The organism is Nitrospirota bacterium (genome assembly GCA_016219645.1).
Lineage (GTDB): Bacteria > Nitrospirota > Nitrospiria > Nitrospirales > Nitrospiraceae > Palsa-1315.
Map to the genome: position 1 here is coordinate 57,672 of JACRLR010000004.1, position 56,628 is coordinate 114,299.

Genomic DNA, 56,628 nt, shown 5'->3' on the forward strand with positions numbered 1-56,628 from the left:
CGATCGTGCTTTCGGTGAAGCGATTAAATTCCCCGTTGAACATGCGCATGAGGTCATCGTCGGAATTCGTGACGATTCGTTTTGTCACCCGGTCCCACAAGACGGGAACGGTGAATCGTCCCCGATAGTTCGGATTGGTAGCCTTGTAGGCCTGGCTGAGGAACTGGAATCCGTTGACGGGATCGAGCGAATGGCCAGGTCCTTCGCGGAAGGCCCAGCCCCGCTCGTCGCGGATCGGATCCACGACCGTCATGCCGATGACGTCCTCGAGCTTCTTGAGTTTCCGCACAATGATCGTCCGATGGGCCCAGGGGCAGGCCCAGGAGACATAGAGGTGGTACCGCCCTCTCTCCGCCTGGTAGCCGGAACTGCCGTTCGCAGTTACCCAGCTTGTAAAGGCATCCGGTTGCCTGATGAAGCAACCCTCGATGTTCTGCTCGTCGGGAAACTGTGCCTGAATGGCCATCGTCGAGCTCCTGCTTTTTTTACAATACCATATTACGTGGCAAGACAGGGAAGGAGGGGATGGGACCTGATGATCTTCTGTGCTCGCGCAACGCGCGGTCGAAGAAGGAACGTCGCAAGGGCGTGAGGAGCTTTCTTTGCTCCCGGAGCGCGCGCCCTCAGAAGGGCCTCGCTCGACGGCCGCAGTCGAAAGCTCCTCACGCCCTTGCTTGGCTTGTATTGACATGGAGCAGGGAATACAAATGGACGCGCGCACTGGAAGACCAATCAGCCCCCAGCCCTAGAGAGATTAGGGTCGCTCGAAGTGCGCAATGGGGAGCGCGCCAGCCGCCTCGCTAGATATAGGTATAGAGATGGGAAATTTCTCGCTCGGTGCTGTTGAGGCGGATTGACTGGGGCAATCATGAAAAGTAGAATATTACGAACTTCTCTACGGAGAACGGCTAGTATTCAGCCAGGAAGATATCCCGTAGGGGATGGTAGTAGCACGGTCCATTCAGTTCGTTCAAACAAGGAGGTCAAGGAGATGATGGGACGTATTTGGTTCATGGGTTTAGGGATTGCACTCACTACCGCTCTCAGCGTGGCGCCGGTATTCGCTGGAGATAAGCCGGCAAAGGCGCCGGTGGAGGATGGATCGAAGTTGATGATTACGTCTCCCAAGGACGGGGACAAGGTCAGCGACACGTTCGAGCTGAAGTACGACTTAACCAAGGGCTCCCAAGCGACGCATGTCCATGCCTATGTGGACGATGAGTATCAGAAGGGTTTTGCTGGAACAGTGAAAAATCTGAGCAAGGGGACGCACAAAGTCACTGTGACCGGCGCCACCAAGGACCATGATCCCGTCACTGCCACCCACAGCATCACGGTCGACGTGCAATAGGACCACCGTCAGTTATCTTCAGGGCCACCAGAGCCTCTAAGATAAGGAGGCTCTGGTGGGCTCTATGCTTCCTCCATTGCAATGGGCAATCAGATTTGACGAGAAAACATTCCGCAGTGGATGGTAGTGTGGAGTATCGGCCTAGTCGGCCCAAAGAAGGAGGTCGCGATGCAGACGATGGGGCGTATCTGGTTCATGGGGTTAGGGATTGTGTTAGCTGCTTGTCTCAGTGGAGCCTCAGTCTTTGCAGAGGATAAACCGGTCACCCCGCCAGTAAAACATGCGCCGAAGGTGGTCATTACCTCTCCCAAGGATGGGGATAAGGTCAGTGACAGTTTTGATTTGAAGTACGAGCTGGCCAAAGGTTCCGACCCGACGCATGTCCATGTCTACGTGGACGATGAATATCAGAAGGGTTTCTCTGGAACACTGAAGGGCCTGAGCAAGGGGACTCACCAGATCACTGTGAAAGGCGCCACCAAGGACCACGATACTGTGGCGGCCAGCCATACCATCACAGTCGAAGTGGAATAGGGCGGCAATCAGTTCAAACATCAGGCTTTCCCAAGTAACTGCCTTGTCTTAACCACCGGATATTCCTCCCGTACAACGTCGGCAGATAGATATGATCAGCTGGTCTGGTTTGTCCCCGGTGCCGTGCATTGCGCGCTCTCAGAAGGATGGGAAGGGCAGCCTGGTCGTCCTCCTGCTCGCGGAACGCGCACGATAGGAATGTGCTCGTTCGACGCGCGCAGTTGAGGATCGACCAGCCTACCCTTCAAGGGCTAGACGAGCCCCCACCCTTACCTCCCCGTAAATACTTCCATTTCAACTTTTTGCTCATTGACTTGTGACAACAGAGACAACGAGGTTCTGTGGCGCACAGGAGGACCTTTCTATCAGGAAGAGAACGGACATGGCCGTGCCAATACTGAGCAAACAGGTTGAACGAACCATTCTGCTGATCCGTGGACAGCCCGTGATGTTGGATACAGATCTGGCAGCGCTCTATGGCGTCCCTGCCAAAACGCTCAACCAGGCAGTAAGGAGAAACGTCTCCCGCTTTCCTGCTGATTTCATGTTCCAACTGACAGAGAAGGAAGCAACCGCTTTAAGGTCACAATTTGTGACCTTAAAGACAGGCCGTGGCAACGCAGAAAATACCGCCCCTACGCCTTTACAGAACAAGGGGTGGCGATGCTTTCGAGCGTGCTGCATAGCGAGCGCGCCATCCAAGTCAATATTGCCATCATGAGAACGTTCGTTCAGCTTCGAGAAATGATCGGTTCGGGGAGAAACAACGGAGTCATTCTACATATCTCGGAGCGTGGGGGTGGGGCTCGGAGCGGATGTCACCGGAGGAGCGGGGACCCGTCGAGGCGTGGCCAGCGCCCATTATTCATGGGGGGTCGTGACGAAACTGTGGAGACGCCGAGCGAGACGGGCGCGTGGAGCTTCGAGAGACCGAGGCGTACTCGAAGCAGTACGTCGAGGTCAGGAGGGGCGAGCCCGCCCGCCAGCATGTGGCTTGTGGGCATGCTGGCTTGTCGCAGCTGCGTATCCGCAGTTGCAGTAGAAGCCCGCATGAATAATGTGCGCGAAGAAGGAAAGCTGGAACTGACTGAAGGCGTGCGCGCCTGAAGGAATTCGAGAAGGGTTCCGCCGCGACAGGCCCGAACGGGTCGCTCCGGGAGGTGCGGGAGCGGCTGAGCCCCACCCCCGCGGCAGCTGATTATCCTGCCTGGTTGACGGCCAATTATCCCCTGGGATATTCTGATGACCAGAATTATGGTCATATCGATTCGAGAGGCAGGTCATGGCTAAAACATTGCCGCTATCAGAAGTAAAGACCCGGTTGCCTGAATTGGTCGCCGCGGTAGATGAGCGTGAGGAGGAGGTTGTGGTTACGAAGAACGGCCGGCCTGCTGCCGTGCTAGTCAACGTTCAGGAGTATGCCCGTCTCAAGGAGACGCTGGATGTGCTCAGTGATCCTGCTCTGATGAATCAAATCGCAGAGAGCCGGGCGTTTTATCGAACCGGCAAGAAGGGGCTTTCGTTCGAGGATATCTTTGGTGAGCCGATGACTCCTGTGAAAAAGCGCCGTACTGCGTGACACCTTTTCGACCCGTCATTCCTCCGCATGTGGGCGAGGTCATTCGTTCCCTCCATCCCGACTTGAAACGATCGGTCAAGGCAGCGAGTCGTGCTATTGCCTCTGATCCCGAATGTGGCGAGCCACTGCGCCGTGAGCTTGACGGGCTGTGGAAATTCCGTGTTCGCCGATTTCGGATCGTCTATGCCATCGACCGCAAGGGGCACACCATCCGGCTCATGGCTGTCGGCCATCGCCGATATATCTACGAAGAAGTCGCTGCTCAGCTGCACAAAAAGAGCTGAATGGTTCCTTCACGCGGCCTGCGTTCTACAGAGCTGCGAGATTTGTCGCTGAACACCGGGGCGAATATTCGTGAAGACCAGGCCGAACTCCTGAGGACTGGTCCAGCGAACCGTGGCGCTGTCGATGATGAATGGATTGGCCGCATCCTGTGGGAAGATGCAACATTCCAAGTCTGCCCCGACCAGAACGGCCACGGAACTCCTGACGCGACATCCCCACGGTGAGAGGTCACGCAACTCGCCTTCACCGGCCACCGTTCGACCCCTTGAGGAAAAATGGTTGCGCAGACGGACCGGCACTCGGGGATGCCGCCGACTCTCGACCCTGCGATCCCGCGGTGCCGGGTGACTCTGTGGCTTCTGCCTGAAGGCCTGAGATGGCTGTTCGCTTGCTGTGTCGAGAGCGTCGGCGCTCTGTGTTTCGAAGACGCGCCGGCTCATCAAACCGTCTGCCTTCCGGCTTAGCCACTGGCCTGCCTGTTCCAGGACAGCAACCATCTGCGGCTTCAACTGTCGGCCACGTGTGCATACCTCATCGATCCAGGTCTGCCACGAACCCTGAGCCGATGGAACTGGCCCGCTGCCACCTGCCCTTAGATGTTTCATCCGTTCCTCCAGGTCGCCGAACCCCGGGTCCTCTTTCTTGATCCAGGCATAGATCTTGAGACATTCCTCGTAGCGGCCTAACGATTCCAATGTCTGGCCCATGTGATAGAGGATGTGGCGTTCTTCTTCGGGTGAGAACGTGCGTGTCGCCAACCCTTGCCGGAAGGCCATGACTGCTTCCTCTGGGCGACCGGCGGCACTCAAACAGAGGGCGATCTGGACTTGCGCTTTTCCGGTATAGTGAGGATCGACGGAAGCTTTTCGGAAGTCGTCGATCGCTTGATGGAACATCTGCACTCGCTTAAGCACAAGCCCATGTTCATAGCGCTCGCCTGCGGTCATCTGTTTGTCCATGCCTAATCCCCCCTTGGCCTGTTTGCCCGCCATCGCCCTATGCGCCGCGTGAAGAGGAAAGCAAGACTGACGCCTTGAATGAATGCCGCAATTTCAACTACTTGTCTGGTTGGAGCCGTCTGAGATGCGGAGGAAGAACCCAACAGGGTGATCCCAGATGGTACGCGATACTTGTTAGAGACGATCCCTCTCGCCAGTTCAGCTTCAGCACAAGATCTGATATATACCGGTCGGCATGGATTGGTGGTTAATACTTGGCCTGGTCTCTTTTCTCATTGTCGTGGCCATTGCTTCGTTCTATTTGTATGTATTTGTGAGTCGAACGAAGAAGGAGTTCCGCGCGGCTCAGCCGGATCTTCGGGTGACAAACATGGCAACGATGAGTTCAGGGAATGTTCTCACAGTTTATCCTGAGCTTCAGAATCTGGGCGGGGGTGTGGCATACGATTGTCTTCTGCATATGGGCGGGTGGGAAGGGAATTTCTCCGTCAAGAAAATCTATCCTCGGGGTCCAAAAGGTCAGAAGCACGTGGCATCCATCGTATTGGGCCCGGACGCTCCAATTCGCACAACACTTATGGGCCATGGCTATATCAGGCTGCGGTATCTGGACCGCTGGGGGCAAAAGTACGATTGCTGGTATCAGGTGACTCAAGTCGGAATTGGTGATGCCCCTCTCTATGATATTCAAATCGACTTGGAGCATCCGGAATTGCAGGAGCCCCACCCATCGGTCTGGGAGATGCGAAGGTTCCTTCGAGCTGTCCCTTTGCCAGGATGACCGGGAAAGCGCTTCAATGAAACAATGCAGTTAGCCGCAACTACCTCCCGCCTCACTCCGTACGCTTCTCCTTACATACCTTCATGATTGCGTCTGAGCCGCGAACGGAACGGCCTTTGCAGGGGCTATACGCAATCAGGCGGCCTGGTAGTAAGATGATAGGGAGCCTTTCACAGGGAGATCACTTCACTGTGGAGACGAAGATTCGGATTGCCGTTGGCCTTCTCGCAGTCTGGCTCTCGATCGCGACCTTCGGAATACCTGGCTCCGCCTCTGCTGAAAGGTATGTGGCTGGAATGGTTGGGGTCACCTTCGCGGATCAACTCACCGATATCTCCGGAACGAATATCAACGCGGGGCTTCGAGCCCCCGATTTTGACCTCCAGAATTCGATCAGTTATGGGGCCAAGCTCGGATACTATGCTGAGCACAGTTGGTTCGGGGTTGAGGGCGAAGTCCTGCAGAGCACGCCGCACATCAAAAACTTGGATGACATTCCCGGGGTCCATTTGAGTCTGACCACGGTAGGAATCAACCTTCTTGCCCGGTACCCGGGACGCACCTTTCAGCCATATGCGGGGGCCGGTGTGGGTGCGGTGATTGCCCACATCAGTGACTCCACCACAACCCGAAGTGATACCAGTGTCAACGGTGGATGGAATCTGCTTGCAGGCCTGCGCGCATTTGTCACCCCCTACGTTGCAGTCTTTACCGAATACAAATATACAGGGGCCACATTGCGATTCGATGATGCGTTCGTCGCTGGGGGAGGATTTGAAGGAGACTACAGGGCACAGAATATTTTGTTCGGCCTCTCCTATCATTTCTAGGAGTAGATATTTCCTATGTCTCACAGGATCGGCATCATTCTTCTTATCGGGCTTTTGACCCTGTCGGCCTGTGCTGAGTCGGCCCATCAGGTCCAGCGGAGCAGAGGCTATATCTCTATACCGCCTGAACTGGAACAACAGATCGATACCACGGTCGCCTTTGCCGACCTTCGCTCGGCCCCCGGCAATTATGTCGGTCGGGTCATCATGGTCGCTGGTGTCGTCATCAAGTCCAAACGGACGGATACACGGACAGAAATAGAGGTTCTCCAACTTCCTGCTGAAGGGGGAGGACCCTCAACAACGGAGCGAACCCGTTCCGAAGGGCGTTTCCTGGCTGTTCGGGAAGAGTTTCTCGATCCAGCAACTGTCCCTCCTGGCACCGCGATTACCGTGGTCGCGGTTGTCACTGGCTCTACGACCAGACCACTGGATGACAGTGAATACACCTATCCCGTTCTCGATATCAAACACTTGACCGATTGGACCAGAGTCGCGTCACAAGAATCATCGGGCGGTGCCGCTACCTTCTATGGCCCGTATTACTCGCCGTTTGGCTATTGGGGGCGGCCGTACGGAGCCTATCCATATTTTGGGAGGCCTGCTCCATTTTTCAACCAGCCTCGGCCACCGTCGTCACCACCTCCGCCTCGACAAAGTATCCCGCCACAATTTAGGAAAGGCCGTTGACGGACTTAGTTCCAAGAAACCAGGCAGCGCAGTCCTGCTCGAAGTGGATTTGCAAGGGACCGCCGATAGCGCGTCAAGATAGTCTTCACGCTTCACGGGCGCTTCGAGCAGCAGCACATCGGTGCCAACGATCTATTAGACAGATAGCCTATTGAACTCTTCACGCAATCCTTCTACGCTAGATCGTCTCTTTCGTCTGGGAGGGCCATTGCCTGTCAGCAAGTGGCATGTTTGTATCTGTGAGATGTGGTTTAAGGAGGCCAGATATGACGGCTTATGAGTCGGTGAGCAGAGTTTTGGCTCGGTATATTTTTTCCATCTCGGTGAGTGCCATGGTCTGGGCGGGAGTGGGAATCGGTGGTATAGCTCCGGCCTCCGCCTATGAAGTGTGGATCACTGATCAATCCGATACGGCAAAAGAAAGCGGAGGTGTTCTCTACATCTACGATGGTGCAGCACTTGCGGCGAAGCCTGACGCTGCGAAACCGGTTGTCACCATCGATTTTGCCGGTGAGATCAACACATTTTGTGAATCGGCAACCAAGAAACCAGTCCGGCGTCCGCATATGCTCTTCTTCAATAAGGACCAGAATCATGCCATCATCTCGTTCCTGAGCGGCCATGCATTCTTTATGGATGCTCAAACCCGTAAGCCGGTGGCCTGTTTGTTGATGGGGAAGAATGTCCATGCGGTTTGGCCGACACCTGATCAGAAGATGGCGATTGCGGCAAATATCGCAGAGAAGAAGTTCATCCGCATCTGGACCGACTATGCCAAGCACACGTTCACCTTCGATCCCGAGAAGGACGTGGTAAATCTCGCAACGTGGGAGGGTGGAGAGCGTCCTGATACCTCGCCGATTTGTCCGATCACGGAGTCGTCCAGCCGCTATGCCTTTGTCACATTGCGGGGAGGAGGGCTAGTGGTGTTCGATGTCACCACCACGCCGATGAATCTTCTGGCCATGCTCAACAACAATGAGGTTCACCCTGCCGGCTGCGGCGGTGTTCAGGTCAGCGAGACGATGTACATCAATTCCGGCGGAGGCTGGCCCGTGGCGCCTCTTTCATACGACGTGTACGCCCTCGATCTGTCCGCGCTTCCGAAGTCTATCTCCGCGAAGCTGGTGTCTCAACGGGATGAGAAATTTGCCGATTCCCACGGGATGGCCGGGATGGGACGCTATCTGTGGAGTGTGGACCGGGCCGGGAACAACGTCGAAATCATCGATACGCTGTCGAACCTGAGCGTGGGCTCGGTTGAGCTGGTGACGGATGCAAACAATGATCCAGCTCCAGACCTCATAGACAGCGCGCCGGACGGGCAGTATGTCTTCGTCGGATTGCGCGGCCCCAGTCCACTTACGGGGAATGACAAATCGGTGAATAATGCCAAGGGGACGATTCCTGGTGTCGGGGTCATTCACGTGGATAGCGGAGGGAAAGTCGGTCACTATAAAGGGCAAGCAGCTATCACGAATATGAAAGAAGGAAAAGAAACGGCGGATATTCACGGGATTGCTGTCCGGAGGTAAGCTCTTCTTGGAAAAATAGCCAGGCCACGGTTCGTTGCCGTGGCCTCCTGGGAATGGGAGGAGAGGCTGCTGTCGGCGGGGGGGCTTTTCATTGCGAGATTGCGCCAACCGGCGAGATTCTGTGTGCGCCAGTTTGACGCTCATAACCCTATGCCTTAATTTTGTTTCCTGCGCAGGACTGGATTCGAGAGGTGAGCTATCGGCTGTTGTGTCGGTAGATCTCTCGCGCTATGCCGGTACGTGGTACGAAATAGCGCGACTCCCGATGTGGTTCCAACGTCACTGCGTGGATTCCAAGGCAATATACTCCCGTCGCCCAGACGGGGCGATCGATGTGCACAATGAATGCGTGACGAAATCCGGAGGGGTCGAGCGGGCGAAGGGAGTTGCAACGGTCGTCGATGCCGAGACAAATGCGCGACTCACGGTGACGTTCGATAACTGGTTCGCTCGGTTGTTTGGCTCATCCCGCGACGGGAACTACTGGATACTCGATCTCGATCCAGAGTACCGGACTGCGATGGTGGGGACTCCGGATCGTCGATATCTCTGGATCTTGTCTCGGACCCATCAGCTTGACGAGGCTACATATCAGCGTCTGGTCGAGCGAGCCCAGCAACTGGGTTACCCCGTGTCGGAGCTCATTCGAGCCCGGCATGCCGCCTCTTCGTAACGGATCGCAGCGTACCCCCTGCGGACATCAGCAGTCTATTCATCTTGGAGTCGACACATGCCCTTGACTACCTATAACAATGTGCCCGTTCCTTCGTTTATGTATGGCACGGCATGGAAAAAGGAAGCCACGGCACAGCTGGTGCGGTTAGCTGTGGTTGCTGGCTTCACGGCTATCGATACGGCCAACCAACTGATCCATTACCAGGAAGCCCAGGTCGGGGATGCCCTACTGGCCCTTGCGCAGCAAGGGATTCCGCGCGACCGCCTGTTTCTTCAGACCAAATTTACGCCGACGAATGGTCAGGACCATCGCACCCCATACGATGCCTCGGCCGCTCTCACGACCCAAGTGGTCCAGTCTTTCGACAGCTCGTTAGCTCACTTGCACACTGACTATCTCGACTCCTATGTGTTACACGGGCCCTATCAGCGGCAGGGATTGGGAGCTGCGGACTGGGAGGTGTGGGCCGCCATCGAAGGGCTCTATCAGTCAGGGAAAACGAAGATGATCGGGATCAGCAATGTCACTCCCGAGCAACTCACTCAGCTCTGTGCCAAGGCGGCCGTGAAACCCATGATGGTGCAGAATCGTTGCTATGCCGCGCTTGGGTGGGACAAAGAGGTGCGGGAGATCTGCCGGACCCAGGGCATCATCTATCAAGGCTTTTCGCTCTTGACTGCCAACCGGGAAGTTTTTAGCGATCCAAACGTTCGAGTCATTGCCCAACGGTTAAAGACCGGTCTTGCGCAAGTCGTGTTTCGATTTGCCATGCAGGTCGGGATGCTTCCATTGACCGGTACCACGAACGAACAGCATATGAAAGATGATCTTCAGGCTGAACGGCTCACTCTCACGGCTGAAGATATCCGGATTATCGAAACAGTCGGGATGTAAACTGGCAGGATGCTGAAAAAGACTGCCAGCAGCGTTCTCGCATCGCTCAGAGGCTCAACGTACCGAAGTGTACGCCTCGCCTCTGAGCTCGCTGCGGCCTTGCTGGACAGCCTTTTTGAGCATCCTGCGGAGAGCTTATGAGGGGAGTTCGATGAGGCGGAGGGTATAGAGGTACTGATAGAGCCCTTTACGTTCCATCAGTTCGGCATGGGTGCCGGTTTCTACGAGACGCCCCTTGTTGAGGACGAGAATCCGATCGGCTCGCTGGATGGTCGTCAACCGATGGGCAATCACAAATGTTGTTCGGCCCTTCATGAGTTGCTCCAGTGCCTCCTGGACGAGTCGTTCCGACTCACTGTCGAGGGCAGAAGTGGCTTCATCCAGCAATAAGATCCGTGGATTTTTCACGATGGCCCTGGCGATGGCGATGCGTTGACGCTGCCCGCCGGACAAGTTGATCCCTTTTTCCCCCACGATGGTCCGATATTGGTCCGGGAAACTCATGATGAAGTCGTGGGCGTGGGCGGCACGGCTTGCCGCGACCACAATGTCATGAGAGGCCTTCTCGTCCCCGTAGCTGATATTGTCGAAAATTGTCCCGCCGAATAAGATCGTTTCTTGCGGAACCAGTCCGACCTGCCGATACCAACTATCAGTAGTGACTTCGCGGAGATCATGCCCGTCGATGGTAATGCGCCCCTCTGTTGGATCGTAAAAACGGTGGAGCAAGTTCATCACGGTCGTTTTCCCGGCCCCGGTAGGGCCGACGATGGCGACGAGCTCGCCAGGCAGTGCTTCGAACGAGAGATCCGTCAAGACCGGTTGGCGTGGATCATAGGTAAAGCTGACGTGCTCTGCCCGGATATGCCCCGAGACGGTGGGCAGCGATGTGGCCGAAGGGGAGTCGCTCACCTCGGAGCGCGTGTCTAGGATCTCGAACACCCGTTCAGTGGCCCCCTGTGCCTCCCTGATCTGCGCGAACACGCGGGCGGCGGAACTGAAGGGGCCGATGAGTATACCGGCAAAGAGGACGAACGCAACGAGGTCGCCTGGCGAGACGGTTCCTTCGATGACCTGCAGCCCTCCATACCACAACACTGCCGCCGCTGCGGAAAAGGTGAGGAGGCTAATGACGGGAATAAACACTGCCATCACGACGGCCTTTCGCATCGTTAACGCCAAAGTCTGTTCGACTTGAGCCGCAAATCTCGTCTCCTCGCGCCGGGTTTGGACAAAAGACTTCACGATTCGAATGCCGGAGATCACTTCCTCGATGAGGGTACTCATGGCCGCGGTGTGATCCTGAATCGAGGTCGAGAGGGATTTCAACTTTCGCCCGAAGATCTTGGCGGCGAGGACGAGCAAGGGGAGCAGAATGAGAATCAACAGAGAGAGGCGCCAATTCATCGTCAGCAGGAACGTGATCCCTCCGAGAAAGGTCACGAGCTGTTTTGCACTGTCGATCGGCGTCTCTGTGACAACCGATTGAATGACCGTCACGTCGCTCATCAGCCGTGAGAGAAGTTCTCCGGTTCGTCGACGGGCAAAGAAGCTCACCGATAGGGTGTGCAAATGCGCAAAGAGATGACGGCGAAAGTCGGCGATGATGCGCTGTGAAATCCATGCGGTCAGATAGCTATGGCCCATCGAACAGAGCCCCTGCAGGATGACGAGTCCGAGAAAGCCGGTGATCATGTCCGTCATCTTGGACTGGTCGTGCTGCACAGTGATGATATCCCACAGTGTTCCGGCCAATCGCAGTAGAGCCAGATTGGTGGCAGCGACTCCCATGACCAATAGACCAGCCAGCACCATGCGGGACAGGTAGGGCTTCAGAAATGGGAGAAATCGTGAAAAGGTAGACATAATGAGGAACGATCTTAGCAGACTGGGAAACTATTTTGGCACAGGTGCAATTCGATGGTTCGCACATGCGGCACAACAGGAGAATCGTTTTGCAGCATACTGTGTGAGGATGTGGTTATGGAGCACCGTGGAAGCGCAGCGGAGAGGAAGACTCAAACGGGAGCGTCGTGGCAGCTAGAACTGTGTATTGGACTCGATGAGCTACTTGCGACTGACAGCGACACACGATTTCGTAGAGGGGTAATGAGATAGTCACCACGGTAGACGGAGATGGCAGTCCGGACGCCGTTGCAATCCTTTCGTCTTCGGGCACGGACCATTCCGCTCCCTTCTCGTATCAGTCTAGTTTTTGCGACGTTCAAACTTTTGACGCCGGCGCAGCTTCTTGTACTTGTGCTTGCGCATTTTTTTACGGCGTTTTTTCAGCACACTGGACATGCGTTCGCTCCCCTGCAAGTCGCGGAGTGTAGAAGTTTTCTCCTCAAATAGCAAGATCATCGACGGATTAAATTGATTATGATTCGACCGAGGTCGACGGCTGGCGCCGGGAGCTTGGTGATGTATGCCTCGCAGGCGCTTGACCTGCCTGATTGCCATTCCTATACTGCGATTACGATGGTGCCATACAAATTCTCATTATTCCCCGTCTTGATCCTGGCCGGCTCGATCGCGTTTCTCGCTGTCGGCTGCAGTGGCAAGAAGGTTCACTACCCTGAGGATCACGAACGGTATCTCCGTATCGATCGGGCGGTGGAGGCGCTTCGCCTAGCCTATGTGAGGGAAGATTCTTCGGATCTGGCAGCTCTGATGATGCCGGTTGACCAGCTTGAGCGGCTGAAGGAAGAGGCGAAGGGCGATTTCGAGACATTTAGCACCATCACGTTGGACTTCGCGACCGAGCGCATCATGATCGATGGGGACAACATCGATGTGTTCGTGCATTGGCAGGGGCTTTGGAAAAAGGATGGGGAAGATTCAGGGCTCCGGCAGCGAGGTCATTCGAAATTGCAGTGGGTCGGAACTCAATCGATCCTTTTGCGCGGGATTCAGGGCGATTCTCCCTTTGGTGTACAAGCTCGGCAGGCCACGACGGACCCCACACGTTCTTCCAAGAAGAAGTAATTAATGTCATCTCGTCGATCGCGTGTTCCGGTGGAGGCCGATTTCCTGGTCATTGGAAGCGGTGTGGCCGGCCTCCGCGCCGCGCTGGAGTTGAGCCGTGCCGGACGTGTCATGGTACTCACGAAAGGGCATCCACTCCAGAGTAGTTCGATTCATGCCCAGGGTGGCGTGGCTGTGGCGATGAGTGAAGAAGACGACGTGGCCATTCATCTAACCGACACGCTCAAAGCGGGGCACGGGCTCTGCCGGAAAGAAGCGGTGCGGGTTCTCGTTGAGGAAGGGCCCGAACGGATTCAAGAACTGATCAGGTGGGGAGCCAAGTTTGACAAAGTCGGCGGCAAGTTCGCGTTCGCTCGGGAGGCAGCCCACAGTAGAAGCCGCATTCTGCGTGCGCGGGGGGATGCGACGGGGAACGAAATGGTACGGGTGTTAATTGCCGAGGTGAACAGGCAGGAGCGTATTCAGCGATTGGACCATCACTTTACCGTGGATCTCGTAGTCGAGGCGGGGCGCTGCAGCGGGGCCGTTGTGCTGGATGAAGGGTCTGGTCGACAGTTCGTCCTTCCGGCTCGCGCAGTCGTCTTGACCACCGGCGGGGCCGGGCAGATCTATGCGAGGACGACCAATCCTCCAAATGCCACTGGCGATGGGATGGCCATGGCACTGCGCGCTGGCGCTGTGCTTCAAGATATGGAGTTCGTCCAATTTCATCCGACGGCACTCTACTTGCCGTCGAGTCCGCCGTTCTTACTGTCAGAAGCGATGCGGGGGGACGGTGCGCAGCTGCGCAACAATAAAGGGGCGCTGTTCATGCAACGCTACCACCCCATGGGAGCCTTAGCGCCGCGGGATATTGTTTCCAGGGCAATCTTGGCAGAGATGGCAACCACAAAAGCTCGGCACGTCTATCTCGATGTGACCCACTTGGGCGCAGAGTTTGTGAAGCGACGTTTCCCGACAATATATGCGACCTGTCTTCGCTATGACATTGATATCACAGAAGAGTGGATCCCTGTGTCTCCCAGCGCTCATTATATGATGGGAGGGGTCTGGACCGATCTGAACGGTGCGACGTCTGTTCCGGGGCTCTTTGCCGCCGGGGAAGTGGCATGCAGTGGTGTGCATGGAGCGAATCGTCTGGCGAGTAATTCCTTGCTTGAGGGATTAGTATTTGGCCTTCGTGCGGCATCGGCAGCTGTGGCGTTTGCCGGCCAGCCTAGGTCCCCCATGATCTCGTCTCAGGATGCCACGCTCCGAGCGGGCCAATTTGGCATACTGGAGGATGTGGAAAAACTGAGGAGCTCACTTCGCCGAACGATGTGGGGACAGGTTGGCGTCATTCGTTCAGGCGAGTCACTCATCCGAGCCTGTGCTCAATTGTCGCGATGGGGCCAACTCGTGAGTCAGCCCTTTGCGAGCCGAGCAGCGCTGGAGGTGAAAAACATGATACAGGTGGCGCAATGCGTTGCGGAAGCGGCATTGTGGCGGGAAAATAGTGTCGGAGCCCATTATCGGTCAGATTTTCCAGAGACCAAGCGGGCTGGCTGGCAACAACACAGCCGCCTATCGAGCGGGGAAGCTGTTAGCGGGAAGACAATTCAGAAATCGCGTGGTCTACTCTTATCTCCGCGGGGACGTATTGGCTGACCGGGTATTTCATGATGGCGCCGTCGCGGACCAGGAATGTGCGGTAGTATCGGAGAACCTTTCGGACATATTGCCTCGTCTCATCGAACGGGGGGAGTGCCTGATAACGGTCGACGGCATTCTCTCCGGCATTATAGGCTGCCAGGGCGAGTGGTAAATTCCCATGGAAGCGATCTAGCAACTGTCGTAGGTATTTGGCCCCTCCGCCCACATTATCATCCGGATTATACATATCCCGTACATCCAGGCGTATAGCTGTCTGCGGCATGAGTTGCATCAGGCCGATCGCGCCGGCGCGAGACACTGCCCGTGGATCGAAGTCGGATTCAGCTTTGATGACGGCTCGAATCAGTGCGGGATGGATCCGCTGTTGCGAAGAGTGTCGACGAATGACTGGTTCGAGTTCTTGCTCAGACATTGTCGTGTGGAATCGGCTAGATTCGGCTTCGATTTTTTGGTATCGCGAGTCTGACGGGACGTTGGTAAGGGAGATTGAGCCGTCGCGCCCGATATACTGATAAATTTCTGCCGTGGTAGTCGGTACAGAGAAGGTCAGCGAGCTCATGCCGGCCATTACCCAGGATGCTAGGCCAATGGCTGCGTGCCGCCTGAAGGAGGTCATGCTGAGAGAAAGGTTGTTGCGCATGGGTGAACGATACCAGCCTGCTCCATGGAGTCAAGAAAATGCAGATCTTGTGCCGTGCCGTCAGCCGTAAAGAGCGCGGAAAAACACAAGAGTTTGTGGGCGGATGGCCTTGCTAGGGTTCTAGAAAACGTCTTCGGTTGGCCGAAAAATGCCGATGGAGCTGTTGGGTGAGAGGCCCCGGTATCCCATTCCCGATCGGATGCCCGTCGACCCTGGTGACCGGCATGACCTCCATGCTTGTGTTCGTGACAAAACACTCGTCTGCCTTATGGATCGCTTCGACTCCGAAAGATCCTTCCTCGACGGAGATCTGCAACTCTCGAGCGAGGTTGAGAACGATATCGCGCGTGATACCGTCCAGCAAGCCGCATGAAAGTGCCGGGGTACAGAGTCGGCCAGCCTGCACGAAGAAGAGATTGCTGACGGTGCATTCTGTCAGATGGGATTCCCAATTGAGTAAGATGGAGTCAAAGGCTCCAGCCGCGATCGCTTCCCGTTTGGCTTGAATGTTGTTCAGAAAGTTGGTGGCTTTGATCTGAGGATCAAGAGCAGTTGGAAGATTGCGCCTGGTCTTGGCGACAACCAGGCTCACGCCGTTTTGATAGGTCTGGGGCGAGGGTGGTGCGAGGGGTTTGGTCATGATCACGACGGTGGGAATAGGGCATAAGGCCGGATCAAGGCCGATATCGCCTGCTCCGCGAGTGATCGTGATGCGGAGATAGGCATCGACTCGATCATTGCCGACGTCATTCTTTGTCATTGCCTCGTGAAGGAGTACCGGCCACCTGTCCTCGAGAATCGGAATGGTCAGGCCGATCGCATCCGCAGATCGGCGAAGCCGGGCAAGATGTTGGTCCCGCATGAAGATCCGGCCCCCATAAGAGCGAATCGTTTCATAGACCCCATCGCCATAGAGAAAACCATGGTCAAAAACAGAGACGACGGCCTCCTCTTCTTTGACGAACCGGTCATTGAGGTAAATGAACATTGTTACATCTGCCGCAGTGCACTGAAGAAGGCCTGGGCCTTCTGGAGCGTTTCTTGGTATTCTTTGGCCGGTTCGGAGTCGGCAACAATCCCGGCCCCGACCTGCAAGTAGCCCTTCTCCCCACACCATACCAGAGTTCGAATGACAATATTGAGATCGAGGTCTCCGTTCCAGCCGATGTATCCAAAAGATCCGGTGTAGGGGCCGCGGCGTACCGGTTCTAGCTCCTCAATAATCTCCATGCAGCGGATCTTTGGCACGCCCGTGATGGTGCCTCCGGGGAATAGCGCCTGAATCAGGTTGAGGGGCGTCGTGTTCGGTTTCAAGGCGCCGCTGATATTCGACACGATGTGGTTGACGTGGGAGTATTGCTCAATGGCCATGAATTCATCGACCTGCACGGTGCCGTATTGGCAGACACGGCCCAGGTCGTTTCGTTCGAGATCAACGAGCATGAGGTGTTCGGCTCGTTCCTTCTCATTTGCGAGTAACTCACCGATGAGGCGTTGATCGTCATAGGTGTCGAGCCCACGAGGCCTGGTTCCGGCAAGCGGGCGTGTATCCACCCGACCGTCATGGAGGCGGATGAGCCGTTCGGGTGAAGCACTGATCAGCGTGACCTCGTCGAAGTGCACAAGCCCTGAGAACGGCGATGGGTTAATGGCTTGCAGACGCCGATAGAGTTCCTGCTCGTGGGGCTGTCGATCCACACGGGCGTCGTAGGTGCTACGAGGTTCCAGAGTGAATCGATGCGACAGATTGGCCTGGTAGATGTCTCCTGCCGCAATATACTGCTGGCAACGCCGGACCCGTTGAATATAGGCGTCCCGTGTCTGGTCCGGATGAAAAGCGATCTGATTGAGGGGGGGCGACGCAGTGAGGGGAGGTGGTGTGCTATCCAGCTTGGCTTGCCACTCGGCCAGCCGGTCCAGGCCCTCGCGGTAAAGCTTCTCACGAGATTCTCCCAAAAATCGTTCTATGGGCGGGCAAAAAATGATCTGTACGAGGCTGGCCTGATGGTCGACAGCGATGACGATGTCATAGAGGCCAAATTGTAAATAGGGGAGCAGCAGATCATCCTTGGCGATCGCCGGCAGTATCTCATATTCTCGTACTAGGTCGTAGCTCAGATAGCCGACGGCTCCACCGATAAAATGAGGCAAATCTGGAGGAGGCTCGACCCGTGGGCCGGCAAATAGACGGCAGAGGCTTCCAAGAGAATCTTCCGAAGACCACTCGTATCCCCCGTGGGTTTGAGCTGGCGCCCGCCCTTGTCGCCCGGTCAGCACCGAAAAGGGATTACTCCCCAGATAGGAGTAGCGGCTCCCTCCGCCTGCCCCCTTCCCGCTTTCGAGTAGGAACGAAGGCTGAGCGGGAGACGCAATGATGCGGTACAGCTCAAAGGGTGTCCTCCCTCGCCCCTCCATCGTAAGGACCAAGGGTTGTGGGACACCGCTCAAGAATGATGGTTGGGACACACGAGTCATGGGTAAACGTGTACCGCTTTTCGCATACGCCCAATGCACTATACTCGACTGCGTCTGCCGTGTCACAGCGCAAGCCACAGCTTGACAACATTAGGACGATTCTGGTTGAATTGCGAGCCCGCCACCGGCAGAGTCATTGCATCGTGGGCTGCATTGCACTCTCCTCCGTGGGTACGACATGCCCCCTTCACAGGATCCATTGTACACGGGGCTTGGCCAAGCGGTCAGGATCGCAAGCGATCTGGTCGCTGCGCTGATTGTCGGAGGAGGATTGGGATGGGTGTGTGACACCTACCTTTTGGATTCTACTCCCTGGGGGATGGTTGGCGGTCTTATATTGGGTGTCGTGACAGGGATCAGAAACGCATACCGGTCTGTGCAGCGCTGGCCGAAGGCCTAACGTCTTTCGTATAGAGAGAGCAAGAGCACGCGATGGAAGAAGGCCCTCTTCATTCTTTCGAACTTCACGACTGGATCCCGATCTCGATAGGAGGATTGGATATCTCCATCAATAAGGCCGTTGTGATGATGTGGGTTGTGATTTCCCTGGTGGCCGTGCTTATGGTCATCGCAGGATCGGCGCGTAAGCTGGTGCCTGGTAAGCTGCAAAGCATAGCGGAAATGATGGTGGATTTCATTCGGAGCATGATCTTGGACACGATGGGTAAGGATGGAATGCGATTTTTCCCCCTCATCGCGACCTTGTTTCTCTTTATTCTTTTTTGCAATCTTGTCGGGTTGGTCCCTGGCAGCTATACGGTGACGAGTCAGATTGTCGTGACAGCCGTGTTCGCCTCCGTGGTGTATGGGATCAGTCTGATGATGGGGTTCTTGTTACACGGATTTAAGTTCCTGGGAATTCTTGTACCGCCGGGCACGCCTGGCTGGCTGCTCCCATTGATGATACCGATTGAGCTGATGAGTCAGTTGGCGAGGCCCATTTCACTGGCCGTTCGGTTATTTGCAAACATGACGGCGGGACACGTCATTCTCGGAGTTCTGTTCGGCATGGCAATCAGCGGCGGACTATTGATCGGGTGGTTACCCTTTGCATTCACGGTTGCGATCTATGGGCTGGAAGTCGGGATCGCGTTTATCCAAGCCTATATTTTCACCATATTGACCTGCGTTTACTTAGGGGACGCCTACCATCTACATGGCCACGAGGAGCACGCGCACTGACCGTCGTAACCTCTTCGTCAGACTCGTGCGGAATGCCTCAAGGTGGTCGATGGTTACGGATCTGCCGGGAGACAAATTGAGAGCGTGTTCAAGTATATTGAGTTTTCATAAAGGAGGATAGACAAACAATGGATTTAGCAGCAGCAGGGTTGATAGGGATGGGTTGTGCAGCAGCAGGGTTTGCCGGAGCAGGTGTGGGGATCGGCTACATCTTCGGGAAGGTCATTGAAGTGGTGGCGCGCCAGCCTGAGGCGGAAGCTCGTGTCACAAAGTATATGTGGATTGGGTTCGCGCTGGTGGAAGCCATCGCACTGTATGGCCTGGTCGTTGTGTTCATCATTATGGGACTCCGCAAGGGGTAGGGTAGGAAGCTCACATGCCGCAGTTTGAATCTCATTTCTTTTCTTCCCTGATTTTTTGGGAAATCGTATCGTTCGTCATTCTCCTTTTCGTCTTATACAAGTTTGCTTTTCCGGGTATCTTGAGCGTCTTGGAAGAGCGGGAAAAGAAAATCAAAGACAGTCTCGATCAGGCCGAGCGGCATCGCTCAGAAGCGGAGTTGAAGCTCAAGGAGTACGAAGCCAAATTGAACTCCGCCGCGAAAGAGGCGGAAGGAATCCTGGCCGCGGCGAAGGATCGGGCACAGCGGCTCATGGAGGAAAATGAGCAGCGGATGACGGTTGAAGCTGAGCGGATCAAGGGCGATGCGACGCGTGAAATCGATCAAGAGCGGCGCAAGGCGATTCAGGATATTCGGGCCCAAACCACCAATTTGGCATTGATGGTTGCGGAGAAGGTCGTGCAGCGAAGTCTGAACGAGGCGGACCACCGGAAATTTGCAGACGAGGCGCTGGAGGCCTTGTCAAAGTCCTACCAACGATAATGTCTGAACCTGGCGGGGTCACCCAAGGCTGATCCCGCCAGGCCTGTACCCTTCCAAATCCACACAGACGAAGCGAAATCCTGCCTGACGGAGACGAGCGCTGATATGCGCGCGTAGAGTGGGCTGATTCAACCGAGAAAACTCCTCCGCCCCAACCTCGATTCGCGCTACGTCTCCATGCTCCCGTACACGTACGTGGCGAAACCCCTCAGCCTGCAGAATGTCTTCGGCCTGCTCCACGCGACGGAGACTGTCGATCGTAATCGGTGTGCCCCGAGGAATTCTGGAAGAAAGGCAGGCAGCCGCCGGCTTATCCCAATTGGAGAGGCCTAAGGCCTGGGCGAGTGCTCGCACATCGGACTTGGAGAGAGAGGCCTCAACCAGCGGGCTTCGCACTCCCCACTCGCGTGCCGCTTTGATTCCCGGTCGATCATCCCCGAGATCGTCGAGATTCGTTCCGTCCACAATCCATCGACTTGCGTGCGGCTCGCGCAGTCCGTCCAGCAATTGATAGAGATCGGTCTTGCAATGGAAGCAGCGGGTTGCATCGTTCTGAACAAAGGCTGCGACTTCGAGTTGATCGGTGTGGACCAGTTCGTGCCGAACGCCAATCTCCGAAGCTACGCGTTTCGCAACATCGAGCTCGACCTGGGGAAACGTCGGTGAGACAGCAGTGACAGCCAACGCATGGTCACCAAGTTGTTCATGGGCGATTTTGAGGACGACGGTACTGTCGATTCCCCCGGAAAAGGCGACTAGGACGGACTGCAGGTCCAAAATCATCCGGCGGAGCGTATTGAGCTTAACTTGGAGAGATTCGGTCAACATGAATGCCTGTTAGGGGGTTGTGACACACAGTGCCTAGCGCTTGACCTTTGCCTTGGCGGTATTGCCCACCACTACCAAGGCATACCGCTTGGGGTCCAGGTATTGTTTGGCAACGCGCTGCACGTCCTCCTTCGTGACCCGGTCGATCCACTTTGAGTATTCCAAAAAATATTCGAACCCAAGCCCGTAGAACTCCACTTGGGCAAGCACGTTCGCGAGTTTCGCCGTGGAGTCAAATCGTAACGGGAAGCTGCCAATCAAGAATGATTTGGCCTCGGCCAATTCCTGGTCGGATACGGGAGCGTCACGAATGGATTTGATTTCGGACAGGACTCCGGCAATGGCTTGATTCGTCGTCTCCGTCTTGGTTTGGAGGTTCACCCAGAATGAACCGGGCATCAGCCGGGCATCGAAGTGGCTCATGATCCCGTAGGCCAATCCCTGCTTGTCACGAATTGAGTCCATTAACCGGGAAGAAAACCCACCAGCCCCCAGGATGTAATTCATCACCGTAACCGTATAAAAATCAGGGTGCGTGCGTGGGATGCCTGCATGACCAAGTATGATGGTTGATTGGGTGAGATCTTTCTCAATGAGTTGGACCGTTCTTCGTTCGACCGGAGCGGGATTTTTCATGTTCCGTGCCGCCACGGCTCCTTTTTTCCAGGCTCCAAAATGGGTCTGTGTCAGCGCAGTCGCTTGTTCAAGGGTAATATCGCCGACAATGGTCAAGATGACCTGGGAAGGGGAATATTCCCGTCCGTAGAAGGCCTGCACGTCGGCCAGGGTGATCTTGTGGAGCGTCTCCTCTGTTCCATTGACAGGCCAACGGTAGGGGTGCCCGTGGAAGACAAGCTGGTTGAACGCCTTCATGGCAATACGGCCGGGGTCGTCATTATCGCTTGCCATCTCGCCCAGGATTTGGGTGCGAATCCGCTCGAATTCCTGCTTAGCGAACGCGGGGTGTTGCAGCATGTCCGCGAGCAGGGTAAAGCCAAGCTCGATATCTTTCTTGAGTACGCGGGCAGAGGCGGTGGTAAAGTCCTCTGAAGCCTTGGCTTCCAGGGCTCCGCCGACGAAATCGATTTGTTCCGACAGCTGTTTTGACGTGCGCGTGGTCGTTCCTTCATCCAGGAGACTGGCAACGAGGTTTGCGAGTCCTGCTTTGTCAGCAGGATCTTGGGCGGAGCCGGCTTTGATCAGTGCGTGGATTTCAACGATGGGGAGGAAACGCTGCTCGAGGACGATCACCGTCATGCCGTTGGCGGTCACAAATTTGGTCGGCGCGATTTCGGCCGCGATGACGGGACGGCTTCCCAAGAGGAAGGCACAGAGCCCCATCACGAGAACCAGGATCGCTTGTCTTCGTGGCGAGATAGGAGGTTGACTCATCGTTGGCATGATTAGGGCCCACCTTGGTGCACGGCGGCGGAGGGCGCTTCTGGCTGTTTGGAAGGCAGGGGAATCAAGGTCCCGACCGTCCGATTGTCTTCGGTTAAGTACTGGCGTGCGACACGTTGGATATCCTTGGCCGTCACTGCCCTGATCCGTTCGATAAACTGGTCGATTTTCCGCCACCCGGCTCCGACGGATTCAGCCTCTCCGAGCAACATCGCATACCGGAAGTTGGAGTCCTGTTCGAAGACATGGGTCGATTCAACCTGGTTTTTCGCGCGCTGAAGCTCTTGCTCGCTCGGGGGGTCGGTCTGGAGACGCTTGATCTCTCGATGAAGGGCTTCTTCGACCGCTTCCGGCTTTTGGCCTGGGCTCACAAGGGCATAGAAGTAAAAAAGCCCAGGGTCGGTCTGCAGCAAGCTGTACTCTGCTCCGACTGCCAGCGAGGATTTTTGCTCGTACACGAGGTTTTGATAGAGGCGCGAACTTTTCCCATGCGACAGAATCGAGTCCAGAATGTCGAGAGCGTACGAGTCTTCGCTCGTAAAATTTGGCACGCGATAACCCATCATGACGAAGGGAACTTGCGCATCCCGCTTCAGGAGGAAGCGACGTTCGCCCTTTTGATCAGGTTCCAAGGTGGTAATCGGTTTGGGATCCGGTCCTCGAGGAATCGGTTCAAACAACTGTTTAATCGTCGGGAGCAAACTGTCGGCGTTGATGTCCCCTACCACGATGAGGGTTGCGTTGTTGGGTGAGTAATAGGTGTCGTAGTGGCGTTGCAAGTCATCCAGGGTCATTGCATCCAGGTCACTGAACCAGCCGATCACCGGCCAATGGTAAGGATGGCTGAGGTAAGCCTGGGCGAAGAGTGCCTCGACGAGCGCGCCCTGTGGATCGTCTTCTGTGCGTAGCCGTCGCTCCTCCTTCACAACTTCTCGCTCCGTCATGAGCTCACTCCGATCGAGAATGAGACCCTGCATCCGATCAGCCTCAAGCTCCAAGGCCAACTCGACGCGGTCGGCTGCGAGGTTCTCGAAGTAGGCGGTGTAGTCCTGGCTGGTGAAGGCGTTGTCCATCCCGCCGTTTTTCCTGATGAGACGGGAGAAGGTTCCTTTCGGGTACTTTGTGGTGCCCTTGAACATCATATGTTCAAGCATATGGGATAGGCCGGCACGGCCCATGACTTCGTTGCGTGAACCGACCTTATACCAGACCTGGACGGTGGCGACCGGCGCCTTAGGAACTTCGACTAACAGAACTTTCATCCCATTGGAGAGGATGAACTCCCGAGGTTCCATTGCGACGGCAGGCGATACAAAAGCGAGCACAAGCATGCTCGCGAGAATCACCCAGGATAGTTGCATGAGGTGTCGAGAATTCAGCCGGGTCATGGTTGGGGGGTGGGCACCACGCATGCTAGCAACGCGCTTCGATTTGTGTCAAGGCACGTGCTGCGTAATGGGGTGAGAGATTGCCTAATTGGCCGCAGGCGCCGAGGACATCGCGTCCACGGCTCCTACGGACAAACACATCGAGGCCATCCTGTCGCACGATGGCTTGAAAGGCCAAAATGTCACGTTCCGATGGGCGGCGGAAGGGACTTCCGGGAAATTCATTGAAGGGGATCAGATTGATTTTACATCTGATCCCTCGGACGAGCTTGGTGAGCCTGCGGGCATCGTCCGGTTGATCGTTCACCCCGGCCAGTAGGACGTACTCGAAAGTAAGTCGTCTGGTTAGCGGCAAGGGGTAACGACGGCATGCGGAGAGCAAAGTCTTGAGCGAAGCAATGCAATTCACGGCCGGCATCAGGCTGGCACGCTGGTCGTCTGTCGTCGCGTTCAGCGAGATGGCCAGATTGACGCCGAGTGGAGCGACGTCTTTCAATCGTGCCGCCAGGCCGGCAGTCGATACCGTGATGCGTCTCGGCGACCATCCGAGCCCCCACGACTTATTCGTGAGTCGACGAACCGCTTCTGACAAGGCATCCATGTTGGCGAGGGGCTCGCCCATTCCCATAAAGACGATGTTGGTAATCCGTTCACCGGACTCAAGGCAATCCTGGGCCGTGAGCACCTGTTCCATAATTTCATGCGGCTTCAAGTTCCGTTTCAACCCCATTGTGCCGGTCAGGCAGAATTCGCAGTCTAGGGTACAGCCGACTTGTGTTGACACACAGAGGGTTAGACGGTCGTCTTCGGGAATCAGTACCGTTTCAATGGTGAGCCCATCGTTGAGGGTGAGCACCAATTTTCTCGTATGATCGATCGAGCGGTAAACCGTGCAGTGTGTGGCACGCGGAATCGTTGCCACTGAAGCCAGCGCAGTTCTTTCCCCTTGGCCAAGGTCCGTCATTTGGTGGATGTCGTTGGCTCGACGTTGATACAACCAGCGTAAAATCTGACCGGCTCGGTAGCGGGGCCATACAAATTTCCGCACGAGCCGATTCATCCCTTCTTCATCAAGGGCCAGGAGGTTCGTGGGAGGTATACCTGCTGGGCAGACAGCTGTTTCGTGTCGCATCTTGATAGCGTATCACAGGCTCAAAAAGGGGAACAAGGTATGAGCTCAAGCAGCTTTGCTGGCAACAGGTGAGACACACTGCTATATATGTTACAGACTGGGAGGGAGGTGACGGTGCGCGATTACTGGCATCAACAGGCCATACGGAATCTGTTCTTGGCCACGTCCATTGGTCTCTGCGGGGTTACTCTCCTCTCCGACCAATCGGTCGCCGGTCCTTCTTCCCCATCGATAGCGAGTGACAGTGAGGCTTGCGAGAGGGTGGAGGACTGTTTCCAGGCTGCCGCGCTTCCGAAAGAACGGCTTGGCAAGTCGCTCAATAAAGATCAAGTGCTGTCGCTCAAGCTGAGCCGGTTGCAGCGGCTGATGGAACGGTTTCCTGCCACAGTCTGGGCCAAACGTGCGGGATTGCTGTCGGGAGTATTGCTCATTGAACGGAACCCTGCCGTAGCCATTCAGTTCCTGCGCACGTCACAGCGGGACTTTCCGGCCTTGGATGATTATGTCCGATTATGGATGGGAGAAGCATTGTTGAAACTTGGAGATGCCAAGCAGGCGGCGGACATGTTCGAAAACATTCCACTGGCTGTGCCCGACTCCTATCTGCTGACCAAGGCCGCTTATCGGGCAGGGGAGGCATGGTATCAAGCGTCCAGTTGCCCTGAGGCGGTGACATGGCTTGTACGAGCAGTAGAAATGGATGATAAGGAGCCAGGCGCTTCCCAGGCGCTGCTTCGGCGAGGCGTCTGCCAACTGAGGGACAACAAGATTCAGGAGGGTCGCGAGGCTTTGATGCAGCTCTGGGTCCGGTTTCCGTACAGTGCGGAGGCGAAAGAAGCGGAAGCGCTGCTGGTCTCAAATCTTGGTGGCGAGCCTTGGGTCGTTCAATCAAGCGAGCGGTTTGCCCGGGCGCAGGCCTATCTTGGGCAGTCCTTTCATATCGAGGCGATCGACGAGCTTAAGAAGTTTCTTGTCGCTGATCCTCAATCGCCAAGACGCGCCGAAGCAAAGCTGAAGCTCGGGATCGCGCAGGTCCGGCTGAAGCAGTATGACCAAGCCCGAGAGACGTTCCGTGCTCTGATAAAAGAGGGAGGAGTTGGGTCCTATGAAGCGTGGGTCTGGCTCGGCCGTGTCTACCTGAGACAGGGACAGGGGGATAAGTTGTTGGATCTTGCCAATTCGCTGTCGACAGCGTCGCTCTCCGCGGAGCAGAAGGGCCAGATTATCTTGTTCGCTGGGATGTGGCTGGAAGATCAGGGCCGCTTTGAGGACGCAGTTGTGCGTTTTCGACAGGTGGCAAAAGTCGGAGAGCCTGCGTCCCAGCGAGCCGAAGCACGGTGGCATGTGGGTTGGGTGTATTACCGCATGGCGCGTTATCGCGAAGCGGGTGAGGAGCTACGTGTGCTCGCTGATCTGCACGACAATGAGTATGAGCCGCAGGCTCTATACTGGATGGCGCGTGCGGCCGAGTTGAGCCAGCAGTCTCACGCTCGCGATGTCTATGTGCAGCTGTGCCAACGATATGTCTATACCTACTACTGTCAGCTGGCACGTGAACGGATCAATCTCCCGACCTCAGAGTCCCTTGCCTCAGAACCTATTTCTGCGACCGTCACGGCGAGTGGCGGTTCGGCTGTAAATGGTGAAGCCACGCGCACAGCCTCTGCACGAGCGGAAATCGAGCAACAGCCGGCCTACCGTCGTGCCATTGAGCTCAAGATGTTAGGGTTGGACCCGGATGCTGCCCGAGAACTCGTGGGGTTGACCGATCGCTATAGCAGAAGCCCGGAGGTCCTCATGGCACTTGCGACAATGCTAAACGAGGTGGGTGCCTACCATCATGCACTCCGTCTGGCGCGGGCGAGGTTCCGAGATAAATTAGAGCGAACCGGCGGTGTCACTGACCCATCGCTCTGGAAGGTGGCCTATCCGACAGGTCTCCTTTCCACGATCAAGGGCCAGGGTGCGAGTATTGTCGATCCTTACCTGGTGGCGGCGATCATTAGAGAGGAAAGTCAGTATGATTGGCGGGCTGTGTCGCGGGTCGGTGCGATCGGCCTGATGCAGGTGATGCCCGGGACTGCAAGTATTGTCGCGCAGCGGCTTGGATTTCCCGCCGTCGGAAGGGATGACCTTTTCGATCAAGAAACCAATATTCGGATCGGTGTCTACTACGTCGAACAGTTGCTACAGCAATTTTCCGGTAATGCTACGTACGCAATTGCCTCGTACAATGCAGGGCCAATTGCTGTCGAGGGTTGGATTACGTTGCACCGTAGTCGAAGCCAGGATGAGTTCGTCGAATTGATTCCGTATCAGGAGACGCGCCAATATGTGAAGCGCGTGTTGCGAAGCTATCGAGAATACGTGCGGCTGGACAAGGTCTCCTGACGGCTATTTCTTGACAATATCTAGACAAGTTTCTATAGTACGCCACAACCTGTAGTGGATTGTTAGAGAGGACCGTGAGGGATGGCATTAGACCGGCTGGACGCGCTCGAAACCCGTATTAGAGATCTCGTTAAACTCGTTCAAGAATTGAAGAAAAAGAATGCATCCATTGAGGAAGAGCTAAAGGTCGCCAGACAACGACTCTCGGAAAAGGATGATTCGAATCGACGGTGGGAGCAAGAACGTATCGATATAAAATTTCGTATAGAAAAAGTCCTCAGCGATATCGAGTTGTTGGAGTGTTTTGAAGAACGTAAGGAGGTGGCTCTTGACTAAGACGATCGACGTGGAAATTTATGGTCAACGATACGCGATTCGTGGCGACGCAGACGAGGGCGATATCCGGCGTCTCGCGAGCTTTGTAGATGGCCAGATGCGCCATCTTGCGGAAGGGATGAATACGACAACCCCCTCGAAACTTGCCGTGCTGACGGCTCTTAATTTGGCGCACCAGTTGTTTGAACTTGAACGGAAACGTGCGCAAGGTGAAGCGGACGTCGAGCGGCGCATGACGTCGCTTATGGAATCGATCGAGGAGCAGGTGCCGACGTCACTCTTTCGCTAGATTAACCTTGCAAAGGGCATTCCCCTTTGTTATCGTTGTAACCAATGTGTCAGGGCGTGGTAGATTTTCGATAGGGAAATGATTCGGTCATGCTTGAACCGGTTCAGTCTAATAGGGATTCGATACAGTTATCGCGGAATGGATGTGGATTCTTGATGTTGGCGAAATTGAGGCAACTTGAATGGGCACGGGGGTTCGTCCACCTCATGTATAATCTCTTGGAGCAATTGGACAAGGTCATCGAGTTTATGCTGCCGTCAAAAAGTATAGCCTGCCGTAACGGTCAGCAACTGCTTCCGGTTCGTGCGATGACTCCTCTCATGCAGATGAGAGCGTACCAACGAAGATGGACTTCGAGAGGTTTCTCTCGCACCGGACGTACTCGATATCTCAATCCACCAAGCGGTCCATCCCCGCGGATTTCGTTTCTGCAGTAAGTCCCTAGACTGCGTTTCTGGCCGCCCTCTCCTTTCTCCATATCGGGATACTCTGCGCTCCTTTTCTCATTCCGGGCCGTCGATTAACAACCTTGTCTCAAGACGAGACTGAGAAGCGAGATGCTTCTCGTTTCGCGACTGTAAGGGGGTGAGCTCAATTTTGGACTCAATTATTACCTATGTAGTGGCAGGACTCGTTGGAGGGTTGCTTGGGATTGGCATCTTTGAGCTGATCCGACGCTCTTTGAGTGCTACCCAGAAGGCGAAAGAAGGGGAGCAGGCACGCCAGGTTGTGCAGAACGCCCAGCACGAGGCGGAGAACATTGTTAAAGAAGCCAAGCTGGAGGCGAAAGACCTTGTGTTGCAGTCGAAAGCCGAGATCGAGAAGGAGCAAAAGGCCAAGATGGCCGAAGTGGCCGTTGCGGAAAAACGTCTGGTGCAGCGGGACGAGGCCCTTGAGAAGCGAATCGGTCTGGTAGATAAGCGGGAGAGTGAGATTCAGAAGCGAGAACTAGAGCTGGCAAAACGGGAAGAGAAGCTGACAGCCAAAGAGGTGGCCTGCACTCGAGTGGAGAAAGAACACCGTGAAGCCTTGGAACGTGTTGCGGGAATGACATCCGACGAGGCAAAGAAACAACTCATCCAGGAGATGGAAAGCCAGGCGCGGCTCGAAGCCGTTGGGCATGCCAAGCGAACTTTAGAAGAGGCACGGGAGAATGCCGAAAGGGAAGCGCGTGAAATCATTACCTCTTCGATTCAGCGCGTGGTACGTGACTATGTTTCCGAATCCACGATTTCTGTCGTGCCGATTCCGAATGATGCGATGAAGGGGCGAATTATAGGGCGGGAAGGGCGCAACATCCGTGCAATCGAAGCCGCAACGGGGATCGATCTGATTATTGATGAAACCCCCGAGGCGGTCATTGTGTCCGGTTTTGATCCTCTGCGTCGGGAGATTGCCAAAGTCTCGCTCGAACGGTTGATGCAAGATGGACGCATCCATCCGACGCGGATTGAAGAGATCGTCGAGAAAGTGAAAGTCGATATCGATAAACTTATGTATGAAGAGGCCGAGAAAATTATCTTTGAGTTGGGACTCTCGGATTTTCACCCGGAGTTGATCAAGGTGCTTGGCAGGCTCAAGTATCGGACCAGCTACGGGCAAAACAATCTCTATCATTCACGTGAGGCCGCGTACATTTGCGGCATCATGGCTTCGGAGCTTGGTCTCGATGTGAAGTTGGCGAGACGGGGGGCGCTGCTGCATGATATCGGGAAAGCCGTCAGTCATGAAGAAGAGGGCCCGCATGCGATGCTGGGCGCTGAGATTGCCAAGAAGTACAACGAAAGCGAAAAGATTGTGAATGCCATTGCAGGGCACCACGAGCAAGTCGAGCCGATCTGTCCCGAATCGGTTTTGGTTGCTGCGGCTGAAGCATTGTCTGCTGCCAGGCCTGGGGCCAGGCGGGAGGCCTTGGAGACCTATGTGAAACGGCTGGAGAAACTGGAGTTGCTTGCGACCACCATCAAGGGGGTGCAAAAGGCCTACGCCATTCAGGCCGGCCGAGAGATACGTGTCATCGTTCGACAGGAAGACATTTCCGACGCTGAGTCGTTCCAACTGTCTCGAGATCTGGCAAAGAAGATTGAACAGGAACTAACCTATCCTGGCACCATCCGAGTGACGGTGATTCGAGAGAGCCGCTATGTGGAGTATGCCAAGTGAAGGTCCTCTTCATTGGCGATATTTTTGGAGAGCCTGGGCGTCGTGCGTTGGCCAAAGCCGTTCCCAGGCTGGTAGCTCAGCGGCAAATCGACATCGTGATCGGGAATGGAGAAAATGCAGCTGGCGGGTTTGGGATTACTCCGGAGCTGGCAGAAGAATTGTTCGATCTCGGACTCGCAGTCATTACGACCGGAAATCATGCCTGGGATAAGAAAGAAATACTGGATTACTTTCCCCGTGAACCACGCCTACTTCGGCCGGCTAACTATCCCGGTGGTGTGCCGGGTCATGGGAGTGTGGTAGTGGAGTCGGCCAGTGGGGAACAGCTTGGTGTCCTTCAGCTGATGGGACGAGCTTACATGCCGACATTGGACTGTCCGTTTCAGGTGGCCAAGAAAGAGATGGCTGATCTGAAGAAGCGGACGACTGCCGTGATTGTTGATATGCATGCGGAAGCGACATCGGAAAAAATGGCGATGGGACACTATCTGGACGGAGAAGCGGTCGCCGTGGTTGGTACCCATACGCATGTGCAAACGGCCGATGATCAGATTTTACCCAAGGGAACGGCATATGTGACGGATATCGGAATGACCGGTCCGCTCCATTCTGTGATCGGGGTGAAGAAAGAGTTGGCGATCGAAAAGTTTCTGACCGGGATGCCACGACGCTTTGAAGTGGCCTCTGGTCCTTCCGTCTTTTGTGCAGTGCTGCTCGAACTAGATGCGAGGCTAGGCAAGGCACTGTCGATTGAACGAGTTCGTATCATCGATTAGAGGAGACTCACCACGAGTTCTCTTGGTTCCACTGCATCCCTCTTTCAGACCGCCCACCCGGAACGAATTCTAACGGTTTCGGAGCTGACGGGTCTGCTTCGTGCTTCAATCGAAGAACAATTCTCCGATATCTGGTTGGAAGGAGAGCTCTCCAATATCCGCACTCCCGGATCAGGACACGTCTATTGCACGATCAAGGACAAGATGAGTCAAATTCGTGCGGTGCTGTTCCGATCGAGCGCGAATCGACTGCGTTTTGGTTTGCAAGAAGGGCTACACGTTATCGTGCGTGGGCGACTCTCGGTCTACGAACCACGTGGAGAGTATCAAATCGTGCTCGATATGATGGAGCCGATGGGGATCGGCGCGCTGCAGCTGGCATTTGAACAGTTAAAAGAACGCCTGGCGGCGGAGGGGCTATTCGATCAGGATAGAAAGAAGGCGATTCCTCCATTTCCCCGGACGGTAGGTGTCGTCACATCACTGACGGGGGCAGCTATTCGAGATATCCTGGCTGTCCTTAGGCGGCGTTGGCCGATAGTCCACATTGTTATTGCCCCGGTTCAGGTCCAGGGGGAGGGTGCAGGCCGGCAAATTGTGGAAGCGCTGGCCGCCTTGAACGGGCTGGGTTCGGTGGATGTCGTCATTGTTGGGCGAGGCGGGGGATCGTTGGAAGATCTCTGGAGCTTCAACGAGGAGATCGTGGTACGTGCCATTGCGGTCTCCCATATCCCTGTGGTGTCGGCTGTCGGACATGAAATCGATGTAACGCTTGCCGACTTTGTCGCCGATCTCCGAGCGCCGACTCCGTCGGCCGCAGCGGAGGCTGTGGTGCCGGTGTTGGCTGACATCGTGGAGCGACTGAGGGAGCTGAGAGTCCGTATGGAACAGGTGATGCTCCGGCGTTGCGCCTCCGAGCGGCGGCGGACTGATGTCGGAGTTCTCGGGCTCAAAGATGTAAGGTTCCGTCTCCAGGAGGCAGCACAGCAGACAGATGACTTGATGGATTGCTTGAGCAAGATGACACAAAGACTGCTTCGGGTCAGGCGTGAACAGGTCCACGAGGTGCAGCGCGATCTTTCCGGTCTCAATCCCATTCTTGTGATCAAGCAAGGCTTAGTGAGGATTCCGCATCTCTCGAAACGCCTTGAGGGACGAATGTGTGTAACAATGGAACACCATCGCCACCGGGTCCGTGCGACCTTGGCGCAACTTAATACCCTAAGTCCTTTGGCGGTTCTTGGACGAGGCTACAGCATTCTTCAGACGGTTCCGACCAGTCAAATTCTCCATCGGGCGAGTGATGTCGAAACGGGGCAGGAGCTGGAAGCCCAATTGGCAAGAGGGCGTTTGAGTTGCGTAGTCACTCGTGTATTGGACGATTCCCCAGTTTGAATTAGAGATGTGGTTGAGTATAATGAAGTTCTACGCACTCTATGGCGTCGAGGTATGATGTGGCAGCAGTAAAATTTGAAACAGCGATGGCGCGATTAGAAGCCATTGTTGGTGAGCTGGAAAAAAGCGATCTTCCTCTAGACGAATCGCTCAAGATTTTTGAGGAGGGTATTCGCCTCTCGAAAAGCTGTCTTAAGATTCTAGAAGAAGCAGAGCATAAAGTAGAAGTGCTCGTGCAAGACAAAAATGGCAAAAAACGAATCCACGCATACTCTTCAGGCGAAGAGCCCGATGAACCATCCGCCTAGTTTTTCCCAGTGCCGGCTTCCTTCTCCGGCCATGCTTCTATGAGCGATTTCCCCAGTCTCTATGGCATCTCCCCCGCGTGAACACAAGGCAAGGTTGGATTGTGTGCTCGTGGCTCAGGGGCTGGTATCCAGTCGTGAAGCCGCGGCCAGAAGGGTCTTAGCAGGGGGAGTTTTGGTCGATGGGATCATGGTGGATAAACCTGCGAAGTTGGTGTCGCCGGATGCGCGCATTGAAATTGCGCGGCCTGCGTCTTTTGTCAGTCGATCCGGAGATAAGTTAGCTGCGGCCCTTGAGGCCTTTCAAATTGACCCGAAAGGGACCATCTGTGTGGATGTTGGCTGCTCAACCGGCGGGTTCACAGACTGTCTTTTGCAGCGAGGGGCCATCCGCATCTATGCGATCGATGTGGGGTATGGCCAATTTGAATGGAGGCTTCGGCAAGATTCGCGTGTTGTCTTGCTCGAGCGGACCAACATCCGGTATGTTGACCGTGGTTTGGTTCCAGAACCGATCGACCTGGCAGTAATCGACGTGTCTTTTATTTCTCTCACGCTGGTATTGCCAGCTGTCATTCACCTACTCAACAGGTCTGCGGTAGTTGTGGCGTTAGTGAAGCCGCAGTTTGAAGTCGGTAAGGGTCAGGTGGGACGAGGGGGAATCGTGCGAGATGATAGGCAGCGCGAGGCAGTGACCAATAAGATCATTGATTGCGCTGCTTGTTTGGGGCTTACGCTTAAAGGCGTGCTGGATTCTCCCGTGATAGGGCGAAAAGGGAATCGGGAGATTCTTGTTGGTTTTGCCCGAGAGATAGCAGCCTAATCAGGCCGGCGGTGGAAAAATGATGGAATGGGCTCAGCGGCGATGGGGGCATGCATGAAGGTGCTCGTGACTGGAGGTGCCGGTTTCATCGGATCCCATTTGGTCGATCGGCTTGTACAGGAAGGGCATGAGGTTGTTGTTGTAGACAATCTGTCCACGGGGAAGCGGCGTAACCTTAATCGCGTTGCTCGTTTCTACAAGCTGGATATTCAGAGCTGGAGACTTGAACGGGTATTTCGCAACGAGCGACCCAATATTGTTATGCATCTTGCTGCACAGATGGATGTCCGAAAATCTGTGGCAGATCCAATCTTCGATGCACAGATCAATATCCTTGGGATGCTGAATGTGCTGCAGCAAGCGGTTAGGCATGGAGTGCGGAAGGTTGTGTTTTCTTCTTCCGGCGGGGCTATCTATGGCGAGCAAGAGATTTATCCTGCCCCAGAGTCTCATGTTATGCGGCCGCTGTCGCCATACGGAATCAGCAAGCTGTGCGGGGAGCAATACCTGTCCTATTACCAGCGTGTGAGCGGACTTCAGATGGTGAACCTGCGCTATTCCAATGTCTATGGCCCGCGTCAGGATCCTGATGGAGAGGCAGGTGTGGTTGCGATCTTCATTCAGAAGCTACTGAATAACGAGCAAGCGATCGTCAATGGGAACGGCCGTCAGACGCGAGATTTCATCTACGTTGAAGACGTCGTCGAGGCAAATCTTGCCGTGATGGGTCAGGAGGTACAGGGAACATATAATGTTGGAACGGGAGAGGAAACCTCAATCAACGATTTGTTGAGGATCTTGATCTCCCACACAAACTCGGCATGTAAGGAAGTTCATGGGCCAGCGATGAGTGGTGAACAGGCGCGGAGTGTGATTGATTCAAGCAAGCTCCATCAAGAATTGTCCTGGGAGCCCAAGGTCGAATTGCGTGAAGGACTCAAGCGCACCGTCGAGTATTTCCGCGAGCGCATGAGTTAGAATCGGCCAAGCCATGTAGTGTATGGGGGGCTGTCGGCGTTGAGCGTTGGAGGGGCCTTTCAATAGCGGGGGATTGCTCCATCCACATGGACCGACCATGCGTCGATTCCCCCCATCAAATTCTTCACATTTGAGAATCCTTGTTGAAGGAGGAAGTTTGTCGCATCAGCGCTTCTCATACCGTGGTGGCAAATGGCGATGATCTCGGATTCGCGGTTCAACCGAGTGAGCGATTGAGGAAGTGTTCCGAGGGGAACAAGGATTGAGCCATCTATTTTTGCGAGCGAGTATTCCCAATCTTCCCGCACGTCCAGCAGGACAAGGTTATCTCCCTTATCGAGTCGTGTTTTTAATTCTTTCGGAGAAATGACAGAACCCATTTGATGGCCTCCTTACTTGTAGGCATCATATGTGAGGGGTGAAAAGCCTGTCAATCAGACTAATCGGATGGTCGAGCTCATAAAGAAACCGGATTTTGAATAGGGCAAACTAACAATGGGAAGCGACAAAAATTGTACATTTTTGTCAATATTCCGTCTCTTTTTTGCTGTTTTTTGTGGTTAGTGGCACTTGTTAAGATGTGAACAAGATCCAGAAAATGCCAGAGTTACATCATAAACTTATAAGATATTGATAAATAGCAACAATCATTTACTCGCGTACGTAATTGGCCTGGAAATTGCTTCATCGCTATAACCTTAGAGGATAGATGGCTTAGAGCGGAAAGGCTGTTCTACTAATGGGCGCGCCTCTTAGGAAGGAACCTGCAACGCAGATCCTTGTTATCATGGTAACGGTAGCAAACCAGAAAGAAGCGGTTAAGATTGGAAAAGTAGTGGTAAAAGCAAGGCTGGCTGCCTGTGTGAACATCATCCCGGCCATTCAGTCTATATACAGATGGAATGGAAAAATATTGAAATCACAGGAAGTTCTGCTCATATTCAAATCGACCAAGGCACGATATGCTGTACTCGAGAAAGCCATCAAGGCGATACATACATATGACACTCCCGAAATCATCGCCTTGCCTGTTCAGGAAGGCATACCACAATATATTAGGTGGGTCTGCAGTGAGACCAACAGCTAATAGTTAGTGAATGTGTTTTTAACTCACCGAAATGAGGGGTTGACCGAAGCAGTCTGGATTGGTAAACTCCTCAAGAATTTGTATGTAGGGTCTGGAGGAGTCCGTTCAGCAGGGGGTGAATGGCCATGGGACAAGTGAACGGCACAGAAAATAGTGATGGCTACACAGTTGTAGTCTTTCGTGGCTCATCAGCCAAGCCTCTTCGGTTCAGCTTTCCTCGCAAGCTCGTCAGCAAGCTGTTGATTATTGGGTCTATTTTTCTTCTAGCCAATATTCTGGTTATCGCGCATTACGTGATTAGAACCGGTGAAGTTTGGGAACTCACGTCATTCCGGGCAGAAGCAATGAATGCGCGAGAACAGACTGAGGAATTTTCCAGCTCTATCGACGATCTGAAAAAGCGTTTAACGAGTATGAAGGAAGTTAATCAGCGACTTCGAGTTATGTTAGGAATCGAGTCTCCTAAAACAGGGGATATGATAAACGGCCGAGGTGGTGTAGATGCTCCTCTTCCCGAGGGTGATGATACTCTCCCTGCTGATTTAAAAACCCTCAAGAACGGCGCCGGGTCTCAGCCATCCAAAACTGATGAAACCAACCAAAGTACTGTATCTGGTCAAGCAAGTACCTCTGCTGATTCGAGTAATCTCACTGAGCAGGATAAGATCGCCTCAATTAAGGATGGCATAGAATGGCTATCGAAAGAAGCCGCGACCCAGGAACAATCACTTCAAGAGTTGTCCTTGGCTGCTGAACAGAGATCTTCTCGATGGGCAGCTACCCCTTCCATTTGGCCGGTAAAGGGATGGGTGACCTCTGGGTTCGGGCCAAGGGTTTCCCCATTCACAGAAAAGCCAGCGTGGCATGATGGGTTGGATATTGGAGCGGCTGCTAATGCGCCGGTTCAAGCTTCGGCTCAGGGACGAGTCACAGCAGTCGGCTTCGATGCTAAGCTGGGAAATGTCGTAAAAATAGATCATGGATTCGGTATTGAAACCCTCTATGGGCATCTGGCTAAGGCGTTAGTCAAAGAAGGACAGCGCGTGAAGCGTGGAGAGGTCGTTGGCTTAGTTGGTAGTACAGGACTAGCCACGGGTCCCCACCTGCATTATATGGTCAAAGCCCATGGCCAGGCGCTAGACCCAGTAAAGTATATTCTCGAATAAGCTATAGTTGGGCTTCCCCCTCCCTCATCGGCTCATCATCAACACAGAAAAGGTTTCCGACTGAGCCCTGCGAAGGTACTCCCTCCCACACCAACACTGAACGAGTCTATTCGAGTGTATTCCTGTGCTATACTGCCGCGACCATCGCAGTGGTAGAGACCACCCCAATCCTCACCTATGACAGATATTGAGATCAACCGGTCAGTGAAGGCACGTCCAATTCAGGAGGTTGCTGATCAGCTTGGTATCCAGGCCAGCGAGTTAGTCCCGCATGGAAGGCTAAAAGCAAAGGTTTCGCTTGATGCCCTTGAGCGGGTTTCCGCGGCACCTCTCGGCCGGTATGTGCTCGTAACCGCCATCACTCCGACTCCGCTTGGAGAAGGCAAAACGACAACGTCCATAGGACTTGCCATGGGCCTTTCCCGCCTCGGCCATCGAACGGTCGTGACACTTCGACAACCTTCAATAGGGCCGGTGTTTGGGATTAAAGGTGGAGGAACAGGGGGAGGGCGAGCGCAAGTCCTTCCGATGGAAGAGATCAACCTCCACCTGACCGGCGACGCTCATGCTGTATCTGCCAGCCACAATCTTTTGTCAGCGTTTGTTGATAATCACTTGTTTCATGGAAATACTCTTCAGGTGGATCCCATTCGGATCACGTGGCCACGGACGTCTGGGGTCAGCGATCGGGCCTTACGACAGATCGTGCTGGGAGAGGGTGTCGTGGCCCATTCGGGGCAGTTTGTGATCACAGAAGCCTCTGAAGTCATGGCAATTCTCGCTTTGGCATCGAGTCAAGCTGATCTGAGACAGAGGCTCGGTCGAATCATTGTAGGGTTTACTAAGGGTGGTAAGCCATTGCGGGCAGAAGAGTTTGGATGTGCCGGGTCTATGGCGGTGTTGCTTAGAGAAGCGTTGTTGCCGAATATCGTTCAGACGCTTGAGGGAACCCCGGCGTTCGTGCATACGGGCCCGTTCGGTAATATCGCCCATGGGAACTGTTCGATTCTTTCCGATGGCATCGCCTTACGTTGTGGGGACTATGTCGTCACGGAGGCTGGATTCGGGAGTGATCTCGGGGCAGAGAAATTTTTCAACATCAAATGTCGCCTTTCCGGATTCAAGCCGGCAGTAGGCGTGGTGGTTGTCACACTTCGTGCACTCAAGCTTCATGGTGGTGGAGGGGCGGTCAAGGTCGGAGCCCCACTCCCGGCAGGGCTTACCGGACCTAATCAGGAAGCATTGGCCAGAGGCTTTGCGAACTTGGAGCAGCACATTGCGAACGTGAAAGCCCATGGGGTACCAGTGGTGGTGGCAGTCAATGCATTTGTCGATGATCCTGTGGATGAACTGAAGTGGGTGCGCGAGCGGTCTCTAGAGGTTGGGGCAGTGGGGGCTGCCGTTTCAACCCATTGGGCCGACGGGGGCAAAGGGGCGGAAGAGTTAGCGAGGTCGGTGGTCAGGGCCACAAAGGAAAGGTCCACATTCAGGCATTTATATGATGTAGCCTGGCCGATCAAAAAGAAAATCCTGACTATCGCGACACAAATGTACGGGGCCTCTGCTGTGACGTTCGAGGCAGAAGCCGAGCGAGATATTGAATTGGCACAGCAGCTCGGACTCGATCGCCTCCCCATCTGTATGGCAAAGACGCCACTATCACTGTCGCACGATCCGGCGTTGAAGGGGCGCCCATCCGGTTTTACGCTGCCCATCAAGGAGGTGCGAATACTGGCAGGGGCCGGGTTTCTCACGGCGGTCTGCTCAGGCATTCAACTGATGCCAGGCCTGCCGAAGAAGCCGGCAGGGGAACGAATTGGAATCGACCCAGGCACAGGCGAGATTGTGGGGCTGTCCTAAAAGTTAGCGCTGCTTCAGATAGCGGAAGAATTCTGAGTCAGGCCCAATTACCAGGGTGGACTTATCTTTGAAGGTTTTCTTATAGGCTTCCATTGAGCGGGTAAATTCAAAAAAGTGAGGGTCTTGTCGGTAAGCTTCGGCATAGATCCGAAACGCTTTCGCATCCCCAGCGCCACGAAGTTCTTCCGACTCCTTATACGCCTGAGCCAGAATAATCTCTCGATCCTTTTCCGCCTCTGACCGGATTTTCTGGGCTTCCTCAGCACCTTCTGCGCGGTATTGCTTCGCCTGTCGTTCCCGTTCCGCTTGCATTCGGGCGAACACAGCCCGCTCATTCTGCTCAGGAAGGTCGGCTCGTTTGATCCTCACGTCATGGATCTCGATCCCATACGCAGATGCTTTCTCATTCGAGCGCTGGGTCACGATTTTCATGAGTTCGCCACGGTGCGACGCGACAATTTCAATAAGGTCATGGCGTCCGAGTTCGACTCGAAGCTCGGAATAGATAATGTCATTGAGTCGTTGAAGGGCTCCCCGTTGGGACTGAAAGCTCTGATAGACTTTAAGCGGGTCGACAATCCTCCACTTGGCGTAGTTGTCAAGGAGAAGAGTCTTCTTGTCTTGTGTGATCACATCTTGCGCGGCCGAGTCGTAATCCAACAGACGCTTGTCGAAGTAGATGACTTCTTGAGCGAAGGGCACTTTCACATAGAGCCCTGGCTCCGGGAGATTTCGAACAGGCTTTCCCAGTTGGACCACGATGGCAGTCTGGGTGATGTCGACGACGAAGAGAGGCGAGGCCCCTAGAAACAGCAAACCACCAATGACCGCCAGAAACGCAATGATAAGCCCCTGCTTGGTCATGGATTCTGGCTCTCACTGGTTGTTGTTGCGCCGGTCTTGGGCTTGATACGATCGAGCGGAAGATACGGCAGCATCCGATCAGCTGTCTTCCCATCAATAATGATTTTCTCGATATTCGGCAGGATTTCTTCCATCGTTTCGATATAGATCCGTTTGCTGATGATGTCTTTGGCTTGGTTGTATTCTTTCAACGTCGCCACAAAACGGTTGGCCTCACCATGGGCGCGATCCACTCGCGCCTGGGCGTTGCCCTTGGCCTGGTTCACCACCTGGGCGGCTTCGCCTTGGGCTTTAGGGAGAATGTCGTTGCGATAACTCTGAGACTGGTTGATCAGTTTTTCTCGATCTTCCTTCGCATTCGTCACATCCTTGAACGCCGCCGCCACGGCTTCCGGAGGACTGACGTCCTGGAGTTGGACGGCTGCGACCTGGATGCCGCCCTGGTACTGATCGAGGAGAGCTTGCAGGAGCACCTGGGTATCCTGTTGGATCTGCGCCTTGCCGGTCGTCAATGCCTCATCGATCTTGCCCTTTCCGACCACTTCGCGCATTGAGGCTTCGGCTGCTTTACTGATCGTCTCCTCAATTTGAGCGACGTTAAAGAGGTAGTTCGATGAATCTTTAATCTTGTATTGCACGATAAATTGGATGGCCAGGATGTTCATGTCGCCGGTGAGCATCAGGGCTTCCTGCGCCAGCATTTGCTGGCGGCCTTGCCGCTCCGTACGGAAGCCGACCTCGACACGATGGAGTTTTTGGACTTTCGGCTGTAGAACCGATTCGGCGAGAGGGATTTTCAAATGAGGGCCAGGTTCCACAGTTCGGACAGGGGCACCGAATCGCTTGACGACGCCCTCTTCATCCGGAGCGACGATAAATACGCATTGCCAGGCGAGAAAAATGATCAGCCCTAAAATCGCGATGTTTCTGAAGCCGGTTGAGGGCAATAGGTTCCCGAACGTGGGCATCAAATTCTTGAATTGCGACTGGGCCTGCTTGAGCGCATCCTCAAGCGGGTCGCTCTTCCTACTCCAAGGATCTTTGGGGTCCCAGACCATGCGAACCAGTTCGTTGAAAATGGATAATGGCGACTGAATGTCTGTATCGCGCCACCTTAGCAGACTGCTTAGAAGGTATGCAATCACGATCATCTCTGGAGAGATCTGTCCCCAGACCACTAGCAGGGTGTTGACAAACTACTTGAGCAGAACGGTCACGCAAGGTCTGGATACTCGCAGACCCGTTGAGAAGCTATCGCAGGCTGTTCAGAAAGGCCGTCCAGCAAGGCCGCAGCAAGCGACGAGGCGGGAAGCGTACTCTCTGTAGTACGTTGAGCCTCTGAGCGCGGCGAGAACGCCGCTGGCGGACTTTGTCAACAGCCTGCTAGCTAGAATTTCCCGGAGTCGGATGTCGGCAGGTGTAGGGAAAGCCATTCCATCGCGATGGAGCGTATGAAGAAACGAAGGTTTAGGGTAGGCGTCGATTAGGCTTTTCAGTATCCGGTGAGGACCAGCCTGGCTCAACAAAGACTTAATTTGCAGTCGGTCACGACAAGGTTTGAGGCTTTCTCACCTGCCTCAAGATCGAGAATCAGCCAGGCAAGCCCAGCGAACTGGTCATCCTTGGTTCGTTCCCGGTCTCCCTCGATCAGGCTGACGATGTAGTAGCGCCCAGCGGGAATTTTGGTGAACCAGAAATGGCCGGTGGGGTTTGCTCTAGTTGTGCGGAGATAGGGGGCCAACCGCTTTTCCGTCCGGAGTCGAGTCAGCGCTTCGTGTGCGCAGTCAGCTAGGGAGCGTGGCGTTGGGCTGCCTTCAGCAGAGGCAGGGCTCTCCGTCGCTGAACAGGTGGTGGCCTTAAGTGTGTGGTCAAACCAATAGCGTGTGTAGGGGGTGATAGGAATAAGATGCACCGGAACACCGGCTTGGGTGACGGCTTTCCCGGATGGCGAGCCGAGAAATGCCTGTCCAGCCAGAGTGCCTCGCCCCTTCTGCTTATAAGGGAATAAGTCCTTTTCGTTGAGACTTGGAGGCTGTGGCACGAGGGCAGGAGACAGGTTGCTTGGCTCGTTGGCCTGTACCTGGTTGTGCCACAACCCTCCCAGCAGGAGGGCAATGACTATTCCGCACCGGAGTTGTCTGCTTGGCGGCATGGTTGTTATGTAGTAGATGCGGACGATTCAGGTGTTTCGCCTAATGATGCCGGTGCAGCTGAAGCTTTGTGTTTCATGGCGCGGCCTTTGTCAGGGGTCGGATCTGTGATGACCCCATAGATCTCCCGCCCTTCATGGCTCTCCGGGAGATATTCTGTGATTGGCAGGCCGTCTTCCCTCACAAACAAGAGGCAGTGGCAGTATTTGTAGATCTGCATTTCATCACAGGCGCACATCCACCGGCGGAGTTTCGCTTCTGCTTGTTTATCCTTGTAGAAATTGCAGGGGCAGAGTGGTTTGCCCAGCTCGTCCATGTGCATCGCAAGACCTTTGACCACGGCTTCGGTCACGGCATGATTCGGATGCATGGTCGTTCCGCTCTTCTCCGCGAATCCCTTCACATATTTCCACATCTTGTCGAGACTCACTTGTTTGGGCTCAGCCATTCAAGAATCCTTTCAATCAAGCTGGCGGTAAGGAACGAGAGGGAAGACGTGAGATGTCACCCCGTAGCCTTAGGCCTCTCGCCTCATACCCGCATGTGAGTGCATAGTTTACAAGCGCTGGTGCGTCCTTTACAATCCAACACTTCCTGTAAATTCCGTAGGATTGGATAGAAAGTAAAGATGTCGGATACCCATAATCAATTGGTGGCCAGACTGGCGGAAGAAGTGGGGACTGCTTCGGCTCAGCACCTGGTCTCTTGTCTCGTCGAAACCCATGCAAATTCGAATCAGGTCGAAGGTGTCTTGCTGTTACTCGATGAATTAAGGAAAGTCTCGCCCAAGGTGGCTCGTGCCGCGATCGAATCGCTCCCGGACTTGCAACGGAAAGGACGGCTCAGCGATGTGTTGATCTGGCTGGATCTTGGCGCCACATTGGCCGAATCATCCGGGGCGATCGGGCTGAAATTTTTCAAAGAGAGTCCGCTGATGTTGAGTCTGATCGAACAACCGTCGGTTCGGTTGTTGGTACTCAAAGCCGCTCTGGAATTGGCTGAGCAGGATGGGAATATTGCACTGGAATTTCTCCGCGTGGCTCCGGAGGCGGTGAGGGTTATTTCGCCGGATCAGCTGGAAGCCTGGTTAGAGATCGGGTTTGAGCTGGTGCAGATCGATTTTGTCGTGGCGCTGGAGTACATCCACCAGATTCCAGCGGTTGCCCGTGTGTTACCCGTTCAAGACGCCAAGGCCTGGGCGATGTTCGGAGTGAAGCTCGTATCCTGGAATAGCTTCGGCATGGCGGATTATTTCGGAACTATCGAATTCCTCCGCACCAGTCCGCTCATCCTCGGCGGTGTGGATGATCACTCGGTGAGGGCCAAGGTTGTCACGGTTGGGTCGTTGATGGCTGATCGTGACCCCGGGTCGGCCATTTCCTGGTTGTCCGAATCACCACGACTGTTGTGTCCGGTGCCGAATCAGGGATGGAGACTAAGGATATTGCAGTACGGAGCCTTAGTCGCAGAGCGTGACGCAGAAACGGCGTTGGCCTATTTGCGGGGTGCACCGGAACTGGTGAGCGTGATCGGAGAGTCTGCCGAGGCGGCAGCGCGTTTTGAGGCCTGGTTTAGAGCCGGGATGGAAGTCCTGGCTTACAGTGTAGAAGGTGCCAGGGCCTATTTCGCCCTGGAGTCGCAGAAGGCGCTCATATCTGTGGAGGCGGCCTTGAGCGGTGTGCCGCTTCGGCAGGTGGCACGTACTGTGAAGCTCTTCATACAGGGGCTCTGCGGAACGGATCTGACGATTCAGGCGCTTCCGGATTCGCTGAGTCAAGACACGGCCATGCGGGCGACGGTGAGCCGGGATGGGCGCATCATCTCATTGCCAGCCGTCCTTCGTCGCTACCCCACTGCCGATGAGAATATGCGTTTGTATCTGGTCATGGCGGCTCATGAAGCGGGGCATGTGGAATTCGGGACCTATCGCCTGACCCTTGAGCCGTTCGCGGATCTGATTATGTCCTTGCGCCAACAGTATGGTCTGATGGATCGGGCCGCGCCTGACAATTTGGCAGCGCTATTTCGCCTCTACCCTCATCCGGGATTGATCCAGGATTTATGGACCCTCGTGGAGGACGCGCGAGTTGAGTCCTTGCTGCAGCGGGAATACCCTGGACTTCAGCGAGACCTCCAGCGATTCGCGCGAGAGGCAATCACGACACGTTCACTGACGCAAGGGTTGACCGTGAAGGAACTCGTCGTCGATCAACTGCTCCAGTTGTCAACCGCTGCCTCTCAGCCTGTCGCAATCCATGAAGCGATCAAAGACGAGATTGCTGTCCTCTGGCCGATGTGCCAGACGATTCTGAGTCCCACAGCGACTGCGGAAGAGGCTGTGCTGGTAGCCCATGCGCTCTATGTGCGGCTCGATGAGCTGTTGGCACAGAAGGGGGCGATGGTCCGGGGCGATCTGGCCGATAACGAGTCAGGAGATCCGGGGGTGGGCCCTTCTGCTTCCGAGCGAACCGGTGAGGACTATCGTCCTGTCACCAACTGGGTTTATCGTGGGGCGATGAATCCTGAGTTCATTCGTGAGCAGGATCAGGATGGCCGAGTCTCGGACGATCAGAACCAATCGGAGGACATCGAACGGCTAGCGAGTGCGGCGGACGGGACACCGGAGTCGTCAGCCAAGGGTCAATCGGGTCGAGAGGGAATGCGTACGGTGACTGAACGAGGCGGCCTTGTCGGGGGGCGGCAATTGCCCTCTCATGTAGAAGAACTGCTAGCCGTAAAGGTTGAGCAATCCACCCTGCCCGATCATGCGGGGCCTGGTGATCGCTCGGTGCGTTATCCGGAATGGGATCAGGACATCGACGACTATCGCCTCAATTGGTGTCGCGTCGTCGAGCGCACTGCGGAAGAGGGAAGCGGGGATATCGTGGGCGCCACGTTGAGCGTACACGGGAGTGCAGTCTCGGCCCTGCGTCGTTTTTTCGAAGGTCTGCGGCCGCCCGGGTTACGGCGCGTACCTCGCCAGGCCGACGGCGATGAGCTCGATGTGGATGCCGCGGTTCGCCTGTGTGCTGAGCGGGCTGCGGGGGAAAATGTGTCTGACAGAATTTATGTCAAGCGGGAGCGAAAAGAACGGGATGTCGCGGTCGCATTTCTGGTCGACGTGAGTGGGTCAACCAGCCGCCAGTTGGAGGGAGGCCGCCGCGTGATCGATGTGGAGAAAGAGGGGCTGGTTCTTTTGTGTGAAGCGCTTGAGGCTGTCGGAGATCAGTATGCCCTCTATGGCTATTCGGGCCAGGGCCGGGGGCAAGTCGACTTTCTTGTCATGAAGGATTTTGACGATGAATTGGGCGGGAAGGCAGCGCAGCGTCTAGGCGGACTGTCCCCTATGCAACAAAACCGTGATGGGGCGGCTATTCGCCATGCCACTGCCAAGTTGCTGGCGCGAGAGGCGCGGACGCGGCTGCTTGTGCTCATCAGCGATGGGCGTCCACTCGATGACGGCTATAAGGACGAGTATTCCCTGGAAGACACAAAGGTGGCATTACGGGAGGCGCGTCGGCAAGGGGTCCATCCGTTTTGTGTCACGATCGATCGGGAGGCCGATGCCTATGTACGAAGAATGTACGGAGACGTGCAGTTCATGGTCATTGATCATATCGAAGCCTTGCCGATGCGATTGCCGCGGATCTATCAACGGCTCACGACGTAGAAGAGGTAAGGGGTGTGAAGAATCGATGACGAATTCCGTTGAGAGACCGACAGTGCCGCCCTGGTTGTACAAGCTGTTTACAGGACATCAGTATCCCTATGTCCGCCGGTTGGCGAAGTTTGCACAGCCTATCAAGCCTGGAGAGGATCGCCCGGAGCCGACCAAGGATCTCATCGAAGCCAAGTTTTGGGAGGTCTATCCCCGTTGTTGGGCCAAGGTGCTTCAGGAAGTGAAAGTGGGGATGATCGTGGTGTTCCACGACCTCGGTGAATATCCGGCCGGCGGGTATCAGGAATTGGTCGATGATCCTGACGCCTTTCTGGCCAAGACCTATGGCAAGAAAAAGATCAAAGTCAATTTCTATGATGGGGACAATTTCGTCTGCACGATCAATTTTAAAGTCGCCGGCTGGACCGAACATGAACATGCGTGAGGGGTCAGGGGTGAGGCGTAAGGGGTCTTTACGTTTCACGTTTCACGCTTCACGTTTCACGAGGTGAGGGCATGGGGAGACCGAAGATTACAGTGGTAGGGGCTGGGAATGTCGGAGGCACGACGGCCCAGCGGCTGGCCGAGAAGGACGAGTACGAGGTGGTGCTTGTCGATATCGTCAAGGGGGTCCCGCAAGGCAAGGCGCTCGACATCAGCCAGGCAGGACCGATCTGCGGCTATGGCACCCGCGTGGTGGGCACCAACGGCTATGATGAAACGGCCGGTTCGTCGGTGGCGGTGATCACCTCCGGAATCCCACGCAAGCCGGGAATGAGCCGTGACGAGTTATTGAGCACGAACGCGAAGATTGTGCAATCAGTCGTGTCTGAGCTCGTGTCTCGCTCGCCGAACGTCATCCTGATACTCGTCACCAATCCGTTGGATGCCATGGTTCATGTGGCGCGTCGTGTGAGCGGACTCGCGAAGTCGCGGGTGATGGGGATGGCAGGGGTGCTCGATTCCGCCCGTATGCGTTCCTTCATTGCCGCTGAACTGAGTGTGCCGGGTCCTGACGTGGCTGCGATGGTGTTGGGAGGGCACGGGGATACGATGGTACCGCTGTTGCGGTACACGACGGTGAAAGGGAAGCCGGTGTCGGAGTTGATGCCGATGGACCGTTTGGAGGCGATTGTGAAGCGGACACGTGAAGGGGGCGCCGAGATCGTCAGTCTGTTGAACACAGGCAGTGCATTCTATGCTCCATCGGCCTCGGCGGTCAGCATGGTCGAGGCGATTGTACAGGACCAGAAGCGCGTGTTGCCCTGTGCGGTGCTCTGCGAGGGAGAGTATGGATTAAAGGACGTCATCGTTGGAGTGCCGGTCAGGCTGGGTCGAAGCGGGGCGGAGCAGGTGGTCGAATATGAACTGACGTCAGAGGAACGGGCGGCATTGGAAATCTCTGCGAGCGCGGTACGGGAACTTTGCATTGCGGTCGATCGATTATTGGCCTAGAAAATACACAACGGTCATTTGAGCCGAAGACCGGAACGGCTTTTCGCACCAGTGATCAGTCACGTCTGACCGATCTGTTACTTGACAAGAGACCAGGGCCTCAAGTACAGACAGCGACGTAGTCATACATTAGAGCAAGGAGACACGATGAAATTTCTTGAAAGTCCGATGCAGACGATGGCTGTGGGGTTCGGGCTCGCAGCGATTTTGATCATGGGATATCTTGGCATGGTCGGCGTTGCGGTCGGCGATGCCGATTGGTTTGGTTTGCTGTTACGCTGGACCCATTTCCTGGCCGGAATCGTCTGGATCGGATTGTTGTACTTTTTCAACTTGATCAATGCGGCATTCTTGAAGAGTTTGGATGGCCCAACCAAGAATATCGTGATTCCCAAGTTGATGCCCGCCGCCCTGAATTGGTTCCGTCATGGCGCCACGGTCACGGTGCTTGCCGGGATCGTGTTGTACCTCTACATGTATCAACGAGGTGGAACCGGCGCGATCGCGCTGGGAATCGGCGGGCTATTGGGTATCATCATGATGGCCAACGTTCATGCGGTCATCTGGCCGAATCAAAGGAGGATTATTGCAGCAGTGACAGCTGCGGCCCAGGGAACCCCTGCGCCGGACGAAATGGCTCAGTGGGGCAGGACAGCCCTCCTTGCTTCGCGGATCAACTTTATGTTGTCAATTCCTATGCTGTTATTCATGGGGGCCGGCAGCCACCTCAGGTAAGCTACTTCTCACGAGCCAGCGGGCATTCCAGCCGGCTCGTGAGCTCACCTCCCTGTTTCCCGACCATGCGCACATTGCCGTTCTGTTCAGATGGCCCACGTACCAGGTTCTGCATGGGGCTGTGGCCCTAAGTCATTGAGATTCAGGCCTATTCTCAGGGTATTACCTTGACGAATACCAGGCAGGAGCTTTATAGTATCGCTCCGAGCTTCTAAGGGGCAATGGGTAAGGAAGGGCCTATGACGACTGTGACAGAACCAAGGGTTCTTCAACTACTTGAAGGCGCCCCCTGGGACATTGAGGCCTACAAGAAAGTCGGGGGGTACGAGGCCTGGAAGAGGTGCATCAAGGAACTGACTGCAAATGAAATCGTCGATGTGCTGAAGAAAGCCGGGCTCCGTGGCCGCGGGGGAGCCGGTTTCCCCACCGGCATCAAATGGGAAAAGGTTCTCAACCATCGGGTGAAGGAACACTATTTTGTCTGCAATGCAGGCGAGCACGAGCCGGGGACGTTCAAAGACCGGTACTTGCTCAAGCAGGCGCCGCACCAGCTTATCGAAGGCTGCCTCATTGCAGCCTACACCGTCCAAGCCAAAGCGGCCTTTATCTATGTGAATCACGAGTATCAGGAAGAGCGGGAGAATCTCATCAAGGCCTTGGCCCAGGCGAAGGCCCAGGGGCTGCTGGGAAACAACGTCCTGGGGAGTGGTGTGAATCTCGATCTGCAAGTCTTTGAAGGCCATGGGAGTTATGTGGCTGGGGAAGAAACCGCGATGCTCGAATCCATGCAAGGACGTCCGGCGATGCCTAGACAGAAGCCGCCTTTCTATCCGACGGACTTCGGACTCTACGGGAAGCCGACGCTGGTGAATAATGTCGAAACCCTGTGCAACATTCCACGCATCCTTCTGAAAGGCGCAGCCTGGTTCACTCAGGTCGGCACGGAAAAGTGTCCTGGCACGATGATGTTCTCGCTGAGCGGGGCCGTGAATCGCCCCGGTGTGTACGAGATGCCCATGGGCACGACGATCCGTGAGCTCGTGGACAAGTGCGGTGGAGGGGTTCCGGGCGGGCACAAGGTCAAGGCGGTATTTCCCGGTGGGCCGGCTTTTTCGATGGTCACCGCCGATCAACTCGACCTGACGATGGATTTCGATTCGTTGAAAAAGGCCGGCACAGGGCTTGGGTCGGCCGGAGTCATTGTCGTCGATGATGCGACCTGCATGGTGGCGCTGACGCTCAAGTTCTCCAATTTCTTCAAGGCCGAGAGTTGCGGGCAATGTCCACCCTGTCGAATGGGAACCATCAATCTTGCCGCGCTTATGACCAAGATTGAACAGGGAGAGGGGACGGAGAAGGATATGCAGAGCCTGCTTCAGATCTGCGGGTTTGTGAAGGGGACGGGTTATTGCACACTGGTGACCGGGGCAGCCGTGTTGGTGCAGAGTAGTATGAAATTGTTCCGTCACGAGTTCGAGGAACATGTCCGATTGCAGCGCTGTCCCCATCAGTCGGTGGCGACCGGTGCAACAGTACATTGAGGGGGATGTGCGATGCCGCGTGTGACATTTCTCCATCGTGAACGCACGAGTGGAGAGGTTGAGGTCAATACCTCGTTATTAGAGGCGTCGAAGCTGTTAGGCTGTCGGTTGAATCACGATTGTGGTGGTAACGCCTCCTGCACCACCTGTCGGGTCGAAGTCCAGATTGGTGCCGAGAACCTCTCGGAGATCGACTTCGATGAGCAGGATCTGCTCGATCGGGAGGCCCTCAGTGAGCCCTGGCATCGTCTTGGGTGCCAGGCTAAGGTGCGTGGAGATGTGGTTGTGCTGGTGCCGGAGGGCAAGTGGGTTGCTCCCACAATTCCGCAGTCGGAGTCGCAGGGTATTGAAATTCAGTAAAGAGGTGTTACACTAAATTATTCCAAGCAGGTCTTCGAAGAACAGCTTGGTCACTGGAGGAGGAGCACGATGGTTACAATCACAGCGATTGCAGAGCAGAAGATCAAGGAATTGATGGCGGATGAAAAAGACATCGTCGGCCTGCGGGTCTACGTGAAAGGCGGCGGCTGTCACGGGTATCAATACGGGATGGCGTTCGAGTCGAAGATGGCCGACGACGACACTGTCGTTGAAAAGGGCGACGTCAAGGTCATCATGGATTCGCAGAGTGCACCGCTCCTTCAGGGGGCAGAAGTCGATTACGTGGACAGCCTCCAAGGGTCCGGGTTCTCGATCAAGAACCCGCAAGCCAAGACCACTTGTGGTTGCGGCAGCTCCTTCACCGCCTGAGAAGTTGGCGCCGAAGTGGCCCGAGCTGGCCAGTTGAAAGTATGACGAGGAGAGCCAGGATCGGCCGGATACAAAGGCCGGTCCTGGCTTTTTTTATTGTGCCGGATGTGAACGGAACCTACGATGGCACAGGTGAGCATTACGAGACGATATCGATTCTGCGCAGCTCATCGGCTGCACACGGATCATCTAACTCCGGAGGAAAATCTGGCTGCCTTCGGGAAGTGCAATAATCCCAACGGGCACGGCCATAATTATGTCGTGTTGGTGACCGTGAAGAGCACGGGTTCGGCCACGACAGGGGGAGGTCTGGACTTCGACCGGCTGGATCGGATCGTGGTCGACCAGGTGGTCAGGCGATTCGACCATCACGATCTCAATCAAGACCCTGAATTTGCCGAACGCACGACGACGGGTGAAAACCTCGTGTTGCTGATCTGGGATCTCTTAGTGAAATGCTTTCCCACCGGGCAACTGGAGAAGGTCGGCCTGATTGAAACACGCGACAACTACTTCGAGTATGCGGGGGCATCGAGAATGGTGAATGATAAATGTTGAATGGTGAATCGTCGGAATCGGAAGGATGTCTGACGATGTGATGATTTCCCAACATTCCACATTCAAAATTCATCATTCAACATTAAGCATTTTGGTATAGAGGGGGGCAGCATGGCTAAGCAGGGAATCAAACGGCGGGGTCGGCAGCAGGTCGATGATGCCAGCGGGATTAGCAGGCCGGCGGATCTGGATGTGCTGCAATCTCTGGTCACAGAAATGTTGCTCGCCCTCGGAGAAAAGCCGGGTCGGAACGGGCTGCTCAAGACTCCGGAGCGGGTCGCCAAGGCCCTCGCCTTCATGACCCAGGGCTATCACCGCGACATCGATCATCTCCTGAACGGTGCACTGTTCCCGATCGAGTACGACGAGATGGTGATCGTGAAGGACATCGATTTCTTCAGCATGTGTGAACATCACCTGCTGCCGTTTTATGGCAGAGTCCATGTCGGGTACCTGCCGAATAAGAAAGTGGTGGGACTCAGCAAGATCCCACGCATCGTGGACGTCTTTGCGCGCCGGCTGCAAGTCCAGGAACGACTCACCGTCCAAATCGCTGAAACTCTGAGATCGAAGCTCAATGCGCATGGAGTCGGTGTGGTCGTCGAAGCGCGGCATCTCTGCATGATGATGCGAGGCGTCGAAAAGCAGAACACCGTTGCAGTCAGCAGCTCCATGTTAGGCGCCTTCCGCAGTCAGCCGCAAACGAGGCTGGAGTTCCTGAAGCTCATACGACGAGGCAGCGTAGGCGACTCCGACTAGCAGGACGTTGAAAAAGTCCCCCAGCTGCGTTCTCGCATCGTTCAGATCCTCAACGTACCCCTAAGGGTACGCCTCGGACCTTCACTCGCTGCGGCCTTGCTGGAGAACTTTTTGAACATCCTGCATGGTCTCTCCCATTTCCTTCAAGATATGAGTTGCCCAAGAAACTGCTAGACACTTCTCAGTGCATGAACCTCTCCCGTAAGTCCGTCCTGTCGGCGCTCTGTCTATTGGAGTTCTGAGGCAAAGGAGCCGACGATCTCGTTGAAGACTTCTGGTTGTTCGATATTGGCCAGGTGTGCGGCTGCTGGGATGATGGCCAAGCGGGCACCTGGGATCTTCTCTGCCATGAGGTTCGCGTCAGAGGGTGGAGTAGCTTGGTCCAGTTCGCCGACGATGATCTGGGTGGGGCAGGAGATCTGGGGCAGGAGGGGGACTGAATCCGGCCGCTCTGCCATGGCCATCAAGTCTCCTGCAATACCGCTGACCTGGTTGCCCTCGATCATGCTGCGGACTTTCTGAACGATCTCCGGCCTTGTCTGAATGGTTGCGGGGCTGAGGAGTTTTGGAATCATGATGTCTGCAATGGCTGACGGTCCTTTTGTATAAGCTGTCTGAGCCATCTGAAAGCGCCCGCCTCTTCCTTCTTCTGTGTCTGCCTGAGCCCTCGTGTCAGCCAGGATCATGCCTTTCACGCGCACCGCATACTTCCGATAGAACGCAAAGAGGATGTAGCCACCCATCGAGAGCCCCACGAAGAGGGCCTGTCGGATTCCAAGGTGGTCCAGCAGCGCGCGCACATCGTCTGCTGATTGGTCGAGGGTATAGTGCCAGAGCGGTGCGTCTGACTCACCGTGCCCGCGCAAATCGATTGTGATAATCCGGAATCGAGCGGATAGGGCTTCTGCCTGTTGCGCCCACATGGTCCGGTTCAGAGGAAAGGCATGGAGAAAGACGAGAGGGATGCCCGTTCCCTGGTCGCTGTAGGCAATGGTGAGACCGTTGATCTGGGCGTACAGGCTGCTCATGTTCGCCGCTGTTCGTACCATCCGAATCGGTGATGGTCAAGGGGCCGTTTGCGATCATGCGGCCCGGCGTATACAATTCGCGCCATCATTGAGAACGTTATGACGCCGTCACACGATCAGACTCCCGATTTGTTTGGGGCTCCAGGGGAAGAGAAATCCCTTGAAGCTCCCTTGGCTGAGCGTCTGCGGCCGAACGAGTTTTCGGACTTCGTCGGGCAAGAGGAGATCACGGCGCCGGATCGTCCTTTGCGGCGGGCCATCGAAGCGGACCAACTCTCCTCCGTCATTTTCTGGGGGCCGCCCGGCTCGGGCAAGACCACGCTGGCTCATCTCATTGCGCGCCACACGAAGGCGCAGTTCGTGCCATTCTCGGCGGTCACAGGGGGTGTTCCAGAGCTGCGCGCGATCATCAAGACAGCAGAGCAACGTCAGGCGATCAAGGGCCAACGGACGATCCTGTTCGTCGACGAGATCCACCGCTTCAACAAGGCGCAACAGGATGCCTTCCTGCCTCACGTCGAGCGGGGAACGATTATCCTGGTTGGCGCGACCACGGAAAATCCTTCATTCGAAGTGATCTCACCCCTCCTGTCCCGTTCTTTGGTCATTGTGCTGAAGCCCCTTTCGGATGAGGCCCTGGGACATATTCTTGACCGGGCGCTCGCGGACTCTGCAAGCGGGCTGGGAAAGTGGCATGTCCATCTGTCATCCGATGCCAGACAACGACTGATCGGTTATGGAAACGGCGATGCAAGGGCGCTCCTTACCGCGCTGGATTTTGTGGTGAGGCAGCAACCGGTCGGATCAGACGGGATTCGTCTGATCGATGGAGCGGCGCTCGAAGCGGCGCTGATAAAAAAATCGATCCGGTACGACAAGTCAGGGGAAGAACATTACAACATCATCTCCGCCTACATTAAGAGCCTCCGGGATTCGGATCCGGACGGCGCTCTCTACTGGCTGGCCCGTATGTTGGAAGGGGGGGAGGATCCGAAGTTTATCGCCAGACGCCTGGTTATTTTTGCGTCCGAAGACGTGGGGAATGCCGATCCGATGGGGCTGGTGGTTGCGGCAGCGGTGGCTCAAGCCGTGCAGTTTGTGGGGCTCCCGGAAGCCCAAATCAACCTGGCCCAGGGGACGACCTATCTTGCGACCAGACACAAGGATAATGCCTCCTATATCGGACTGCTTGAGGCCATGGAAGACGCAAAAACCCATGGAAATCTTGGAGTTCCGCTCCATTTACGCAATGCCGTGACCTCGCTGATGAGGGGGCTCGGCTATGGAAAGGGCTACCGCTATGTCCACGACGATCCCCGGGCCGGGGTGCAGGAGCATCTCCCGGAATCGCTCAAGGGCCGTCGATATTACCGGCCTAAAAATACCTAGAAAATAGCGTGAAAGGGTGGTGGACAAAGTTTTCTAATCGGTTATACTTAGTCTCGTGAAGCGGCAGAGCCCGAAACCGCCGGTACCGATAGCAGCGACGAACGAACGGCGCAAGTTCGTGCGGGCGACACTGGTCGGTTCTGCGCTCATTTCCCCCAAGAGCGGAGCCAAGGCAATCACGGCCGTGTTGGACAACGTCAATCGAGTCGGCGCGGGGTTGCACACGAAAGAAAAGTTGGCGATGGCCGAGCCGGTGACCGTGTCGCTGGCGTTTCTCGATTCGGATCGCGTGGAGCAGATGGAAAAGCTCGAAGGGAAAGTCGCCTGGGCAAAGTCGTGGGAGAAGGGGTTTCTGATCGGTGTGGTCTGGGATGAGTTGGTGACGAAAGAGAAGAACCGCTGGCTCTATTACTACCTCGAAGAAACGGTCAAGTCCTCCCTGTAGCGGACAGCTGAAAAAGCCCGTCAGTCTGTCTGGTCTATTTGGTCTGTTCGGTCTATCTGGTTTATCTGGTTAGTTTCGTTAGGCCAAACAGACGAGACAGACCGAGTAGACCAGACAGACCAGTCTCGCTACGCGAACGCCGCCAGCTTTTGTTTCACGTCTTCCAGTTCAGCGGAGAGTGCTTCCCACTTGGTCGTGAGCCGCGCCAGATCCTTCTTCCACCCGTCGTATTCTATTTGTAGAGCGCTCCATTTGGTGGATTCATTTTTGTAGAGTGCCGGGTCGGCCAGTTCGAGATCCCGCGCCTTGATTTTCGTTTCATACTCGTCGATCTCGGCTTCGGCCCGCGCCACCTGTTTCTCCAGGCGAGCCTGTGTCTTGTTCAAATCCCGACGATCTCCTGCTGAGGACTTGGCGGAAGCCTGCGAGGCCATTGCCCTGGTCGGCGCGACAGTCTTCCCGAGCCCTGCTGCCTTCAGGTCGTCACTCGATTCCTTGATGGATTCGAGCTCCTGCGCCTTCTTCCACAAATAGTACTCGTAGTCGCCGGAAAAGCTGCGGGCCTTGCCCTCTTCGATTTCAATGACGCGCGTACAGACTCTGGTCAGAAAGGTGGGGTCGTGGGAAATGAAGACGATCGTACCGGGGAAGTCCGAGAGCGCATCGGTGAGCATATCGACCGAAGCAGGGTCGAGATGGTTGGTCGGCTCGTCGAGCAACAGGGTATTGGCTGGTTCGACCAACATCCGTGCGAGCGCGACGCGGTTGCGTTCCCCTCCGCTCAGCGCCTTGATCGGCTTCTTTTGATCGTCACCGGTGAACAAAAAGGCTCCGGCGATTCCTCTGAGGAAATTCGTCTCCGCCTGGCTGGAGATTTCTGAAAGAGAATCGAGAATGGTATGTTCAGGGTTCAGGGTCTCTGCCTGGTGTTGGGCGAAGTAATGCAGCGTGACACCATGGCCGACCGTTCTGGAACCCTTGTCCAGGTCCAACACTCCGGCCAGCATCTTGAGCAGGGTGCTTTTCCCCGCGCCGTTTTCTCCCACCAGCGCCACTCGTTGGCCCCGTTCGATCGAACAATCGACCCGTTCATACACGACTTTTTCCCCATAGCGTTTCGCTCCGCCCTGGATCTCCAGTACCTGTCGGCCACTCGCTGCCGGGAGGGGAAATTTGAACTTCACCCGCTTGGGGTCGCGCTTGATCTCAATCATCTTGACCTTCTCAAGCTGCTTGATGCGCGATTGGACCTGGCTGGCCTTGTTCGCCTGATAGCGGAAGCGATCCACAAAGGTTTGGACCCGCGCGACCTCTTTGGCCTGGCGCCCCGCAGCCGCTTCCCGTTGCGCGTCCCGCTCGGCGCGGAGTTTTTTGAACGACGTATAGTTGCCGCGATATTCCTCGATCTTGTGGTGGCGGAGATCCCAGATATGGGTGACGACACGATCCAGAAAGTCCGTATCGTGGCTGATGATCAACAGCGTCATCTCCGAGTTCAAGAGGAATTGCTCGAACCAGCGCTGCGTCGGTTTGTCCAAGTGATTGGTCGGCTCATCGAGCATGAGGACATCGGGATTCGTCAACAGCAGATGCGCGAGGGCGACACGCATTCGGTAGCCGCCGGAGAGCTTTTCGATCTCACGGCTAAAGTCGATTTCCGAAAATCCCAACCCCATGAGGATCCGTTCGGCTTCATGTTCCGGATAGAGATCGCGATGGGTGGCGTCCAGCACGGTTTTCCCCGTGATGGTTTCGAGTTCCTGCGGGAGATAGCCGATGCGGAGACGGGGACGTTTGCGAATCTTGCCCTTGTCCGGCGACTCTTCTTCAAGGATCATGCGAAAGAGCGTGGTCTTGCCTGCGCCATTGGGCCCCACTAAACCGACCCGCGAACCGGGACGGAGATGTGCCGTTGCGCCTTCAAGCAGAATCCTTGTGGAATATTGTTTATAGACCGACTCGATTTGGAGCATGTATTCCCGGATAGGCTAGGGGCTAGCGGTACGAGGCTAGAGGGGAGGAATTGAAGAGACCAGTTCGGCGTGAGACCAGGAGCCAAATCCGAAAATTGCTCTTACCTGTAGCCCCTTGCCGCTCGCCTCCTGCCCACTGTTGAAATTTGGTGGAGCTGGCCGGGATTGAACCGGCGACCTCGTGAATGCCATTCACGCGCGCTCCCAACTGCGCTACAGCCCCACATCGATTGACTTGGAAATACGCGAAAATCCTTGTGAAACAGCGATTATGCTAACACGGCCCTCGCGCGGCAGTCAAGAAACTGGGAGGGGATGGAGCCGGATGATCTTCTGTGCTCGCGTCTTTCCAATTTCCCATTTCGTTTTCAAGGGTGGCCTGGTCGATCCTCGATTGCGCGCTTCGAACGATGTCCTTCTGATTCTCCTCCCTCTCCTTAGGGGGTGGGCAAACCGTCCTTCACTGCGCGCATCGAGCGACCACCGCTTCATTGTGGGGGCTCTGCGAGCAAGAAGGATGGTTGCCCACCCCCTCACGCTTCTTGACAAACATTAGAAGCGTCCCTACCATACCGCTCCGGCCCTGGCCATGAGTCCAGCCAGGGCTTTTTATTGGGAGCATGTCAGGTGATGGGAAATCTCGTAGTCATCGGGGCGCAGTGGGGCGACGAAGGCAAGGGCAAGATCGTCGATATCTTAGCCAGCGACGTCGATGCGGTGGTTCGCTACCAGGGTGGGTCCAACGCGGGTCACACGGTGATCAACGATCGGGGCACCTTCGTGTTTCACCTTATTCCCTCTGGCATCCTCTATCGCGGAACGCTCTGTGTCATCGGGAACGGAGTGGTCGTGGACCCGGCCTCGTTGATTGAGGAGCTGGATCATCTCCAGACTCAAGGCGTGAAGATCGGAAAGAATTTTGTCGTGAGTCAGCGTGCCCATCTCATTTTGCCCTATCATAAAGCGATCGACAAAGCGGCTGAACAGTCCAAAGGCTCTCGCCGGATCGGAACGACGGGGCGGGGAATTGGCCCGGCCTACGCGGATAAGATGTCGCGGGTCGGTATCCG

58 protein-coding genes, 1 tRNA gene and 1 pseudogene (2 of these 60 running past the window's edge) are annotated in these 56,628 nt (G+C 55.3%); 41 read left to right on the plus strand and 19 right to left on the minus strand.

Annotated features, from left to right (window positions below):
• Positions 1-466, minus strand: partial view of a glutathione S-transferase family protein gene (locus HZB34_00295; protein ID MBI5314392.1) — the start only. 479 nt of this gene lie to the left of the window's left edge; the window shows 466 of its 945 coding nt (coding positions 1-466); its start codon is at positions 464-466; its stop codon lies beyond the left edge, outside the window.
• 525 nt (positions 467-991) lie between these two features.
• Here HZB34_00295 and HZB34_00300 point away from each other — a divergent pair.
• The 5 genes and pseudogenes from HZB34_00300 to HZB34_00320 all read left to right on the plus strand — a co-directional run bounded on the left by HZB34_00300 (position 992) and on the right by HZB34_00320 (position 3,748).
• Complete coding sequence (locus HZB34_00300; GenBank protein MBI5314393.1) at positions 992-1,351, plus strand: hypothetical protein; 360 nt, start codon at positions 992-994, stop codon at positions 1,349-1,351.
• Positions 1,352-1,519: 168 nt separating this feature from the next.
• The gene (locus tag HZB34_00305; protein ID MBI5314394.1) at positions 1,520-1,885 is read left to right on the plus strand and encodes a hypothetical protein; all 366 of its coding nucleotides are present in this window, start codon (positions 1,520-1,522) and stop codon (positions 1,883-1,885) included.
• A 448-nt stretch (positions 1,886-2,333) separates the two neighbouring features.
• A pseudogene (locus tag HZB34_00310) lies at positions 2,334-2,992 on the plus strand (ORF6N domain-containing protein).
• Between the two features lie 175 nt (positions 2,993-3,167).
• A complete protein-coding gene (locus tag HZB34_00315; protein MBI5314395.1) occupies positions 3,168-3,464 on the plus strand; it encodes a type II toxin-antitoxin system Phd/YefM family antitoxin in 297 nt (98 codons plus the stop codon).
• Positions 3,461-3,748, plus strand: a complete 288-nt coding sequence (locus HZB34_00320) for a type II toxin-antitoxin system RelE/ParE family toxin (GenBank protein ID MBI5314396.1) — start codon at positions 3,461-3,463, stop codon at positions 3,746-3,748. The genes HZB34_00315 and HZB34_00320 overlap by 4 nt, the downstream gene beginning before the upstream one ends.
• A gap of 9 nt (positions 3,749-3,757) precedes the next feature.
• Here the strand turns inward: HZB34_00320 and HZB34_00325 are convergent, their stop codons facing one another.
• Positions 3,758-4,708 (minus strand): PilZ domain-containing protein, encoded by a 951-nt coding sequence (locus HZB34_00325; protein MBI5314397.1) that lies wholly within the window; start codon positions 4,706-4,708, stop codon positions 3,758-3,760.
• Positions 4,709-4,943: 235 nt separating this feature from the next.
• Between HZB34_00325 and HZB34_00330 the strand changes: the two genes are divergently transcribed.
• The 6 genes from HZB34_00330 to HZB34_00355 all read left to right on the plus strand — a co-directional run bounded on the left by HZB34_00330 (position 4,944) and on the right by HZB34_00355 (position 10,114).
• Positions 4,944-5,489 carry a hypothetical protein gene (locus HZB34_00330; protein ID MBI5314398.1) on the plus strand — a complete coding sequence of 182 codons (546 nt, stop codon included), beginning with the start codon at positions 4,944-4,946 and terminating at the stop codon, positions 5,487-5,489.
• 191 nt (positions 5,490-5,680) lie between these two features.
• On the plus strand, positions 5,681-6,319 hold the full coding sequence (locus HZB34_00335) for a porin family protein (protein ID MBI5314399.1): 639 nt from the start codon (positions 5,681-5,683) through the stop codon (positions 6,317-6,319).
• Between the two features lie 15 nt (positions 6,320-6,334).
• Positions 6,335-7,009, plus strand: coding sequence for a Slp family lipoprotein (locus HZB34_00340; GenBank protein ID MBI5314400.1), 675 nt, complete (start codon positions 6,335-6,337; stop codon positions 7,007-7,009).
• Positions 7,010-7,275: 266 nt separating this feature from the next.
• Complete coding sequence (locus tag HZB34_00345) at positions 7,276-8,544, plus strand: hypothetical protein (GenBank protein ID MBI5314401.1); 1,269 nt, start codon at positions 7,276-7,278, stop codon at positions 8,542-8,544.
• A gap of 208 nt (positions 8,545-8,752) precedes the next feature.
• Entirely contained in the window at positions 8,753-9,217 is a 465-nt protein-coding gene (locus tag HZB34_00350) for a lipocalin family protein (protein ID MBI5314402.1), read from the plus strand.
• A 57-nt stretch (positions 9,218-9,274) separates the two neighbouring features.
• Positions 9,275-10,114, plus strand: coding sequence for an aldo/keto reductase (locus tag HZB34_00355; GenBank protein ID MBI5314403.1), 840 nt, complete (start codon positions 9,275-9,277; stop codon positions 10,112-10,114).
• Positions 10,115-10,249: 135 nt separating this feature from the next.
• On the opposite strand, the gene HZB34_00360 is transcribed toward HZB34_00355, so the two are convergent.
• Entirely contained in the window at positions 10,250-11,980 is a 1,731-nt protein-coding gene (locus HZB34_00360; protein MBI5314404.1) for an ABC transporter ATP-binding protein, read from the minus strand.
• Positions 11,981-12,322: 342 nt separating this feature from the next.
• Positions 12,323-12,418: an AURKAIP1/COX24 domain-containing protein gene (locus HZB34_00365; protein MBI5314405.1), complete on the minus strand. Its 96-nt coding sequence runs from the start codon at positions 12,416-12,418 to the stop codon at positions 12,323-12,325.
• A 78-nt stretch (positions 12,419-12,496) separates the two neighbouring features.
• Here HZB34_00365 and HZB34_00370 point away from each other — a divergent pair, with 78 nt between their 5' ends.
• Positions 12,497-13,102 carry a hypothetical protein gene (locus HZB34_00370; GenBank protein MBI5314406.1) on the plus strand — a complete coding sequence of 202 codons (606 nt, stop codon included), beginning with the start codon at positions 12,497-12,499 and terminating at the stop codon, positions 13,100-13,102.
• A 3-nt stretch (positions 13,103-13,105) separates the two neighbouring features.
• Positions 13,106-14,749, plus strand: a complete 1,644-nt coding sequence (gene nadB, locus HZB34_00375) for an L-aspartate oxidase (GenBank protein MBI5314407.1) — start codon at positions 13,106-13,108, stop codon at positions 14,747-14,749.
• Here nadB and HZB34_00380 read toward each other — a convergent pair.
• The 3 genes from HZB34_00380 to HZB34_00390 all read right to left on the minus strand — a co-directional run bounded on the left by HZB34_00380 (position 14,685) and on the right by HZB34_00390 (position 17,870).
• Positions 14,685-15,323, minus strand: coding sequence for a lytic transglycosylase domain-containing protein (locus tag HZB34_00380; GenBank protein MBI5314408.1), 639 nt, complete (start codon positions 15,321-15,323; stop codon positions 14,685-14,687). The two genes, nadB and HZB34_00380, sit on opposite strands and share 65 nt — an antisense overlap.
• Before the next feature lie 184 nt (positions 15,324-15,507).
• A complete protein-coding gene (locus tag HZB34_00385) occupies positions 15,508-16,383 on the minus strand; it encodes an aminotransferase class IV (protein ID MBI5314409.1) in 876 nt (291 codons plus the stop codon).
• Positions 16,384-16,385: 2 nt separating this feature from the next.
• Positions 16,386-17,870, minus strand: coding sequence for an anthranilate synthase component I family protein (locus HZB34_00390; protein MBI5314410.1), 1,485 nt, complete (start codon positions 17,868-17,870; stop codon positions 16,386-16,388).
• 178 nt (positions 17,871-18,048) lie between these two features.
• Here HZB34_00390 and HZB34_00395 point away from each other — a divergent pair, with 178 nt between their 5' ends.
• The 4 genes from HZB34_00395 (at position 18,049) to atpF (ending at position 19,935) form a co-directional block, all read left to right on the plus strand.
• Positions 18,049-18,270, plus strand: coding sequence for an AtpZ/AtpI family protein (locus tag HZB34_00395; GenBank protein MBI5314411.1), 222 nt, complete (start codon positions 18,049-18,051; stop codon positions 18,268-18,270).
• Positions 18,271-18,302: 32 nt separating this feature from the next.
• Positions 18,303-19,052 (plus strand): F0F1 ATP synthase subunit A, encoded by a 750-nt coding sequence (locus HZB34_00400; GenBank protein MBI5314412.1) that lies wholly within the window; start codon positions 18,303-18,305, stop codon positions 19,050-19,052.
• A gap of 128 nt (positions 19,053-19,180) precedes the next feature.
• Positions 19,181-19,414 (plus strand): ATP synthase F0 subunit C, encoded by a 234-nt coding sequence (atpE, locus tag HZB34_00405; GenBank protein ID MBI5314413.1) that lies wholly within the window; start codon positions 19,181-19,183, stop codon positions 19,412-19,414.
• A gap of 14 nt (positions 19,415-19,428) precedes the next feature.
• Positions 19,429-19,935, plus strand: a complete 507-nt coding sequence (atpF, locus tag HZB34_00410; protein ID MBI5314414.1) for a F0F1 ATP synthase subunit B — start codon at positions 19,429-19,431, stop codon at positions 19,933-19,935.
• A gap of 18 nt (positions 19,936-19,953) precedes the next feature.
• On the opposite strand, the gene larE is transcribed toward atpF, so the two are convergent.
• From larE to rlmN, 4 genes are read right to left on the minus strand one after another with little or no spacing between them, the layout of a single operon-like run.
• Entirely contained in the window at positions 19,954-20,763 is an 810-nt protein-coding gene (gene larE, locus HZB34_00415) for an ATP-dependent sacrificial sulfur transferase LarE (protein ID MBI5314415.1), read from the minus strand.
• A 33-nt stretch (positions 20,764-20,796) separates the two neighbouring features.
• Complete coding sequence (locus tag HZB34_00420) at positions 20,797-22,164, minus strand: insulinase family protein (GenBank protein MBI5314416.1); 1,368 nt, start codon at positions 22,162-22,164, stop codon at positions 20,797-20,799.
• A gap of 2 nt (positions 22,165-22,166) precedes the next feature.
• Positions 22,167-23,525 (minus strand): insulinase family protein, encoded by a 1,359-nt coding sequence (locus HZB34_00425; protein MBI5314417.1) that lies wholly within the window; start codon positions 23,523-23,525, stop codon positions 22,167-22,169.
• A 52-nt stretch (positions 23,526-23,577) separates the two neighbouring features.
• Entirely contained in the window at positions 23,578-24,612 is a 1,035-nt protein-coding gene (rlmN, locus tag HZB34_00430) for a 23S rRNA (adenine(2503)-C(2))-methyltransferase RlmN (protein ID MBI5314418.1), read from the minus strand.
• Positions 24,613-24,798: 186 nt separating this feature from the next.
• Between rlmN and HZB34_00435 the strand changes: the two genes are divergently transcribed.
• From HZB34_00435 to HZB34_00475, 9 genes are all read left to right on the plus strand, one after another.
• Positions 24,799-27,075 carry a transglycosylase SLT domain-containing protein gene (locus tag HZB34_00435; GenBank protein MBI5314419.1) on the plus strand — a complete coding sequence of 759 codons (2,277 nt, stop codon included), beginning with the start codon at positions 24,799-24,801 and terminating at the stop codon, positions 27,073-27,075.
• Positions 27,076-27,156: 81 nt separating this feature from the next.
• Positions 27,157-27,411, plus strand: a complete 255-nt coding sequence (zapB, locus tag HZB34_00440) for a cell division protein ZapB (GenBank protein MBI5314420.1) — start codon at positions 27,157-27,159, stop codon at positions 27,409-27,411.
• Positions 27,404-27,700, plus strand: a complete 297-nt coding sequence (locus HZB34_00445) for a cell division protein ZapA (protein ID MBI5314421.1) — start codon at positions 27,404-27,406, stop codon at positions 27,698-27,700. The genes zapB and HZB34_00445 overlap by 8 nt, the downstream gene beginning before the upstream one ends.
• Before the next feature lie 585 nt (positions 27,701-28,285).
• Positions 28,286-29,863, plus strand: a complete 1,578-nt coding sequence (rny, locus tag HZB34_00450) for a ribonuclease Y (GenBank protein MBI5314422.1) — start codon at positions 28,286-28,288, stop codon at positions 29,861-29,863.
• Positions 29,860-30,639, plus strand: a complete 780-nt coding sequence (locus HZB34_00455; protein ID MBI5314423.1) for a TIGR00282 family metallophosphoesterase — start codon at positions 29,860-29,862, stop codon at positions 30,637-30,639. Before rny ends, HZB34_00455 begins: the two co-directional genes overlap by 4 nt.
• Positions 30,640-30,705: 66 nt before the next feature.
• Positions 30,706-32,034: an exodeoxyribonuclease VII large subunit gene (locus HZB34_00460; protein ID MBI5314424.1), complete on the plus strand. Its 1,329-nt coding sequence runs from the start codon at positions 30,706-30,708 to the stop codon at positions 32,032-32,034.
• Positions 32,035-32,093: 59 nt separating this feature from the next.
• Entirely contained in the window at positions 32,094-32,342 is a 249-nt protein-coding gene (xseB, locus tag HZB34_00465; GenBank protein MBI5314425.1) for an exodeoxyribonuclease VII small subunit, read from the plus strand.
• A gap of 61 nt (positions 32,343-32,403) precedes the next feature.
• Entirely contained in the window at positions 32,404-33,162 is a 759-nt protein-coding gene (locus HZB34_00470) for a TlyA family RNA methyltransferase (GenBank protein ID MBI5314426.1), read from the plus strand.
• Between the two features lie 54 nt (positions 33,163-33,216).
• Positions 33,217-34,140, plus strand: coding sequence for an NAD-dependent epimerase/dehydratase family protein (locus tag HZB34_00475; GenBank protein MBI5314427.1), 924 nt, complete (start codon positions 33,217-33,219; stop codon positions 34,138-34,140).
• A 59-nt stretch (positions 34,141-34,199) separates the two neighbouring features.
• Here the strand turns inward: HZB34_00475 and HZB34_00480 are convergent, their stop codons facing one another.
• A complete protein-coding gene (locus HZB34_00480) occupies positions 34,200-34,520 on the minus strand; it encodes a rhodanese (GenBank protein MBI5314428.1) in 321 nt (106 codons plus the stop codon).
• Positions 34,521-34,879: 359 nt separating this feature from the next.
• Between HZB34_00480 and HZB34_00485 the strand changes: the two genes are divergently transcribed.
• The 3 genes from HZB34_00485 to HZB34_00495 all read left to right on the plus strand — a co-directional run bounded on the left by HZB34_00485 (position 34,880) and on the right by HZB34_00495 (position 38,253).
• A complete protein-coding gene (locus tag HZB34_00485; GenBank protein ID MBI5314429.1) occupies positions 34,880-35,227 on the plus strand; it encodes a divalent-cation tolerance protein CutA in 348 nt (115 codons plus the stop codon).
• A gap of 119 nt (positions 35,228-35,346) precedes the next feature.
• Positions 35,347-36,393: a M23 family metallopeptidase gene (locus HZB34_00490; protein ID MBI5314430.1), complete on the plus strand. Its 1,047-nt coding sequence runs from the start codon at positions 35,347-35,349 to the stop codon at positions 36,391-36,393.
• A 177-nt stretch (positions 36,394-36,570) separates the two neighbouring features.
• A complete protein-coding gene (locus HZB34_00495; protein MBI5314431.1) occupies positions 36,571-38,253 on the plus strand; it encodes a formate--tetrahydrofolate ligase in 1,683 nt (560 codons plus the stop codon).
• 3 nt (positions 38,254-38,256) lie between these two features.
• On the opposite strand, the gene hflC is transcribed toward HZB34_00495, so the two are convergent.
• From hflC to HZB34_00515, 4 genes are all read right to left on the minus strand, one after another.
• Positions 38,257-39,117 carry a protease modulator HflC gene (gene hflC / locus HZB34_00500; protein ID MBI5314432.1) on the minus strand — a complete coding sequence of 287 codons (861 nt, stop codon included), beginning with the start codon at positions 39,115-39,117 and terminating at the stop codon, positions 38,257-38,259.
• Positions 39,114-40,175: an FtsH protease activity modulator HflK gene (gene hflK, locus HZB34_00505; protein ID MBI5314433.1), complete on the minus strand. Its 1,062-nt coding sequence runs from the start codon at positions 40,173-40,175 to the stop codon at positions 39,114-39,116. Before hflK ends, hflC begins: the two co-directional genes overlap by 4 nt.
• A gap of 461 nt (positions 40,176-40,636) precedes the next feature.
• Positions 40,637-41,269 (minus strand): hypothetical protein, encoded by a 633-nt coding sequence (locus HZB34_00510; protein MBI5314434.1) that lies wholly within the window; start codon positions 41,267-41,269, stop codon positions 40,637-40,639.
• Between the two features lie 5 nt (positions 41,270-41,274).
• Entirely contained in the window at positions 41,275-41,715 is a 441-nt protein-coding gene (locus tag HZB34_00515; protein ID MBI5314435.1) for a ferredoxin:thioredoxin reductase, read from the minus strand.
• A gap of 180 nt (positions 41,716-41,895) precedes the next feature.
• Between HZB34_00515 and HZB34_00520 the strand changes: the two genes are divergently transcribed.
• The 9 genes from HZB34_00520 (at position 41,896) to folE (ending at position 50,723) form a co-directional block, all read left to right on the plus strand.
• The gene (locus tag HZB34_00520; protein MBI5314436.1) at positions 41,896-44,937 is read left to right on the plus strand and encodes a VWA domain-containing protein; all 3,042 of its coding nucleotides are present in this window, start codon (positions 41,896-41,898) and stop codon (positions 44,935-44,937) included.
• A 25-nt stretch (positions 44,938-44,962) separates the two neighbouring features.
• Positions 44,963-45,370: a hypothetical protein gene (locus HZB34_00525; GenBank protein ID MBI5314437.1), complete on the plus strand. Its 408-nt coding sequence runs from the start codon at positions 44,963-44,965 to the stop codon at positions 45,368-45,370.
• A gap of 71 nt (positions 45,371-45,441) precedes the next feature.
• The gene (mdh, locus tag HZB34_00530; GenBank protein MBI5314438.1) at positions 45,442-46,380 is read left to right on the plus strand and encodes a malate dehydrogenase; all 939 of its coding nucleotides are present in this window, start codon (positions 45,442-45,444) and stop codon (positions 46,378-46,380) included.
• Between the two features lie 228 nt (positions 46,381-46,608).
• Positions 46,609-47,115: a urate hydroxylase PuuD gene (locus HZB34_00535; GenBank protein ID MBI5314439.1), complete on the plus strand. Its 507-nt coding sequence runs from the start codon at positions 46,609-46,611 to the stop codon at positions 47,113-47,115.
• A 239-nt stretch (positions 47,116-47,354) separates the two neighbouring features.
• Entirely contained in the window at positions 47,355-48,656 is a 1,302-nt protein-coding gene (gene nuoF / locus HZB34_00540; GenBank protein ID MBI5314440.1) for an NADH-quinone oxidoreductase subunit NuoF, read from the plus strand.
• A 12-nt stretch (positions 48,657-48,668) separates the two neighbouring features.
• On the plus strand, positions 48,669-49,016 hold the full coding sequence (locus HZB34_00545) for a (2Fe-2S)-binding protein (GenBank protein MBI5314441.1): 348 nt from the start codon (positions 48,669-48,671) through the stop codon (positions 49,014-49,016).
• A 69-nt stretch (positions 49,017-49,085) separates the two neighbouring features.
• Positions 49,086-49,406: an iron-sulfur cluster insertion protein ErpA gene (gene erpA, locus HZB34_00550; GenBank protein MBI5314442.1), complete on the plus strand. Its 321-nt coding sequence runs from the start codon at positions 49,086-49,088 to the stop codon at positions 49,404-49,406.
• Between the two features lie 138 nt (positions 49,407-49,544).
• Complete coding sequence (locus tag HZB34_00555; protein ID MBI5314443.1) at positions 49,545-49,964, plus strand: 6-carboxytetrahydropterin synthase; 420 nt, start codon at positions 49,545-49,547, stop codon at positions 49,962-49,964.
• A gap of 111 nt (positions 49,965-50,075) precedes the next feature.
• The gene (gene folE / locus HZB34_00560) at positions 50,076-50,723 is read left to right on the plus strand and encodes a GTP cyclohydrolase I FolE (protein ID MBI5314444.1); all 648 of its coding nucleotides are present in this window, start codon (positions 50,076-50,078) and stop codon (positions 50,721-50,723) included.
• 227 nt (positions 50,724-50,950) lie between these two features.
• On the opposite strand, the gene HZB34_00565 is transcribed toward folE, so the two are convergent.
• Positions 50,951-51,772, minus strand: coding sequence for an alpha/beta fold hydrolase (locus tag HZB34_00565; protein MBI5314445.1), 822 nt, complete (start codon positions 51,770-51,772; stop codon positions 50,951-50,953).
• Between the two features lie 78 nt (positions 51,773-51,850).
• Here HZB34_00565 and HZB34_00570 point away from each other — a divergent pair, with 78 nt between their 5' ends.
• Complete coding sequence (locus tag HZB34_00570; protein MBI5314446.1) at positions 51,851-53,140, plus strand: replication-associated recombination protein A; 1,290 nt, start codon at positions 51,851-51,853, stop codon at positions 53,138-53,140.
• 55 nt (positions 53,141-53,195) lie between these two features.
• Entirely contained in the window at positions 53,196-53,585 is a 390-nt protein-coding gene (locus tag HZB34_00575; GenBank protein MBI5314447.1) for a PilZ domain-containing protein, read from the plus strand.
• Between the two features lie 128 nt (positions 53,586-53,713).
• Here the strand turns inward: HZB34_00575 and HZB34_00580 are convergent, their stop codons facing one another.
• Complete coding sequence (locus tag HZB34_00580) at positions 53,714-55,558, minus strand: ABC-F family ATP-binding cassette domain-containing protein (protein ID MBI5314448.1); 1,845 nt, start codon at positions 55,556-55,558, stop codon at positions 53,714-53,716.
• A 147-nt stretch (positions 55,559-55,705) separates the two neighbouring features.
• Positions 55,706-55,781 (minus strand) — tRNA-Ala (locus HZB34_00585).
• Between the two features lie 407 nt (positions 55,782-56,188).
• On the opposite strand from HZB34_00585, the gene HZB34_00590 reads away from it, so the two are divergent.
• On the plus strand, positions 56,189-56,628 hold the beginning of the coding sequence (locus HZB34_00590) for an adenylosuccinate synthase (protein ID MBI5314449.1). It continues 868 nt past the right edge of the window; only the first 440 of its 1,308 coding nucleotides appear in the window; its start codon is at positions 56,189-56,191; its stop codon lies off the right edge, out of view.

Excerpts from the sequence above, each read along its gene's own strand:
- HZB34_00300 (MBI5314393.1), top strand. The coding sequence starts at position 992 with ATGATGGGACGTATTTGGTTCATGGGTTTAGGGATTGCACTCACTACC.
- HZB34_00305 (MBI5314394.1), top strand. The coding sequence starts at position 1,520 with ATGCAGACGATGGGGCGTATCTGGTTCATGGGGTTAGGGATTGTGTTA.
- HZB34_00315 (MBI5314395.1), top strand. The coding sequence starts at position 3,168 with ATGGCTAAAACATTGCCGCTATCAGAAGTAAAGACCCGGTTGCCTGAA.
- HZB34_00325 (MBI5314397.1), bottom strand. The coding sequence starts at position 4,708 with ATGGACAAACAGATGACCGCAGGCGAGCGCTATGAACATGGGCTTGTG.
- HZB34_00330 (MBI5314398.1), top strand. The coding sequence starts at position 4,944 with ATGGATTGGTGGTTAATACTTGGCCTGGTCTCTTTTCTCATTGTCGTG.
- HZB34_00340 (MBI5314400.1), top strand. The coding sequence starts at position 6,335 with ATGTCTCACAGGATCGGCATCATTCTTCTTATCGGGCTTTTGACCCTG.
- HZB34_00345 (MBI5314401.1), top strand. The coding sequence starts at position 7,276 with ATGACGGCTTATGAGTCGGTGAGCAGAGTTTTGGCTCGGTATATTTTT.
- HZB34_00355 (MBI5314403.1), top strand. The coding sequence starts at position 9,275 with ATGCCCTTGACTACCTATAACAATGTGCCCGTTCCTTCGTTTATGTAT.
- HZB34_00360 (MBI5314404.1), bottom strand. The coding sequence starts at position 11,980 with ATGTCTACCTTTTCACGATTTCTCCCATTTCTGAAGCCCTACCTGTCC.
- HZB34_00365 (MBI5314405.1), bottom strand. The coding sequence starts at position 12,418 with ATGTCCAGTGTGCTGAAAAAACGCCGTAAAAAAATGCGCAAGCACAAG.
- HZB34_00370 (MBI5314406.1), top strand. The coding sequence starts at position 12,497 with ATGATTCGACCGAGGTCGACGGCTGGCGCCGGGAGCTTGGTGATGTAT.
- nadB (MBI5314407.1), top strand. The coding sequence starts at position 13,106 with ATGTCATCTCGTCGATCGCGTGTTCCGGTGGAGGCCGATTTCCTGGTC.
- HZB34_00380 (MBI5314408.1), bottom strand. The coding sequence starts at position 15,323 with ATGGCCGGCATGAGCTCGCTGACCTTCTCTGTACCGACTACCACGGCA.
- HZB34_00385 (MBI5314409.1), bottom strand. The coding sequence starts at position 16,383 with ATGTTCATTTACCTCAATGACCGGTTCGTCAAAGAAGAGGAGGCCGTC.
- HZB34_00390 (MBI5314410.1), bottom strand. The coding sequence starts at position 17,870 with ATGACTCGTGTGTCCCAACCATCATTCTTGAGCGGTGTCCCACAACCC.
- HZB34_00395 (MBI5314411.1), top strand. The coding sequence starts at position 18,049 with ATGCCCCCTTCACAGGATCCATTGTACACGGGGCTTGGCCAAGCGGTC.
- HZB34_00400 (MBI5314412.1), top strand. The coding sequence starts at position 18,303 with ATGGAAGAAGGCCCTCTTCATTCTTTCGAACTTCACGACTGGATCCCG.
- atpE (MBI5314413.1), top strand. The coding sequence starts at position 19,181 with ATGGATTTAGCAGCAGCAGGGTTGATAGGGATGGGTTGTGCAGCAGCA.
- atpF (MBI5314414.1), top strand. The coding sequence starts at position 19,429 with ATGCCGCAGTTTGAATCTCATTTCTTTTCTTCCCTGATTTTTTGGGAA.
- larE (MBI5314415.1), bottom strand. The coding sequence starts at position 20,763 with ATGTTGACCGAATCTCTCCAAGTTAAGCTCAATACGCTCCGCCGGATG.
- HZB34_00420 (MBI5314416.1), bottom strand. The coding sequence starts at position 22,164 with ATGCCAACGATGAGTCAACCTCCTATCTCGCCACGAAGACAAGCGATC.
- HZB34_00425 (MBI5314417.1), bottom strand. The coding sequence starts at position 23,525 with ATGCAACTATCCTGGGTGATTCTCGCGAGCATGCTTGTGCTCGCTTTT.
- rlmN (MBI5314418.1), bottom strand. The coding sequence starts at position 24,612 with ATGAATCGGCTCGTGCGGAAATTTGTATGGCCCCGCTACCGAGCCGGT.
- zapB (MBI5314420.1), top strand. The coding sequence starts at position 27,157 with ATGGCATTAGACCGGCTGGACGCGCTCGAAACCCGTATTAGAGATCTC.
- HZB34_00470 (MBI5314426.1), top strand. The coding sequence starts at position 32,404 with ATGGCATCTCCCCCGCGTGAACACAAGGCAAGGTTGGATTGTGTGCTC.
- HZB34_00475 (MBI5314427.1), top strand. The coding sequence starts at position 33,217 with ATGAAGGTGCTCGTGACTGGAGGTGCCGGTTTCATCGGATCCCATTTG.
- HZB34_00480 (MBI5314428.1), bottom strand. The coding sequence starts at position 34,520 with ATGGGTTCTGTCATTTCTCCGAAAGAATTAAAAACACGACTCGATAAG.
- HZB34_00485 (MBI5314429.1), top strand. The coding sequence starts at position 34,880 with ATGGGCGCGCCTCTTAGGAAGGAACCTGCAACGCAGATCCTTGTTATC.
- HZB34_00490 (MBI5314430.1), top strand. The coding sequence starts at position 35,347 with ATGGCCATGGGACAAGTGAACGGCACAGAAAATAGTGATGGCTACACA.
- HZB34_00495 (MBI5314431.1), top strand. The coding sequence starts at position 36,571 with ATGACAGATATTGAGATCAACCGGTCAGTGAAGGCACGTCCAATTCAG.
- hflC (MBI5314432.1), bottom strand. The coding sequence starts at position 39,117 with ATGACCAAGCAGGGGCTTATCATTGCGTTTCTGGCGGTCATTGGTGGT.
- hflK (MBI5314433.1), bottom strand. The coding sequence starts at position 40,175 with ATGGTCTGGGACCCCAAAGATCCTTGGAGTAGGAAGAGCGACCCGCTT.
- HZB34_00510 (MBI5314434.1), bottom strand. The coding sequence starts at position 41,269 with ATGCCGCCAAGCAGACAACTCCGGTGCGGAATAGTCATTGCCCTCCTG.
- HZB34_00515 (MBI5314435.1), bottom strand. The coding sequence starts at position 41,715 with ATGGCTGAGCCCAAACAAGTGAGTCTCGACAAGATGTGGAAATATGTG.
- HZB34_00520 (MBI5314436.1), top strand. The coding sequence starts at position 41,896 with ATGTCGGATACCCATAATCAATTGGTGGCCAGACTGGCGGAAGAAGTG.
- HZB34_00525 (MBI5314437.1), top strand. The coding sequence starts at position 44,963 with ATGACGAATTCCGTTGAGAGACCGACAGTGCCGCCCTGGTTGTACAAG.
- mdh (MBI5314438.1), top strand. The coding sequence starts at position 45,442 with ATGGGGAGACCGAAGATTACAGTGGTAGGGGCTGGGAATGTCGGAGGC.
- HZB34_00535 (MBI5314439.1), top strand. The coding sequence starts at position 46,609 with ATGGTCGGCGTTGCGGTCGGCGATGCCGATTGGTTTGGTTTGCTGTTA.
- nuoF (MBI5314440.1), top strand. The coding sequence starts at position 47,355 with ATGACGACTGTGACAGAACCAAGGGTTCTTCAACTACTTGAAGGCGCC.
- HZB34_00545 (MBI5314441.1), top strand. The coding sequence starts at position 48,669 with ATGCCGCGTGTGACATTTCTCCATCGTGAACGCACGAGTGGAGAGGTT.
- erpA (MBI5314442.1), top strand. The coding sequence starts at position 49,086 with ATGGTTACAATCACAGCGATTGCAGAGCAGAAGATCAAGGAATTGATG.
- folE (MBI5314444.1), top strand. The coding sequence starts at position 50,076 with ATGGCTAAGCAGGGAATCAAACGGCGGGGTCGGCAGCAGGTCGATGAT.
- HZB34_00565 (MBI5314445.1), bottom strand. The coding sequence starts at position 51,772 with ATGGTACGAACAGCGGCGAACATGAGCAGCCTGTACGCCCAGATCAAC.
- HZB34_00570 (MBI5314446.1), top strand. The coding sequence starts at position 51,851 with ATGACGCCGTCACACGATCAGACTCCCGATTTGTTTGGGGCTCCAGGG.
- HZB34_00580 (MBI5314448.1), bottom strand. The coding sequence starts at position 55,558 with ATGCTCCAAATCGAGTCGGTCTATAAACAATATTCCACAAGGATTCTG.